Raw genomic sequence first — 56,827 nt, 5'->3', positions numbered from 1 at the left:
CGCTCGTGCTCGAAGGTCTCCCCCACGACGCGGGTGCCGTCGGCCCCCGTCAGCACGACACAGCCCGGCCCGCGCACGCACGTGGCGTCGCCGTGCCGGGCTGAGAAGCCGTCGATCCAGCGGTCGAGCCGCGCGGGGCCGACCTCGATCGCGCCGCTCACCGGGAGGGTGGCCGGATCAGATGTTGAAGCCGAGTGCCCGCAGCTGCTCGCGGCCGTCCTCGGTGATCTTGTCCGGACCCCACGGCGGCATCCAGACCCAGTTGATCCGGGCGTCCGAGACGACGTCCACGAGGACCGAGTCGACCTGGTCCTCGATGACGTCCTGCAACGGGCAGGCCGCGGAGGTGAGGGTCATGTCGATCAGGGCGTGGTTCTGCGGGTCGACGGTGATGCCGTAGACGAGACCGAGGTCGACGACGTTGATGCCGAGTTCCGGGTCGACGACGTCGCGCAGGGCCTCCTCCACGTCAGCAACGTTGCTCGGGGTCGGTGCCTGGGCAGTCATACGGTCTCTCCTTCGGTGCTGGCGATGTCGACGCCGGCGCGAGCCAGCGCATCGGTCAGGGCCATCCAGGACAACAGGGCACATTTTACTCGTGCCGGGTACTTGGCGACACCGGCCAGGGCGATGCCGTCGCCGATCTCCTCCTCGTCACCGGGGTCGGACCCGCGGCTGGTGAGCATGTGCTTCATCGCCGCGCGCACCGCCATGGCCTCCTCGACGCTCTCGCCGGTGACCTCCTCGGCGAGGATCGAGGCGCTGGCCGTCGAGATCGAGCAGCCGAGCGCCTCGTAGGAGACGTCGGCGATGCGCACGTCATTCCCGCTCCCCTCGACCTGCACGCGCAGCGTCAACTCGTCCCCGCAGGTCGGGTTGACGTGGTGCACCTCGGCGTCGTGGCCGTCGCGCAGCCCGGAGCCGACCTGTCGCTTGGAGTGGTCGAGGATGAGTTCCTGGTACAGATCCATCAGGCGACTCCCTTCTCGACACCGAAGATCGCAGGCACCGTGTCCAGGGCGTCCATGAGCACGTCGATCTCGGCGGGGGTGTTGTACACGGCCAGCGAGGCGCGGGTGGTCGCGGCGACCTTGAAGACCCGGTGCAGCGGCCAGGCGCAGTGGTGCCCCACGCGCACGGCCACCCCGTGGTCGTCGAGCACCTGGCCCACGTCGTGGGCGTGGACGCCGTCGACGACGAAGCTCACCGCGCTGCCGCGGTGGACCATGTCGTCGGGCCCGATGAGCCGCAGCCACGGCCGCTGCGCGATCTGCTCGAGCAACGAGGCGGTCAGCGCCTGCTCGTGCGCGGCGATCCGCTCGACCCCGATCTCCCGCATCCACCGCACGGCCCGGCCCAGGCCGATGGCCTGGCTGGTCATCGGCACCCCGGCCTCGAACTTCGTGGGGGGCGGGGCATAGGTGCTGCCCTCCATCCGCACGATCTCGATCATCGAGCCGCCGGTGAGGAACGCAGGCATCTGCTCGAGCAGGTCGTACCGGCCCCACAGCACGCCGATGCCGCTCGGGCCGTACATCTTGTGCCCGGAGAAGGCGAGCAGGTCAACGCCGAGCTCACCGACGTCCACCGGCAGGTGCGGCACCGACTGGCAGGCGTCCAGGACGGTGATCGCCCCGACCGCCTTCGCCGCGGCCACGATGCGCGGTACGTCACTGACGGCGCCGAGCACGTTGGAGGCGTGGGTGAAGGCGACCACCTTGGTGCGGTCGGTGACCTTCTCCGCCAGCTGGTCCATGTCGAGGCGCCCCTCGGGGGTGACGTCGATCCAGCGCAGCGTGGCGCCCGTGCGCCGGCAGAGCTCCTGCCACGGCAGCAGGTTCGCGTGGTGCTCGGCCTCGGTGACGAGGACCTCGTCGCCCTCCCCGACCCGAAGGGGGGAGCCCGGCTCCGCGTTGGAGAAGGCGTACGCCGCGAGGTTCAGCGCCTCGGTGGCGTTCTTGGTGAACACCACTTCCCGTGCCGGTGCGCCGATGAGGTCCGCGATGTCGGTCCGGGCCAGCTCGTAGGCCTCCGTGGCCTCCTCGGAGAGCGCGTGCGCCCCCCGGTGCGGAGCCGAGTTGGCGGTGAGCAGGAAGTCGCGCTCGGCGTCCAGGACGGCCAGCGGCTTCTGCGACGTGGCGCCGGAGTCCAGGTACACCAGCGGCTTGCCGTCGCGCACCGTGCGCCCGAGGATCGGGAACTGCTCGCGGACCGCGGTCAGCTCCGTGTCGGGGATCAGCTGGGGCTCCATGGCTCAGGCTCCTGTCGTGGCGGCGGGCTCCCCCGTCTGCGTGAAGCGGTCGTACCCCTCGGACTCGAGGCGGTCGGCCAGCTCGGGGCCGCCCTCCTCGGCGATGTGGCCGTCGACGAAGACGTGGACGTGCTGCGGCTGGATGTAGCGCAGGATCCGCGTGTAGTGGGTGATCAGCACGATGCCCGCGTCGGTCTTGTCCTTGGCCCGGTTGACGCCCTCGGAGACGACGCGCAGGGCGTCGACGTCCAGGCCGGAATCGGTCTCGTCGAGGACCGCGAACTTCGGCTGGAGGAGCTCCATCTGGAGGATCTCGTGGCGCTTCTTCTCACCACCGGAGAAGCCCTCGTTGACGTTGCGCTCCGCGAAGGAGGAGTCCATGCGCAGGTCGGTCATCGTCGAGCGCACGTCCTTGACCCAGTGGCGCACCTTCGGAGCCTCGCCGTCGATGGCGGTCTTCGCGGTGCGCAGGAAGTTGCTCACGGTGACCCCGGGGACCTCCACCGGGTACTGCATCGCGAGGAAGAGGCCCGCCCGGGCCCGCTCGTCCACGCTCATCGCGAGGACGTCCTCGCCGTCGAGGGTGATCGAGCCGGAGGTCACGGTGTACTTCGGGTGGCCGGCGACGGAGTAGGCCAAGGTTGACTTGCCGGACCCGTTCGGGCCCATGATCGCGTGGGTCTCACCCGAGTTGATGGTCAGGGAGACGCCCTTGAGGATCTCCTTCGGGCCGTCCTCGGTGTCGACGCTGACGTGCAGGTCGGTGATCTGAAGCGTTGCCATGTCTGTTCTTTCCTTCGAAGAAAAAGTCGGTCTACTCGGAGAGGGCGACGAGGACGTCGCCCTCCTCGGTGATGCGGACGGTGTGCACCGCGACGGGCACGGTGGCCGGCATCATGGTCGGCTCACCGGAGGTGAGGTCGAAGCACGAGCCGTGCAGCCAGCACTCGAGGGTGTTGCCCTCGACGTCGCCCTCGGAGAGGGAGACGTTCGCGTGGGTGCAGGTGTCGTCGATCGCGTGGACGGTGCCGTCCTCGGTCCGCACCATCGCGATCGTGCGGCCGGCCACCTCGGCCTTGGCGGCCCCCTCCTCGGGGAGCTCGTCGAGGTGGCAGACCCGGACGAAGTCCGCGTCGGGCACGGCGCTCATGCCTGTGCCCCCTCCGCATCCGGCGTGGCTGCCAGCTCCTCGTCGATCGCGGCCATGATCCGGTCACTGATCTCGGGGTCGCCGATCCGCGCGACGATGCTGTTGAAGAAGCCGCGCACGACGAGCCGTCGGGCCACGTCCTCGGGGACGCCCCGCGACTGCAGGTAGAACAGCTGCAGGTCGTCGAAGCGGCCGGTCGTCGACGCGTGCCCGGCGCCGATGATCTCGCCGGTCTCGATCTCCAGGTTCGGCACCGAGTCGGCGCGGGCCCCGTCGGTGAGCACGAGGTTGCGGTTCAGCTCGTAGGTGTCGGTGCCCTCGGCCTCGGCCCGGATGAGCACGTCGCCGACCCACACCGTCTGGGCGGTCTCGCCCTGCAGAGCACCCTTGTACTCCACGTTGCTGTGGCAGTGGGGCGCCTCGTGGTCGACGAAGAGCCGGTGCTCGAGGTGCTGCCCCGAGTCGGCGAAGTACACCCCGAAGCCCTCGAACGAGCCACCGGGCCCGGTGTAGGAGGCGTTGGTGTTCAGCCGGACGATGCCGCCACCGATGGTCACGGCGATGTGGCGCACGGAGGCGTCCCGGCCGATGACCATGTCCTGCTGGGCCAGGTGACGGCTGTCGTCCTGCCAGTCCTGGACGGTGACGATCGTCAGCTGGGAACCGTCGCCGGCACTCACACCGAACAGCTCGTTGTAGTCCGCGCTGCCGGAGTGCTCGATGACCACGGTCGCCTTGGAGAAGGCTCCCGCACGCACCTGGTGGACCGAGCGGGCGATGCCGCCGCCCTGACCGGAGAGGCGGATGCGCACCGGCTCGGTGAGCTCGGCCTCGGCCGGGATGTCCAGGACGGTGACCTCCTCGCTGCCGGCCGCGGCGACGACCGCGGCGCGGTCGGCGGGCGCCTGGGCGCCCGCACGCCACTCCTCCTTGGGGAGCGTGGTGCGGGTCACCCCCTTCGGCAGGACGTGCTCGACCTGCAGCTCACCGGTGGTGCCGTCCTCGGCGAAGAGGTCGGTCAGCCGGTTCACCGGGGTGAAGCGCCAGTCCTCCTCGCGGCCGGTCGGCACGGGGAAGTCCGCGACCTCCCAGGACCGGGTGCGCTCGCCCCGGGAGGCGTCCGGGACCATCGTCTCGGCGGAGTGGGTGTGAGCCTCGCGGCTCGAGGTGTCAGCCAGCAGGCTCATCAGCCAACGGCTCCTTCCATCTGGAGTTCGATGAGGCGGTTGAGCTCGAGGGCGTACTCCATCGGCAGCTCCTTGGCGATGGGCTCGACGAAGCCGCGCACGATCATCGCCATCGCCTCCTCCTCGTTCATCCCGCGGGACATCAGGTAGAAGAGCTGGTCCGCGGAGACCTTGGAGACCGTCGCCTCGTGGCCCATCTGGACCTCGTCCTCCCGCACGTCGACGTACGGGTAGGTGTCCGAGCGGCTGATCGTGTCGACGAGCAGCGCGTCGCAGACGACGTTGGACTTGGAGTTCTTCGCCCCTTCGAGGACCTGGACCAGGCCGCGGTAGGAGGTGCGTCCACCGCCGCGGGCGACGGACTTGGAGACGATCGAGCTCGAGGTGTTCGGGGCCGCGTGGACCATCTTGGCCCCCGCGTCCTGGTGCTGGTCCTCGCCGGCAAAGGCCACGGAGAGGGTCTCGCCCTTCGCGTGCTCGCCGAGCAGGAAGCAGGCCGGGTACTTCATCGTCACCTTGGAGCCGATGTTGCCGTCGACCCACTCCATCGTGCCGCCCTCGGCGACCGAGGTGCGCTTGGTGACGAGGTTGTAGACGTTGTTCGACCAGTTCTGGATGGTCGTGTACCGCACCCGGGCGTTCTTCTTCACGACGATCTCCACGACCGCGCTGTGCAGCGAGGAGGTGGTGTAGACCGGCGCGGTGCAGCCCTCGACGTAGTGGACGTAGCTTCCCTCGTCGGCGATGATCAGCGTCCGCTCGAACTGGCCCATGTTCTCGGTGTTGATCCGGAAGTAGGCCTGCAGCGGGATCTCGACGTGCACGCCCGGCGGCACGTAGATGAAGGAGCCACCGGACCACACGGCGGTGTTCAGGGCGGCGAACTTGTTGTCACCGGACGGGATCACGGTGCCGAAGTACTCCCGGAAGAGGTCCTCGTGCTCGCGCAGCCCGGAGTCGGTGTCGACGAAGATGACGCCCTGCTCCTCCAGGTCCTCGCGGATCTGGTGGTAGACGACCTCGGACTCGTACTGCGCCGCCACACCGGCGACGAGCTGCTGCTTCTCCGCCTCGGGGATGCCCAGCCGGTCGTAGGTGGTGCGGATGTCCTCGGGCAGGTCCTCCCAGGAGCTGGCCTGGTTCTCCGTCGACTTCACGAAGTACTTGATGTTCTGGAAGTCGACGCCGGAGAGGTCGCTGCCCCACGTGGGCATGGGCTTCTTGTCGAAGAGGCGCAGCGCCTTCAGGCGGCGCTCACGCATCCACTCCGGCTCGGACTTGCGCTCGGAGATGTCCTCGACGACCGCATTGTTCAGGCCACGCTTGGCCGAGGAGCCCGCGGCGTCGCTGTCGGACCAGCCGTACTCGTAACGGCCGAAATCCTTGAGCCCTGGGTTGAGCTCTTCGATGTTCGTGCTCATCGGGTGGACCTTCCTTGATCGGATGCTGCCGCCCCCGGCGTGGGGACGAAGGTGGTACAGACGTGGTTGCCCTGGGCGAGCGTGGCCAGTCGTTGGACGTGGACCCCGAGCAACCGGCTGAAGGCCTCGGCCTCGGCCTCGCACAGCTCGGGTGCCTCGGAGGCGACGTGCTGGACGGGGCAATGGCCCTGGCACAGCTGGACCCCGACGACACCGTCCTCGCCGACGGGTCGGGCGGTCGCAGCGTAGCCCTCCTCCCGGAGGGCGTCGACGAGGGCCTCGGTGCGGGCCCCCGGGTCGGTGCCGGCGGCCTCGACCCGGGAGAGACACCGCTGCTCCATCTCGGTGACCCGCTGGTCGGCGAAGGCGCGCACGGCGTCGTCGCCGGAGGTCTCCCGCAGGAAGCGGACGGCGTCGGTGGCCAGCACGTCGTAGTCGGTGGGCAGGTGGGAGTGCCCGGTGTCGCCGACGACCCACTCGCGGGCGGGTCGACCGCGGCCCCGGCCACGGGTGGACCGGGCCCGCCCGGTCACCGCACCCTCCGCGGCGAGCTGGTCGATGTGGCGGCGCACCCCGGTCGCGGTCAGGCCGAGCTGGGCGGCGAGCTCGGCGGCCGTGATCGGGCCGAGCTCGGTGATCGCCGCCAGGACGCGATCCCGCGTACGGGCATCACGACCGAGGTCGTCCGGCGACGACCGCGGAGCGTGCGCTGCATTAACCACACATCCATGTTACGTAATTATTTCTCGGGCACAACAAAGGCATCCCTAACGTCGGGGTCCCAGCCGGTCTGCCTAGACTGCACGTCCGTGACTCGTGCCGTCGTCGTGGAGGACCTGCGCCGCGTCTTCGGTGATGCCGTCGCCGTGGACGGGGCGACGTGGGCTGCCGCCGCGGGTGAGATCACCTGCGTGCTGGGACCCAACGGCGCCGGCAAGACGACGACCATCGAGTGCCTCGAGGGGCTGCAGCGCCCCGACGGCGGCAGCTGCCGGGTGCTCGGCACCGACCCGTGGCGGGCGGACGCGGACCACCGCTCCCGCGTGGGTGTCATGCTCCAGGACGGCGGGCTGCCGCAGAGCGTCTCCGCCGACCGCCTGCTGGACCACCTGTCCCGTCTCTACTCCCGCACCCGCGTGGCCGAGCTGCGCGACAGGTTGGGGCTGGCCCCCTTCGCCCGTACCCCGGTGCGCCGGCTGAGCGGCGGGCAGCGCCAGCGCGTGGCACTCGCCGCCGCTCTCGCCGGCGACCCGGAGGTCGCCTTCCTCGACGAACCGACCGCAGGTCTGGACCCGCACGCCCGCCTCGACGTGTGGGACCTGCTGCGCGAGCGGGCCGAAGGGGGCTCCACCCTCGTCGTCACCACGCACGGCTTCGAAGAGGCCGAGCGCCTCGCGGACCGGGTCGTGATCCTCGACCGCGGCCGCGTCGTCGCCGACGGCACCCCCGCGGTGGTGGCCGGGGGCGAGCGCCTCGAAGACGCCTACTTCGCACTCACCGGAGGCCGCCGTGCCCGTTGACACCCGCCCCCCGGGCACGTCGAACGCCAGCCCCCGGACCGCCCGGGTCCTGGCCCAGGCCCGTTTCGAGGCCGGCACGCTGCTGCGCAACGGCGAGCAGCTGCTGGTCTCGCTCGTGCTCCCCGCCCTGGCCATGGTCGGGCTCTCCCTGGCCCCCTACCCCGACCTCGGCGCCCCCCGGGTGGCCGTCGTCGTCCCCGGGGTGCTCGCCCTCGCCGTCGTGTCCACCGCCTTCACCGGACAGGCGATCCAGACCGGCTTCGACCGCCGCTACGGCGTGCTGCGCTTCACCGCGACCACACCGGTCGGCAGCGACGGGCTGCTCGCCGGCAAGGCCGTGGCCGTCGCGGCGGTGACGCTCGGCCAGCTCGTCCTGCTCGCTCTGCTCGGTGTCGGGCTCGGCTGGCGGCCCGACGGGGTCGGGCTGCTCCTCTCCCCCGTGAGCGCGGTCCTCGGCGTCTGGGTCTTCGTGGCCCTCGCGCTGCTGATCGCGGGGACGCTGCGCGCCGAGGCGGTGCTCGCCCTGGCCAACCTCGTCTGGGTGCTGCTCGCCGGCGTCGGCGGTCTGCTGCTGCCCGGGTCGACCTACGGGTCGCTCGGCGAGGTCGTGCGCTGGCTGCCCTCCGGCGCCCTCGGCGACGCCCTCCGGGGCGGCCTCGGCCACGGCGACCTGCCGCTGCTCGAGTGGGGCGTCCTGATTCTCTGGGGCCTCGGCCTCAGCCTGCTCGTCTCCCGCTCCTTCCGGTGGCGGGACTGACCCGACGAGGGCCCCGATGACCGTCACCCCCGACTCCGCCCGCACCGGGAGGCACACCTACCGTGGTGGCGTGCCCGAAGCTCCTCCCGCCCGCACGCGCTGGCTGCGTCGTCTCCTGCTGCTCAACCTGCTCGTCGAGGTCCTCATCGTCGTCACCGGTGGCCTCGTCCGGCTCACCGGCAGCGGCCTGGGCTGCCCGACCTGGCCGCAGTGCGTGCCCGGCTCCTACGTGCCGACGCACGAGCAGGAGCAGGGCATCCACAAGTTCATCGAGTTCGGCAACCGGACGCTCACCGGGCTGGTCGGCATCGTCGCCCTCGTGCTGCTCATCGCACTCTACCGCTGGGCCCGGGACCGCCCGGAGCTCATCCGGGGCACGTGGGTCGTCCTCGCCGGCGTCGCCGCCCAGGCGATCGTCGGCGGCATCACCGTGCTCACCGGGCTCAACCCCTGGATCGTCGCCTTCCACTTCCTGTGCTCGATGGCCCTCGTCGGGGTCGCGACGTGGCTGTACTGGCGCCACGCCCGCCCCGCCGGGGCGACGACCTCCCTCGTGCACCCGCTCGTGGACCGCGCGGCCTGGGCCGTCTGCGTGCTCGCCGGGGTCGTGCTCACCCTGGGGACGGTCGTCACCGGTTCCGGGCCGCACTCCGGGGACGCCGAGGCGCCGGCGCGCACCGGCTTCGACCCACGGACCATCTCCTGGCTGCACGCCGACGCGGTGATGCTCTTCACCGGCCTCGTGATCGCGGTGTGGCTCGGTGCCCGCCTCACCAGCCGCAGCCCCCGCCCCACGCGGGCCTGGGGCCTCGTCCTGGTCGTCACGCTCGCCCAGGGCCTCATCGGCTACGTGCAGTACCTCACGGGGCTGCCGGAGGTGCTCGTGCTGGCCCACATGCTCGGCGCCTCGCTGCTCGTGGTCACCATCGCCCGGGCGCTCGTCCTCTCCCGGACCGCGGAGCCGGTACCGACCGACTCGCCGGCCGGCGGCTCGGTGGCCGGCGACTGAGCCGACGCGCGCTCCCTTCGCCCCCCCGCGACCCGGGCCGGGTCGACCGGGTCACGATCCGTGAGGGCGGGCGAGGTCATCCGGCTCGCCGTGATTCAGCGGGCGCGGAGACCCGGTGCACAGGGCAGTGCCCGCGCCACCGCGGACGAGATACGCCCGGGGCCGGGTCGAGCCTGCGGTCAGGAGAGACCGGGAAGCGGCAGGTGGAGCAGCGGGTCGATCGCCACACCCAGGAAGAGCAGGGTGACGTAGGTGATCGAGAAGTGGAAGAGGCGCATCGGCTTCAGCGTGCGCTGGTCGGCCCCCCGCCTGGCGGCAGCGAGCAGCCGGTGGGCCTCACCGACGAACAGGCCACCGGAGACGAGGGCGGCCACGACGTAGATCCAGCCCATCGGGGCGACCGGGATGAGGGCCAGCGAGGTCGCGAACATCACCCAGGAGTAGGCGACGATCTGCTTGGCGACGGTCGTCTGCTGCTCGACGACCGGGAGCATCGGCACACCGACGTTCGCGTAGTCCTCGGTGAAGCGCATCGACAGCGGCCAGTAGTGCGGCGGGGTCCAGAAGAAGATCACGAGGAAGAGGATGACCGCCGGCCACTCCACCGCGTTCGTGACCGCCGACCAGCCGATGAGGACCGGCATGCACCCGGCGACACCACCCCAGACGATGTTCTGGGAGGTGCGCCGCTTGAGCAGGATCGTGTACCCGACGGCGTACAGGGCGATCGCGGCGAGCGAGAGCAGCGCCGAGAGCGGGTTGACCAGGGCCCACAGCCACACCGTCGAGAGGATCGTCAGCGCGAAGGCGAAGACCATCGCCGCCCGGGGCGTGACCGCGCCCGTCACGAGCGGTCGACCGGCCGTGCGCCCCATGTGGGCGTCGATGTCCCGGTCGTAGATCATGTTGAAGGTGTTCGCCGCCCCCGCGCTGAAGCTGCCGCCGACGAAGGTCGCCACGACCAGCCACAGCGAGGGCACGCCGCGCTCGGCCAGGAACATCACGGGGATGGTGGTCACGAGCAGCAGCTCGATGATGCGCGGTTTCGTCAGCGCCACGTAGGCGCCGATCGTCCGGCGCCAGGAATGGGCCGCCGGCGTCTTCGCGCGCGTCGACTCGAGAGTGGTCAAGGACTGCCTTTGCCTTCAGGGTTTCGTACGGCCGCGCAGGGGCGCTGGCCCAGGATCCAGTCTAACCGTGGCAGGGGACGGATCGGGGCCGCCCCCTTCGACGTGGGACGTGACCTTGCTCGCGACTAGTGTGGGGCACGGAACCGACGCGTCATGAACCAGAAAGGGATTCCGTGAGCACGGACACCGACACCTCCCCCAGGGCCGCGACGAAGAAGGCGGCGAAGGGGGTACGCCCGGGTGGCAGCACCCGCACCGTGACCTCCGCGAACCCGAACGGCAAGGCCGGCACGGGTTCGCGCTCGGAGGCCCTCGCCCGCCCGGTGACGAAGAAGGCCCGCTGGACGGACCTGGACGTGCGCGCCGTGGACACCGCCCGTCTCCTCGCCGCGGACGCCGTGCAGCGCTGCGGCAGCGGCCACCCCGGCACCGCGATGAGCCTGGCACCGGCGGCCTACCTGCTCTACCAGAACGTCATGACGCACGACCCGAGCGACCCCTCCTGGTCGGGCCGGGACCGCTTCGTCCTCTCCTGCGGCCACTCCTCGCTCACCCAGTACATCCAGCTCTTCCTCTCCGGCTACGGGATGGCGCTGAGCGACCTCAAGGAGCTGCGCACCTGGGGCTCGCAGACCCCCGGACACCCGGAGGTCCACCACACCCCGGGCGTGGAGATCACCACGGGACCGCTGGGGTCCGGCCTCGCCTCCGCCGTCGGCATGGCGATGGCCCAGCGCCGCCAGCGCGGCCTCTACGACCCGGACGCGAAGAAGGGCACCTCCCCCTTCGACCACACCGTGTGGGTCATCGCCTCCGACGGCGACCTGCAGGAGGGAGTCTCCGCCGAGGCGAGCTCCCTGGCGGGCCACCAGGAGCTGGGCAACCTCAACGTCATCTACGACGCGAACCAGATCTCCATCGAGGACGACACCGACATCGCCTTCTCCGAGGACGTGGCGATGCGCTACCGGGCCTACGGCTGGGACGTCATCGAGGTGGACTGGCGCGGCGACGGCTCCGGCGACTCCTACGTCGAGGACGTCGACGCCCTCCTCGACGCCTGCACCAGGGCGAAGAAGAACACCGACGCGCCGACCCTCGTCGTGCTGCACACGATCATCGCCTGGCCCGCGCCGGAGAAGCAGGGCACCGGCGCCTCCCACGGCTCGGCCCTCGGCGAGGACGAGGTCGCCGCGACCAAGGAGCTGCTCGGTTTCGACCCGGCGAAGGACTTCGCCGTCGAGAAGGCCGTCCTCGAGCGCGCCCGCGAGGTCAAGGCCCGCGGCAAGGCCGCCCACAAGGAGTGGGACAAGGCGATGAGGGCCTGGCGCAAGGCCAACCCGGAGCGCGCCGAGCTCTACGACCGCGTCGCCGCCACCGATGTCCCCGCGGGCCTGGACAAGGCGCTGCCGACCTTCCCCGCCGACGCGAAGGGGATGGCCACCCGCAAGGCCTCCGGTGAGGTCCTCAGCGCCCTCGCCGACGTCATGCCGGAGCTGTGGGGCGGCTCGGCCGACCTCGCCGGGTCGAACAACACGACGATGAAGGGGGCCACCTCCTTCGTCCCGAAGAGGAAGCAGACCGCCGCCTTCCCGGGCGACGAGTACGGCCGCACGCTGCACTTCGGCATCCGTGAGAACGGCATGGGCATGGTGATGAACGGCATCGCCCTCGAGGGCCTGACCCGCGTCTACGGCGGGACCTTCCTCGTCTTCTCCGACTACATGCGTCCGGCAGTGCGCCTGGCCGCGATCCAGCAGCTGCCGGTGACGTACGTGTGGACGCACGACTCCATCGGCCTCGGTGAGGACGGCCCGACGCACCAGCCGATCGAGCACCTCGCCGCGCTGCGGGCGATGCCCGGCCTCGACGTCGTGCGCCCCGGCGATGCCAACGAGGTGAGCGTGTGCTGGGGCCAGGTGCTCAAGAACTCCCGGCCCGCCGGTCTCGCGCTCTCCCGCCAGGGCACCCCCGTCATCGACCGCAGCGAGCACGCCTCTGCGAAGGGGGCGGCCAAGGGCGCCTACGTGCTCGCCGAGTCCAGCACCGAGATCCCCGAGGTGATCCTCGTGGCCACCGGTACCGAGGTGGCCATCGCCCTCGAGGCGCGGGCCACCCTGGAGAAGGCGCGCATCGGCACCCGCGTGGTCTCCATGCCCTGCCGCGAGTGGTTCGAGCGCCAGACCAGGGCGTACCGCAACAAGGTGCTGCCGCCCGAGGTCCGGGCGCGGGTCTCGGTCGAGGCCGCCACCCCCTTCGGTTGGCGGGACCTCATCGGCGAGGCCGGTGAGAGCGTGGGCATCGACCACTTCGGGGCCTCCGCCGACGTCGCCACCCTCTACGAGAAGTTCGGCATCACTCCTGCGGCCGTCGTCAAGGCGGCCAGGACCTCCATCAAGAACGCAAAGGGATGATCTCGTGAGCACGCTTCCCACCAAGCCCGCAGCAGTGCAGGCACTCGCCGAGTCCGGGGTGTCGGTCTGGCTGGACGACCTGAGCCGCGACATGCTGCGCTCCGGTGGTCTGCAGGAGCGCATCGACGGCAAGGGCGTCGTCGGCGTGACGACGAACCCCTCCATCTTCCAGAAGGCCATCTCCGACGGGGAGGCCTACACCGAGCAGCTCAAGGAACTGGCAGCGGCCGGCAAGGACGTCGACGAGGCGGTCTTCGCGGTGACCACCGACGACGTCCGTGAGGCCTGCGACATCCTCGCCCCGATCCACGACGCCACCGACGGCGTCGACGGCCGGGTCTCGATCGAGGTCGACCCCCGCCTCGCCCAGGACGCCGAGGCCACCGCGACGATGGCCCGCCGGCTCTCCGACACCGTCGACCGCCCGCAGGTCTACATCAAGATCCCTGCGACCGAGGCCAGCCTGCCCGCCATCACCCGCACCCTCGCCGCCGGCATCAGCGTCAACGTCACGTTGATCTTCAGCCTCGAGCGCTACCGCGCCGTGATGAACGCCTTCCTCGAGGGACTCGAGGGCGCGCTGGAGGCCGGTCACGACCTCTCGAGGATCCACTCCGTGGCCTCCTTCTTCGTCTCGCGCGTCGACACCGAGATCGACAAGCGGCTCGAGGCCATCGGCAGCGACGAGGCCCTCGCGCTGCGTGGGCGGGCCGGTGTCGCCAACGCGCGGCTGGCCTACCAGGCCTACGAGGAGGTCTTCGCCACGCCCCGGTGGCAGCGGCTGGAGGCCGAAGGGGGACGCCGCCAGCGCCCGCTGTGGGCCTCCACCGGCGTGAAGAACCCCGACTACCCCGACACGCTGTACGTCACCGAGCTCGTCGCCGCCGACGTCGTCAACACGATGCCGGAGAAGACCCTCGATGCGACCATCGACCACGGCGAGATCACCGGTGACACCGTGACCGGCGGTTACGAGGCCGCGACCGCCGACCTCGATGCGCTCGACCGGGTCGGCGTCAGCTACACCGACGTCACCGACCTCCTCGAGCGCGAGGGCGTGGAGAAGTTCGAGCAGTCCTGGACCGAGCTCCTCTCCGGGGTGCGGGACGAGCTGGACAAGGTCGGCCGATGACGTCCCTCTCCGTGGGCGCGTCCGGTGCAGCCGCGGAGGCCGTCTCCGCCCGGGTCCCGGGCCTTCTCGAGGCGGGCTTCGCGAGCCGGCTCTTCGAGCAGGACCCCACCCTGTGGGGCGCGGCCGCCGAGCAGGAGGCCGGCAAGCGCCTCTCCTGGGTCGGCCTGCACCGCACCTCGCGACACCTGCTCGGCCAGATCGCGGCGATCCGCGACGAGCTGCGCGAGGCCGGCGTGGACCGGATCGTGCTGTGCGGCATGGGCGGCAGTTCCCTCGCGCCAGAGGTCATCTGCGCGACCGCGGACGTGCCGATCGTCATCCTGGACTCCAGCCACCCCGACCGGGTACGGGCCGCGGCGACCGATCTGGACCGGACCGCGATCGTGGTCTCCAGCAAGTCCGGCTCCACCGTCGAGACCGACTCCCAGAAGCGGGTCCTCGAGGAGGCCTTCAGCCAGGCGGGCATCGACCCGGCCGGGCGCGTGATCGTCGTGACCGACCCCGGCAGCCCGCTCGAGACCGAGGCGCGTGAGAAGGGCTACCGTCTCGTGACCGCCGACCCGGGGGTCGGTGGGCGCTACTCCGCGCTCACCGCCTTCGGCCTGGTGCCCTCGGGCCTGGCCGGCGCGGACGTCGAGGCACTGCTCGAGGACGCGGAGGCCGTGAGCGACCTGCTCGCCGAGGACGACGAGGCCAACCCGGGGCTGCGGCTCGGGGCGGCGCTCGCCGGGACCGACCCCCTTCGCGACAAGCTGTACCTCGTCGACCACGGGACGCAGGCGCGCGGTCTCGCGGACTGGGCGGAGCAGCTCATCGCCGAGTCCACCGGCAAGGAGGGCACCGGCCTGCTGCCGGTGGTCCGCGACGCGCCGACGGGGACCACGCCCCCCGAGGACGCGACTCTCGTGCGGCTGCTGCCGGAGGACCCCGACGAGGAGGCGCCGGAGCCACCGGCCGACTCGTCGGTCGTCGACGTCGCCGGCTCCCTGGGCGCCCAGTTCCTCCTCTGGGAGGTGGCCGTCGCCGTGGCAGGACGGTTGCTCGGGATCAACCCCTTCGACCAGCCCGACGTCGAGAGCGCCAAGCAGGCCGCCCGTGACCTCATGGGTGGATCCGCCGGCGGGCAGACCCCGCCCGACGCCGTCGACGGGGCCGTGGAGATCCGCCACCACGGGGGTGACTGGCTCGGCGGCGCCCGCAGCATCGAGGAGGCCGTCACCGCGCTCCTGGGGCAGGTGGGTGAGCAGGGCTACCTGGCCGTCATGGCCTACCTCGACCGCGAGGCCGACGCCGACCTCGCCGACGTCGTCGGCCCGCTCGGCGAGCGGCTGGCCCGCCCGGTGACCTTCGGGTGGGGGCCGCGCTTCCTGCACTCGACCGGGCAGTACCACAAGGGCGGACCGCCGGTCGGCGCCTACCTGCAGATCACCGACACCCCGCGGGAGGACCTGTCGGTCCCCGGCCGCGACTTCACCCTGGCCGAGTTCATCGCTGCCCAGGCGAAGGGGGACGCCTCCGTCCTCGCCGACCGGGACCGCCCGGTCCTCGTGCTCCACCTGACCGACCACGACGAGGGCCTGCGGCAGGTGCGTGACGCCCTTCGCCACGGCCGGGGAGGGGCCGCGTGAGCCCCGCCCGCGTGACCCCGCACGAGAACCCGCTGCGCGACACGCGCGACAAGCGGCTGCCGCGCATCGCCGGCCCGTGCAGCCTCGTGCTCTTCGGCGTCACCGGGGACCTCGCCCGCAAGAAGCTGCTCCCGGCGATCTACGACCTGGCCAACCGGGGCCTGCTCCCGCCCGGGTTCTCGCTCGTCGGCTTCGCCCGGCGGGACTGGGAGGACCAGGACTTCGGCAAGGTCGTCTACGAGGCCGTCAAGGAGCACGCGCGCACGCCCTTCCGGGACGAGGTGTGGCGCTCGCTGTCCGAGGGCTTCCGCTTCGTGCCGGGGGTCTTCGACGACGACGCGGCCTTCGACCTGCTCGCCGAGACCGTGCGCGAGCTGGACGAGCAGCGCGGGACGGGTGGCAACCACGCCTTCTACCTCTCGATCCCGCCGGGCTCCTTCTCCACGGTCTGCGAGCAGCTCAAGCGCAGCGGCCTGACCGCGGGCACCGAGGAGTCCTGGCGCCGGGTCGTCATCGAGAAGCCCTTCGGGCACGACCTCTCGAGCGCCCAGGAGCTCAACGAGATCGTCGAGGCGGTCTTCCCGCCCGACTCGATCTTCCGCATCGACCACTACCTCGGCAAGGAGACGGTCCAGAACCTGCTCGCGCTGCGCTTCGCGAACCAGATGTTCGAGCCGGTCTGGAACAGCCACTACGTCGACCACGTCCAGATCACGATGGCCGAGGACATCGGCATCGGCGGCCGCGCCGGCTACTACGACGGCATCGGCGCGGCACGCGACGTCATCCAGAACCACCTGCTCCAGCTCCTGGCGCTCACCGCCATGGAGGAGCCGACGAGCTTCGACGCCGACTCGCTGCGCGCGGAGAAGGAGAAGGTGCTCGCCGCGGTGCGGGTGCCCGAGGACCTCGCCGCCGACACCGTCCGGGGCCAGTACGCCGCAGGCTGGCAGGGCGGGGAGAAGGTCACCGGCTACCTGCAGGAGGACGGTGTCGCCGCGGACTCCACGACGGAGACCTATGCCGCCATGCGCCTGGACGTGGCGACCCGCCGCTGGGCGGGCGTGCCCTTCTACCTGCGCACCGGCAAGCGGCTGGGACGCCGCGTCACCGAGATCGCCGTCGTCTTCAAGCGGGCCCCGCACCTGCCCTTCACCGACACCGAGACCGAGGAGCTGGGGCAGAACGCCGTGGTGATCCGGGTCCAGCCGGACGAAGGGGTGACCATGCGTTTCGGGGCGAAGGTCCCCGGCAACGAGATGGAGGTGCGCGACGTCACGATGGACTTCGGCTACGGGCGGGCCTTCACCGAGTCCAGCCCGGAGGCCTACGAGCGACTCATCCTCGACGTGCTGCTCGGCGACCCGCCGCTCTTCCCCCGCCACCGGGAGGTCGAGCTCTCCTGGAGGATCCTCGACCCCATCGAGGAGTACTGGGACCGCACCGGGGACGTCGAGCAGTACCCGGCCGGCACCTGGGGCCCGTCCGCCGCCGATGCCATGATGGAGCGCGACGGACGCACCTGGAGGCTGCCGTGATCATCGACCTGCCCGAGGCCACGACCAAGGAGATCGGTCAGCGGATCATAGAGATCCGTGAGGACGTCGGCGCGATGGCGCTCAGCCGGGTCCTCACCCTCGTCGTCGTCGTCGACGAGGGCCACGCCGAGGCGGCGCTGACCGTCGCCAACCAGGCGAGCCACCAGCACCCGGCACGGATCGTGTGCGTCATCCTCGCCAACCCCCGCGGCAAGGCCCGTCTCGACGCCCAGCTACGGGTCGGCGGTGACGCCGGCGCCTCCGAGGTGGTCGTGCTGCGCCTCTACGGCGAGCTCGTGCGCCACCCCCGCAGCGTCGTCACCCCGCTGCTGCTCCCGGACTCCCCCATCGTCGCCTGGTGGCCGCACGAACCCCCGAAGGACCCGCACGCCGACCCCGTCGGGGCGATGGCCCAGCGGCGGGTCACCGACTGTGCGGTCACCGACAACATCCAGACGACGCTGCGGCGACTGTCCCGGACCTACACCCCCGGCGACACCGACCTGGCCTGGTCGCGGATCACGCTGTGGCGCGGGCTGCTGGCGACGACGCTGGACCGGGCCCCCTTCGAGCCGGTCACGGCCGCGACGGTCGTCGGCGGGAAGGACTCGCCCTCGGCGGACCTGCTCGCTGGCTGGCTGCGACACCGGCTCGACTGCCCGGTCTCGCTCGTGCGCTCGCGTGCCGGCACCGGCGTCGTCAGCGTCCGGCTCGAGCGGGAGTCCGGACCCATCGACCTGGTCCGGCCCCGCGGCACCGACACTGCCACGCTGGAGCAGCCGGGACAGCCCCAGCGCGGGATCGCCATGGCCCCCCGCAGCGACGCCGAGTGCCTGGCCGACGAGCTGCGGCGGCTGGACCCGGACGAGGTCTACGCCGATGCCCTCACGGTGGGGTGGGGCGGGATCACCCGACGCCGGATGACGATGACCGACGCGGTGCGGGCGGGCATCGTCCCCTCCCCCAGCGAGGCGAGGGAGGTCACCGAGCAGCTCGCCGAGGAGTCCGACTCCAGCATCCGGAATGCGATGGTCGAGGCGTTCCCCGAGGAGGCCGGCAGCGACACGGACACCGTCAAGGGTGCCGCCCGTCGGAAGCTGGCCACGAAGGCCGCCCGGGACGGGACGGACGAAGCGAAGGAGTGAGGGGATGTCGTCGCCCGTGCTGGTACCGCACCCGGACAAGGAGGCGCTCGCGTCGGGGATCGCCGCCCGGTTGGCCACGGCCGTGCTCGACGCGCAGGCTCGCAAGGAGCTCGCGGAGATCAGCCTCACGGGCGGCTCCATGGGAGGCCTGACGATCGCCGCCCTGCTCGTCGAGCCCGCGTGGGCCGCCGTCGACCCCCGCCGGGTACAGGTGTGGTGGGGCGACGAGCGCTGGCTGCCGCGAGGGCATCCGGAGCGCAACGACACCCAGGCGGACGAGGCCGGCATCCGCCGCCTCGGGCTCGACCCCGATCTCGTCCACCGGGTGCCCGGCCCGGACGAGTCGGACTCACCAGAGGAGGCCGCGGCGGAGTACGCGCGGGTCGTGCAGGCCCGCGGGACCGGCGACTTCGACGTCGTCATGCTCGGGGTCGGCCCGGACGGGCACGTCGCCTCGCTCTTCCCCGGCCACCCGGCGCAGCTGACCTCGGATGCGGTCGCGGTCGGTGTGCACGACTCCCCCAAGCCGCCGCCGGAGCGGGTGTCACTGACGATCGAGTGCCTCTCGCGCAGCGAGCAGGTGTGGTTCCTCGTCTCGGGGCAGGACAAGTCCGCTGCCGTACGCGACGGGCTGGACGGTGCTCCCGCGGAGCGGAGCACGGCGACGCAGGTGACGGGCCGGAGGGCGACCCTGTGGCTGGTCGACGAGGCGGCGCGACCCGTCAGCGGATGAGGCCCCGCTTGCGCAGGTCCTCGAGTCGCTCGTCCAGGAGCGCAGCACCCTCCGAGCTGGAGCGGCGCTCCTTCACGTACGCCAGATGGGTCTTGTAGACCTCGGCCGTCGGCGGGGTGGGTGGGTTGTCCTTGTCACGACCGGCGGGCAGCCCGCAGCGGGTGCACTCCCACTCGTCGGGCACCTGGACCCCCTCACCGACCGAGAAGGAAGGACGCACCTCGTGGCCGTTCGCGCACCAGTAGGAGACGTGGTGACGGGGCGCAGGCTCACCGCGCTCGCCCTCACCGGAGGGACCGGCCCCGATGCGGGTGCCACGGATCGCGTTTCCAGCTGACGTCATCGTCTGCCTCTCTGGTGGTCGGGACGCTCAGGCGTCGAAGCGGTCGATGAGGCCCAGACCCACGATCGACGTGGTCCAGATGAGGCCGACCACGATGGTGAATCGGGTCAGGTTGCGCTCTGCCACCGACGAGCTGCCCAGCGAGGCCGACATGCCGCCCCCGAACATCTCTGAGAGGCCACCGCCCTTCCCCTTGTGCATGAGGATCAGCAGCGTCTGGATCAGGCTGGTGAGCACGAGGATCACCTGCAGTCCGATGCGGACGGCATTCACGATTCTGGGTCCTTCTCGTCGCGGGTGCGGGTGTCGCCGTTCCGACTCGGCGACACCACGCAGGATACTCCCCGGGAGCGGCGGCTCCCGCCACCCGCCCCCTTCGGGCCCCGGCGCGCCACCTCAGGCACCGAGGTGCTGGCGGTAGCGGCAGATCGCGGCGAACTCCTCGGCCTGCAGCGACGCACCCCCGACGAGGGCGCCGTCGACGTCCTCACCGGCCATGACGTTCGCGACGTTGCCGGACTTGACCGAACCTCCGTAGAGCACCCGTACCCGGTCGGCGGTCTCCTGCGAGTACAGCGAGACGAGCTGCTCCCGGATGGCCCGGCAGACCTCCTGGGCATCCTCCGGCGTGGCCACCTCACCGGTACCGATGGCCCACACCGGTTCGTAGGCGATGACGACGGACTCGGCCTGCTCGGCCGTGATGCCCTCGAGGCTGCCGGTGACCTGCGCGGTGACGTGGGCGACGTGCTCCCCCGCCTGACGCACCTCCAGCCCCTCACCGACGCAGACGATGGGGACGAGCCCGTGCCGGAAGGCGGCCGCTGCCTTGGCGGCCACGACCTCGTCGGTCTCGCCGTGGCCGTCGCGGCGCTCGCTGTGCCCGACGACCACGTAGGTGCAGCCCAGCTTGGCGAGGAAGGCCCCGGAGATGTCGCCCGTCCGTGCGCCGGAGTCCTCCGGGCTGAGGTCCTGGGCGCCGTAGCGCAGCGGGAGCCGGTCGCCCTCGACCAGCGTCTGCACCGAACGCAGGTCGGTGAAGGGGGGCAGCACGACGACCTCGACCTCGGAGTGGTCGTGCCTGGCGTCCTCGAGCGTCCAGTCCAGCTTCTGCACCAGGTGGGTGCCCTGGAGGTGGTCGAGGTTCATCTTCCAGTTGCCCGCCATGAGCGGGGTGCGCGCGCTCATCCCAGGCCTCCTTCGCCCTCGTGCACGGCCAGGCCGGGCAGCTCCCTGCCCTCGAGGTACTCGAGGCTGGCGCCGCCACCCGTGCTGATGTGGCCGAACTGGTCGTCCTCGAAGCCGAGCCGGCGCACGGCGGCAGCGGAGTCACCGCCGCCGACGACGGTGAGTGACCCGGCGGCGGTCGCGGCGACGAGGGCCTCGGCCACCGCCTTCGTGCCCGCCGCATAGGGCGCCATCTCGAAGGCCCCCATCGGCCCGTTCCAGAAGACCGTACGACAGTCGGCCAGCCGGTCGGCGAAGAGCTTCGCCGAGTCGGGGCCGATGTCCAGGCCCATCCGGTCGGCGGGGATCGCGCCGGCGGGCACGACCTCGTGGTCGGCGTCCGCGGAGAACTCGGTGGCGGCCACGACGTCGGTCGGCAGGACGATCTCGACGCCGTCCCGCTCGGCCCGGGCGAGGTACCCCCGCACCGTCTCCAGCTGGTCCTCCTCGAGGAGGCTGCGGCCCACCTCGTGACCCTGTGCCTTGAGGAACGTGAAGACCATGCCGCCCCCGATGAGCAGCCGGTCGGCCGTGCCCAGCAGGTTGTCGATGACGCCGAGCTTGTCGCTGACCTTGGCGCCGCCGAGGACGACGGCGTAGGGCCGCTGCGGGTCGCTCGTCAGCCGGCGCAGCACCTCGACCTCGGTCTGGACCAGGCCGCCGACGGTCGCCGGCAGCCGCTTCGCGATGTCGAGGACCGAGGCCTGGGCCCGGTGCACGACCCCGAAGCCGTCGGAGACGTAGGCATCGGCCAGGGAGGCCAGCTCGTCGGCGAAGGCCCCGCGCTCGGACTCGTCCTTGCTCGTCTCCCCGGGGTTGAAACGCAGGTTCTCCAGGACGGCGACCTGGCCGTCCCGGAGCCCGGCCACGGTCTCCCGGGCGGAGGCGCCCACGGTGTCGGTGGCGAAGGCCACGTCGCTCCCGAGGAGCTCACCCAGCCGGGCCGCGACCGGGGCCAGCGAGAACTGGGGGTCCGGGGCCCCCTTCGGGCGACCCAGGTGGGCACAGACGACGACGCGGGCCCCCGCCTCGGCCAGGGTGGAGATCGTCGGCAGCGATGCCCGGATGCGGCCGTCGTCGGTGATCCGCTCCCCGTCGAGCGGGACGTTGAGGTCGGAGCGGACGAGGACACGTCGGCCACGCAGGTCGCCGAGGTCAGCGATGGTCTTCACGGATGCCTTTCTTGCCGTCGGTCGGTGTACGGGGTCTTCAGCGGGCGGAGCCGACCAGGCCCACCACGTCGACGAGGCGGTTGGAGTAGCCCCACTCATTGTCGTACCAGCCGACGACCTTGACCTGGTTGCCGATCACGCGCGTCATCCCGGCGTCGAAGATGCAGCTGGCGGGGTCGGTCACGATGTCGCTGGAGACGATCGGCTCGTCGGTGTAGCTCACGACGTCCTTCATCGGGCCCTCGCTCGCGGCCGCCCGCATGATCTCGTTGACCTCCGTCGCCGAGGTCTCCCTGCCCGCCTCGAAGGTCAGGTCGGTGACCGAGCCGGTCGGGACCGGGACGCGGAAGGCGAAGCCGTCCAGCCTGCCCTCCAGCTCCGGCAGGACGAGCGAGACCGCCTTGGCCGCGCCGGTGGTCGTCGGCACGATGTTCAGGGCCGCCGCCCGGGCACGCCGCAGGTCCTTGTGCGGCCCGTCCTGGAGCTTCTGGTCCGCGGTGTAGGCGTGAATGGTGGTCATCAGGCCCCTGGTGATGCCGAGACCGTCGTTGAAGACCTTTGCCATCGGCGCCAGGCAGTTCGTCGTGCAGGAGGCGTTGGAGACGATGTCGTGCCGGGCCGGGTCGTAGCGCTCGTCGTTGACGCCCATGACGACCGTGAGGTCGCCGTTCTTGGCGGGGGCGGAGATGACGACCTTCTTCGCGCCGCCCTCGAGGTGCGCCCGGGCGTAATTGGCGTCCGTGAAGCGGCCGGTGGACTCCAGCACCACGTCCACACCGAGGTCGTCCCACGGCAGCCGTGCCGGGTCGGTCTCCGCCAAGGATCGGATCCGCGAGCCGTCGACGTCGATGCCGCCCTCGACGACGGAGACCTCCCCGTCGAAGCGGCCGAGGACGGAGTCGTACTTCAGCAGGTGGGCCTGGGTCGTGTCGTCACCCAGGTCGTTGAAGGCCACGACCTCCACGTCGGCCCCCGAGGCCCTGACGGCCCGGAAGAAATTGCGACCGATGCGACCGAATCCGTTGATGCCGACGCGAACTGTCACGATGCTGCCTCCAACTGGTTGCGGCGCGGACCGGGGCCCGTTGTCCCTACCCACCCTATGCCTCGAGACGGCTGTGGTCATGGGGAGCGGGCGTCGCTCAGCCGTCGAGCATGTCCGAGGTGAGGGAGGCCTCCGTCCCGGGGACGCCCAGGTCCTCGGCACGCTTGTCGGCCATCGCGAGCAGCCGCCGGATCCGACCGGCGACGGCGTCCTTGGTCATGGGGGGCTCGGCACGCTGGCCCAGCTCCTCCAGCGAGGCCTCCTTGTGGCGCAGCCGCAGCTCGCCCGCCTCCCGCAGGTGGTCCGGGACGTCCTCGGCGAGGATCTCCAGGGCGCGCTGCACACGGGCGCCGGCCGCGACGGCCGCGCGGGCGGAGCGTCGCAAGTTGGCGTCGTCGAAGTTGGCCAGCCGGTTGGCGGTCGCCCGCACCTCACGGCGCATCCGCCGCTCCTCCCAGGCGAGGACGCTGTCGTGGGCGCCCAGCCGGGTCAGCATGGCAGCGATGGCGTCACCGTCGCGGATCACCACGCGGTCGACGCCCCGGACCTCACGGGACTTGCTCGCGATCCCGAGCCGGCGGGCGGCGCCCACCAGGGCCAGGGCTGCCTCCTGACCGGGGCAGGTGATCTCCAGGGAGGAGCTGCGTCCCGGCTCGGTGAGCGAGCCGTGGGCGAGGAAGGCCCCGCGCCACGCCGCCTCGGCGTCGCACTCACCACCGCCGACGACGCGCGGCGGGAGTCCTCGCACCGGGCGCCGCTCGGCGTCCACGAGCCCGGTCTGGCGGGCCAGGGCCTGGCCGTCGGCGCTCACCCGCACGATGTAGCGGCTGCTCTTGCGCAGCCCACCTGCCTGCAGGACCATCAACTCGGAGCGGTAGCCGTACAGGTCGAGGATGTCCTTGCGGACCCTCCGGGCCGCCATGGCGGTGTCCAGCTCGGCCTCGACGACGATCTCCCGCCCGACCTTGTGCAGGCCTCCGGCAAATCGAAGGAGGCTTGCCACCTCCGCCTTGCGGCAGCAGGTGCGCGTCACCTCGTGACGACTCAGCTCGTCCTTGACCTTGTCGGTCATGGCCATGGTGGGTGATTCCTTCCGGTGGGTGTCCCGCTCAGCCAAGGATGTCACGATAGGCCGCCGCGAGACGTAGGGCATCGTGCTCACCCTCGCGCTCCGGACGTGCGAGCGGTGTGACCACCAGCTCTGCCCCGAGGCGTCGGCAGGCCTCGGCCATGCGGTGCTCGCAGTCGATGGCCCGCGGGTCCGCGAGCACCGTGTCGATCCGCAGGTCCGGTGCCGTGGTGTGCAGCGTCTCGATGTGCCGGGTGGCCGAGAAGCCGCGGGTCTCGGCGGTGTTCATCTCCAGGTTGAGGGTGAGCACCTTGCGGGCCCGCGTCGTGCACAGCGCCCGCCGCAGCCCCGGCACGAGCAGGTGGGTGAGCACGGAGGTGTACCACGACCCCGGGCCCAGGATGATGTTGTCGGCCTCGAGCACCTCCGCGACCGCCTCCGGCCGGGCGGGCGGGTCCTCCGGCACGAGGCGCACCGACTCCACGAGCCCCTCGGTGCTGGCGATCGCGACCTGACCGGACACCGTCCGCGTCGCGGCCGGGTCGGTGGGGTCCAGGCCGCTGACCTCCGCCACGAGGTCGAGGGGCACCGCCGCCATCGGCAGCACCCTGCCCCGGGCACTCAGCAGCCGCCCCACGAGGTCCAGGCCGGTGACCGGGTCCTCGTGCAGCTGCCAGAGGGCGACGATGAGCAGATTGCCCAGGGAGTGGCCGGCCAGGTCGCCGTCCCCGGTGAAGCGGTGTTGCAGGACGTCGCTCCACGTCTGGCCCCACTCGGTGTCCTCGCAGAGGGCGGTCACCGCCATCCGCAGGTCCCCGGGTGGCAGCACACCGTAGTCCCCGCGCAACCGCCCCGAGGACCCGCCGTTGTCGGCGACCGTGACGATGGCGGTCACCTGTTCGCACACGAGGCGAAGGGCGGAGAGCGAGGCCGCGAGTCCGTGGCCTCCTCCGAGGGCGACCACGCGGGATGTCCGCAGCGAGTCGGTCATGCTCACTCCTGCCCCAGGTCGCGGTGGACGACGAAGGTCGCCACCTCCTCGGACCGCAGCTCGGCCGCGAGTACCTCGGCGACGGCAACGGAACGGTGCTTCCCGCCGGTGCAGCCGACGGCGATGGTCGCGTAGCGGCGGTTCTCACGCAGGTACCCGGCGATCACGGGCTGCATCAGGGTGCCGACCCCGTCGATGAACTCCCTCGCCCCCGGCTGGCCCAGCACGTACCGGGAGACCTGCCGCTCTCGACCGGTGTACGGCCGCAGCTCGGGGACCCAGTGCGGATTGGTCAGGAACCGCAGGTCGAAGACGAAGTCGGCATCCAGCGGGACGCCGTACTTGAAGCCGAAGGAGAGCACGGCGAAGCGTACCCGCTCCGCGCTCCGGGACATGAAGATCGGGCTGGTCTTGCGGCTGAGCTGGTGGACGTTGAGTCCCGATGTGTCCACGACGATCTCCGCCGCGCCACGCACCGGCGCGAGGACCTCGCGCTCGCGCAGGATGGCGTCCAGCAGTCGGCCCTGGCCCTGGAGCGGGTGGGGGCGCCGCACGCTCTCGAAGCGGCGCACCAAAGCCTCGTTCGTCGCCTCGAGGTAGACCACCCGGGTGCGCCAGCCCCGGTCCCGCAGCGTCTGCAGCGAGGAGACGAGGGTCTCGAAGCCGTGGGCACGCACGTCCACGACGATCCCGATGCGGGTCGGCCGACGGGTCATGGGCGATGCGGGTGTGGTCGGCGAGCGTGGGGCATCGGCGAGCTTCAGCAGCTCGGGCAGCAGGGCGATGGGCAGGTTGTCGATGACGTGCCAGCCGTGGTCCTCCATGACATTGCCCACGGTCGAGCGACCTGCCCCGCTCATGCCGGTGACGACGACGAGCTCGGGGGTCTCGTCCTCCTGCGCTGGCACTGCCTCAGTCACTGTCGTCTCCTTCGTCGATGACCTCACCGGTGGTGAGGTTCACGGCGGGGCTGCTCTCCTTCGTGGCCAACTCTGCCGCAATCCGCTCGGCGAGGGCAGGGCCGATCCCGTGGGTCCCGGCCAGCTCCTCCACGCTGGCGGCCCGGACCCGCTTCACGGAGCCGAACTTCGCCAGCAGCGCCTTGCGCCGGGCCTCGCCCAGGCCGGGCACGCCGTCCAGCGCGCTGCGGGTCATCGACCGGCTCCGCCGCTGCCGGTGGAACGTGTTGGCGAAGCGGTGCGCCTCGTCGCGGAGGCGCTGCAGCAGGTAGAGGGCCTCGCTGTTGCGCGGGAGGATCACCGGGTGGTCCTCCCCCGGCAGCCAGACCTCCTCGAGGCGCTTGGCGAGCCCCACGAGCGCCACGTCGTCGACGCCGAGCTCGTCAAGGACCTGCTGGGCGGCGGCGACCTGCGGCGCCCCACCGTCGACGACGACGAGGTTCGGCGGGTAGGCGAAGCGCCGCGCCTCCCCGGTGTCCGGCTCCACACCAGTGCGGCCCTGCTCCTTGAGGTGGCGGGAGAAGCGCCTCGTGAGCACCTCGTGCATCGACGCCGTGTCGTCGGTCCGGCCGTCGACGTCCCCGCGGACGATGAACCTGCGGTACTCGGCCTTGCGCGGGATGCCGTCCTCGAAGACGACCATGGACCCGACGACGTCACTGCCCTGGACGTGGGCGATGTCGTATCCCTCGATGCGCAGGGGTGCCTCCGCGAGGCCGAAGGCCTCCTGGAGGTCCTCGAGGGCCTGGCTGCGGGCGGTGAGGTCCCCGGCCCGGGCCACCTTGTGCCTCGCGAGGGACTGGGTGGCGTTGCGCTCCACCGTCTCCATCAGGACCCGCTTGTCGCCCCGCCGCGGCACGCGCAGGTCGACGCGGCTCCCCCTTCGCTCGCTCAGCCAGGCAGCGACGTCGTCCTCCTGCGGGGGCAGCACCGGCACGAGGACCTCCTTGGGCACGTCCTCGCCGCCGTAGACCTGCTGGAGCAGGTGCTCGACGATCACCGGCAGGTCCTCGGCCTCCTTCTCCGCGACCCAGCCTCGCTGGCCGCGGATGCGTCCGCCCCGCACGTGGAAGACCTGGATCGCGACCTCGAGCTCGTCGTCCGCGAGGGCGAAGACGTCGGCGTCGGTGCCGTCCGGGAGCACGACGGCCGACTTCTCGAGGGCCTTGGTCAGGGCAGCGACGTCGTCGCGGAGCCGGGCGGCCAGCTCGAAGTCGAGGTCGGCCGCGGCCGCCTTCATCTCGCGCTCCAGCCGTCGCACGAATCGGCCGGTGTTGCCGGCGAGGAAGTCGCACAGCTCCTCGGCCAGCTCCCGGTGCTCCTCGGGCGTGACCCGACCGACGCACGGTGCCGAGCACTTGTCGATGTACCCGAGCAGGCAGGGCCGGCCGGACTGCTCGGCCCGCTTGAAGACACCCTTGCTGCAGGTGCGCACCGGGAAGACCCGCAGGAGCAGGTCGAGGGTCTCCCGGATCGCCCAGGCGTGGGTGTAGGGGCCGAAGTAGCGCGTCCCCTTGCGCTTGGCGCCACGCATGACCTGGGCACGGGGGATGTCCTCACCCATCGTCACCGCGAGGTAGGGGTAGGACTTGTCGTCGCGGTACTTGACGTTGAAGCGGGGGGCGAACTCCTTGATCCAGGAGTACTCCAGCTGCAGCGCCTCCACCTCGTTGGCGACGACCGTCCACTCCACGCTCGCACCGGTGCGCACCATCGTCGCGGTGCGCGGGTGCAGCGCCGAGATGTCCTGGAAGTAGGAGGACAGCCGGGAGCGCAGCGACTTCGCCTTGCCGACGTAGATGACCCGCCCGTGCTGGTCACGGAAGCGGTAGACCCCCGGGTCGGTCGGGATGGACCCCGCCGCGGGCCTGTAGGTCGAGGGATCAGCCACGGGCGGACACTAGGAGACGACGACCTCGTCGCCCTTGACGGTCGCCTTCATCCGGGTCAGGCCCTTCTCGGCGGGACCGTGGGTGACCGAGCCGTCGGTCGGGTCGAACTCGCTGCCGTGGCAGGGGCAGACGATGGCCTTCTCGGTCACCTCGTCGACCGCGCAGCCCTGGTGCGGGCAGGTGGCGTCGAAGGCCTCGAACGTGCCGGACCTCGGCTGCGTGACGACGACGCGTTCACGCACCACGCCGCCCCCTTCGGGGACGTCGGAGGTGGGCAGGCGCAGCTCACCGTCCTTGCCACCGGGCTCGCGGGGCTGCTGTTCCTCGCCGCCGCACGCGGACAGCGCGCCGGCACCCGTGGCGGTGACCGCGCCGAGGGCGGTTCGTCGGTTGATGCTCATCGGACCTCCATGATCGTGGTGCCTGGGGTGGGGAGGGCGCGGCCCGCGCGACTCAACCCGCGCGCTTTGCTCGGCGGGCGGCCGCGGTGGCGCGGGAGGAGACCTTCGTGCCGGTGGTCTTGCCGTTGGTCTTCCGGGCCGGGGTGCTCTTCTTCTTCGGCGCTGCCTTCTTCGGGGAGGACCTCTTCGTCCTGCCCTGCTGCTCCCCGGCCGCCGGGGCCGACTCCTCGACGGTCTCGCCGACGACCGGCTCGACGTCGGACTTGGCGAGCACCGCCTTGAGGAAGGCGCCGGTGTAGGAGCCGGAGTTCGCCGCGACCTGCTCGGGTGTGCCCTCGGCGACGACGCGTCCTCCCCCTTCGCCGCCCTCCGGGCCCATGTCGATGATCCAGTCGGCGCTCTTGACGACGTCGAGGTTGTGCTCGATGACGAGGACGCTGTTGCCCTTGTCGACGAGGCCCTGGAGCACGTCGAGCAGTCGGCCGATGTCCTCGAAGTGCAGACCGGTCGTCGGCTCGTCGAGCACGTAGACCGTCCGGCCCTTGGAGCGTCGCTGCAGCTCCGCGGCGAGCTTGACCCGCTGCGCCTCGCCCCCGGAGAGCGTCGTCGCCGGCTGCCCCAGCCGGACGTAGCCGAGGCCGACGGAGTTGAGGGTCTTCATGTGCCGCGCGATGGCCGGCACCGCGGAGAAGAACTCCTCGGCCTCCTCGATCGGCATGTCGAGCACCTCGGCGATGTTCTTGCCCTTGAAGCGGACCTCGAGGGTCTCGCGGTTGTACCGCGCCCCGTGGCAGACCTCGCACGGCACGTACACGTCCGGGAGGAAGTTCATCTCGATCTTCAGGGTGCCGTCACCGGAGCAGGCGTCACACCGGCCGCCCTTGACGTTGAAGGAGAAGCGCCCGGGCTGGTAGCCGCGGACCTTCGCCTCGTTGGTCTCCGCGAAGAGGCGGCGGACGTGGTCGAAGACCCCGGTGTAGGTCGCCGGGTTGGACCGCGGCGTCCGGCCGATGGGGCTCTGGTCGACGTGCACGACCTTGTCCAGGTGGTCCAGGCCGCTGATCGTCCGGTGCCGACCCGGCACCTTGCGGGCGCCGTTGAGCTGGTTGGCCAGGACGTTGTAGAGGATGTCGTTGACGAGGGTCGACTTGCCCGAGCCGGACACCCCGGTGATCGCCACGAAGGTCCCCAGCGGGAAGGTGACGTCGATGCCGTGGAGGTTGTGCTGCCGTGCCCCGTGGACGGTGACCTCCCGCCCGGGCACCCGTGGGCGCCGCACGGCCGGCAGCTCGAGCTGGCGACGGCCCGAGAGGTACCGCCCGGTGAGGGACTCCGCGTTCTGCAGCAGCTCCTCCAGCGGGCCCGAGTGCACCACCCGGCCACCGTGCTCGCCCGCTCCGGGACCGATGTCGACGATCCAGTCCGCAGCGGCGATCGTGTCCTCGTCGTGCTCGACGACGATGAGGGTGTTGCCGAGGGAGCGCAGCCGCGTCAGCGTCTCGATGAGCCGGTGGTTGTCCCGCTGGTGCAGGCCGATGCTCGGCTCGTCGAGCACGTAGAGCACCCCGACCAGCCCCGAGCCGATCTGGGTGGCGAGCCGGATGCGCTGTGCCTCCCCGCCGGAGAGGGTCGCGGCGGCCCGCGAGAGCGAGAGGTAGTCCAGGCCCACGTCGAGCAGGAAGCCGAGGCGGGCGTTGACCTCCTTGATGACCTGTGCGGCGATCTGCCGCTCCCGGTCGGTGAAGTCCACGGTGTCCAGGAAGCCCGCGGCGTCCGCGATCGAGAGCGCGGAGACCTGGGCGATGTTGTACCCACCGACGAGGACGGCCAGCGCCTCGGGCTTGAGGCGGGAGCCCTCGCACGCCGGGCAGGGCACCTCGCGCATGTACCCCTCGTAGCGGTCGCGGCTCCACTCCGACTCGGTCTCCTGGTGGCGCCGCTTGATGAAGGGGATGACCCCCTCGAAGCCCGTGCTGTAGGAGCGCTCACGGCCGAAGCGGTTGCGGTAGCGCACGTGCACCTTGTGGTTGTGGCCGTGCAGCAGCGCCTGCCTGGCCCGGGCCGGCAGCGCCCGCCAGGGCGTGTCCATGTCGAAGCCGACGTCGTCGCCGAGCGCGGCCATGGTGCGTTGGAAGTACTGCGCCGACTGGGTCCCCTGCGCCCACGGGGCGATGGCCCCCTCCCCGAGGGTGCGCTCCTCGTCCGGGACGACCAGGTCCGGGTCGACCTCGAGCTCGGTCCCGATGCCGGTGCACGTGGGGCAGGCGCCGAAGGGGGAGTTGAAGGAGAAGGACCGTGGCTCGATCTCGTCGATGTCGAGCGGGTGGTCGTTGGGGCAGGCCATCTTCTCGGAGTAGCGCCGCTGCCGCTGCGGGTCCTCCTCGTCGACGTCCACGAAGTCGATGACGAGCACGCCGCCGGCCAGCCCGAGCGCGGTCTCGACGGAGTCGGTGAGTCGCTGCTTGCCGGCGGAGTCCCCCGGGCCCTTGGACACGAGCCGGTCGACGACGACGTCGATCGTGTGCTTGACCTGCTTCTCCAGGGTGGGCGCCTTCTCGAGGGTGACGACCTCGCCGTCCACCCGGGCGCGGCTGTACCCCTTCGTCCGCAGCTCGGAGAAGAGGTCGGCGAACTCTCCCTTGCGGGACCGGACGACCGGTGCCAGGACCTGGAAGCGGGTGCGCTCCGGCAGCTCCAGGAGGCGGTCGACGATCTGCTGCGGCGTCTGCCGGGTGACCGGCTCGCCGCAGACGGGGCAGTGCGGCCGCCCGACCCGGGCGAAGAGGAGCCGGAGGTAGTCGTGGACCTCGGTGATGGTGCCGACGGTCGAACGCGGGTTGCGGTTCGTCGACTTCTGGTCGATGGAGACCGCGGGCGAGAGCCCCTCGATGAAGTCGACGTCGGGCTTGTCCATCTGTCCGAGGAACTGGCGGGCGTAGGCCGAGAGGGACTCGACATAGCGACGCTGGCCCTCGGCGAAGATCGTGTCGAAGGCGAGTGAGGACTTCCCGGAGCCGGAGAGCCCGGTGAAGACCACGAGGGAGTCCCGGGGGATGTCGACGTGGATGTTCTTCAGGTTGTGCTCGCGGGCCCCCTGCACGAGGAGGCGGTCGTGCAGGCGGGAGCCGGCGGCCTTGGCAACAGTCACGCCCTCCACCTTAGGCGTCGCCCCCGACAGCCCTCCCCACCGTCCGGGGAGGCCCCGCTGCTCTAGCCTGTCGGGATGAGCATCCCGATCGAGGAGTACGCAGCCGTGGGCGACACGGAGACCGTCGCCCTCATCTCGCGCAAGGGGTCGGTCGACTGGCTGTGCCTGCCGCGCTTCGACTCGGCGGCGTGCTTCACCGCCCTGCTGGGCACGAAGGAGCACGGCCGCTGGCTCATCGGCCCCGTCGGAGAGGCCACGACCACCCGGTCCTACCGGGGTGACACCTTCATCCTCGAGACCGTCCACCGCACCGACACCGGGGCGGTGAAGGTGACCGATCTCATGCCACTCGGCGATGGCCGTGCCGACCTGGTCCGGATCGTCGAGGGCCTCGAGGGCGAGGTCGAGATGGAGCACGAGTGGATCGTGCGCACGAGCTACGGTCGGGTCCGGCCCTGGGTCTCCCACTCCCCCGGCCACGTGCGCGACCACGACGTGCTCACCGCCATCGCAGGCAACGACATGCTCGTCCTGCGCGGCTCGCGCCTGCCCGTCGCCGACGAGGGGCACCACTACGACCGGTGGACCGTCCGCGCCGGCGAGCACTACAACTTCTCCAACACCTGGTTCGCCTCCTACAAGCCGATCCCGCCACCCCTGGACATCCCCGCGCGCATCGAGGCCACCGAGACCCGCTCCTCCGAGTGGGCTGACCGGTGCACCTACGAAGGGCCCTACCGGGACACTGTCGTGCGCTCGCTGCTCACGCTGCGGCTGCTCACCGACACCCGTCGCGGCGGCATCGTCGCCGCGGCGACCACGAGCCTGCCCGAGGACTTCGGCGGAGAGCGGAACTGGGACTACCGCTACTGCTGGCTGCGCGATGCCTCCCTCACCCTCGAGGCGTTGCTGAAGTCCGGCCACGTGTCCGCCACCAAGCTGTGGCGGGACTGGCTGGTGCGGGCGATCGCCGGTGACCCCGAGGACATGCAGATCATGTACGCCGTCGACGGTGGGCGCGACCTGCCCGAGCGCGAGCTGGACCACCTGCCCGGCTACGCCGACTCCCGCCCCGTGCGCGTCGGCAACGGCGCGGTGGGCCAGCGCCAGACCGACGTGCTCGGCGAGGTCATGATCGCCCTCGAGGAGGCCCGGGTGCAGGGCCTGGAGGAGTCCGGTCAGTCCTGGGCCATCCAGCGCGCGCTGGTCAACAACCTCGCCAAGCACTGGCAGGAGCCGGACCACGGCCTGTGGGAGATGAGGGGCCCGAAGCAGTACTTCACCCACTCCCGCGTCATGATCTGGGCGGCCTTCGACCGCGCCATCCGGGCGGTCGAGCTGCACGGTTACGAGGGCGACGTCGAGCTGTGGCGCGACCTGCGTGACCGCGTCAGGGAGGACGTCCTCGAGCGCGGCTGGAACGAGGAGCGCCAGACCTTCACCCAGCACTACGTGACGACCGAGGTCGACGCCTCGCTCCTCGTCATCCCCCAGATCGGCTTCCTGCCGCCCGACGACCCCCGCGTCCTCGGCACGATCGCGGCCGTGGAGGCCGACCTCATGCGCGACGGCCTGCTGCTGCGCTACCGCACCGAGAGCGGCGTCGACGGCCTCGCCGGCGACGAGCACCCCTTCCTCGCCTGCTCCGGCTGGCTCGTCAGCGCCTACGCCCTCACCGGGCAACTGGACAAGGGGCACGCCCTCATGGAGCGACTCGTCGGCCTGCTCAACGACGTCGGCCTCGTGGCCGAGGAGTACGACCCGCAGAACCGGCGCCAGGTGGGCAACTTCCCCCAGGCGTTCAGCCACCTCACCCTCATCGGCGGGGCCTACGCGCTGCGTGATGCCGACCGGGCCGCCGCCGCGGAAGGAGCATCCCGATGACCGAGCACACCCCCGCCGCCGACGGCTACGACCCCGACGTCGAACCCGGCGGCCCGGTCGCCCTGCGGGAACTGCCGGACCTGGCGATCCGGAAGATGTCCGTCTCGCAGATGCACAACAACGTCTACCTGCTCACCTGCCGCAGCACCGGCGAGCAGCTGCTCATCGACGCGGCCGACGACGGGGCCCGCATCCGGGAGCTCGTCGAGGGTGCGAAGGGGGGAGCCGGCCTCTCCCACCTCGTGACCACCCACCAGCACTGGGACCACGTGCGTGCCCTCGAGGAGACCGCGCAGTGGTCCGGGGCCCGGACCTACGGCGGCGAGGACGACGCGGACGCCCTCCCCGTGGCACCCGACGTGCGCCTCCGGCAGGGGGACACCGTCACCTTCGGCGACATCACCCTCGACGTGATCCACCTGCGCGGGCACACGCCGGGCTCCGTCGCCCTCGCCTACGACGACCCTCACGGGCACGTGCACCTCTTCACGGGTGACAGCCTCTTCCCCGGTGGGGTCGGGAACACGACGATGGAGGGGCAGAGCTTCGACTCGCTCTACGCCGACGTCACCGAGCGGATCTTCGCGGTCTACGACGACGACACGTGGTTCTACCCGGGCCACGGCTCGGACAGCACCCTCGGCGCCGAGCGCCCCCACCTGGAGGAGTGGCGCGAACGCGGCTGGTGACCCGCCTCCCGTGCCCTCACCCCAGGCGGTCCCCCAACCGGGTCGCCACCTGCTGCATGCTGTCGGGGTCCCCGGGCACGTCCGGGCGCCACGGCAGCTCCAAGGGATCCCGCTCCTTATCGCCGAAGCGGGGGATGACGTGCATGTGGAAGTGGAACACCGTCTGCCAGGCCTCCGCGCCGCAGCAGTTGAGCAGGTTCACCCCCTGCGCCCCCACGACCCCGGTGACGGCGCGGGCGAGCCGACGAGCGGTGAGGACGACATCGGTCAGGTCGGAGTCGCTGATCTCCATCAGGTCGGTGCTGTGCCTGCGGGGCACGACGAGCAGGTGCCCCTCGGTCGCCGGATGGATGTCGAGGAAGGCCACCGTCGTCTCGTCCCGGTGGACGGTGAGGGAGGGTGCCTCCTCGGCCACGATCGCGCAGAAGATGCAGTCACTCATGCCGGCAGGCTACTGCTCAGCCCGCGGCCACCTTCGCTCCGAAACCGATCATCGTCACGCCGAGCATCCCCTCCAGGCGTCGCTGCATCCGCGGCGACCCGAGGACCGAGCGGGCCCGTCCGGCCAGCAGCACGACGCCGACGAGCACGACCGAGCCGAGGACGGCCAGGCTGAGCGCGTACAGCACCAGCGTGGTCGTGCCGGCACCGGCGCCGACGAACTGGGGCAGCACCGCCAGGTTGAAGGCGAGGACCTTCGGGTTGGTGATATTGCACAGGAACCCCTGCACCAGCGCCCGTCGACCGGGCCGCCGGCCCCCGACCGGGGCGGGCTGCTCCTCCTCGCCCTCGGGCAGGCCGCGCCGGGCGGAGCGCAGCGCCAGCAGGCCCAGCAGCAGCAGGTAGCCCGCGCCGACCCACTTGATGGTGAGGAAGAGCGGCTCGCTCGCGACGATGATCGCCCCGAGCCCACCGGCCGCGAGCAGTCCCTGGACCCCGGCGGCCAGGCCCACACCCGTGAGGGTCCACAGACCGGAGGCCCGGCCCCGGGTCAGGGCCGCACGCAGGGTGATCGCCATGTCCGGGCCCGGAGCGAGGTTGAGCCACAGGACCAGGGCGAGGAAGGACAGGTAGCTGGTCACGACCCCCCTCTTCTCGTGGACTCTGCGTCTCGTGGCGGCGGACGGCGCGGCGCCGGCCTGCTCATCATCCTAGGGTGCGCAGGGTGACCCAGAACCCACCGGCACCGGCCGTGCTCCTCGTCCTCGGGGCCATCCTGTCGGTGCAGTTCGGCGGGGCGATGGCCGCCACCCTCGTCCCGGAGATCGGTGCCGCGGGCTCGGTGCTGCTGCGCCTCGTCATCGCCACCGCGCTGCTGCTTCTCGTCGCGCGACCGAGGTGGCGTGGGCACGCGCGGCGGGACTGGGGCACGATCATCGCCTTCGGGCTGGCCACCGGCTTCATGAACTTCGCCTTCTACGGGGCGCTCGGGCACCTGCCGATCGGCGTCGCCGTGACCATCGAGTTCCTCGGGCCACTCACCCTGGCCACGGTGCTCTCCCGGCGGCCGCGCGACCTGCTCGCCGTCGCGGCCGCGGGCGTGGGGGTCGTGCTCATCTCGCAGGCCCTGAGCATCCCCCTCGCCGAGCTGGAGCTGACCGGCATCGTCCTCGCGCTGCTCGCCGGCGTGTGCTGGGCGCTCTACATCGTCTTCTCCGGCCGCGCCGGGGCCGCCTTCCCCGGCATCGAGGGGCTCGCGATGTCCATGGTCGTGGCCACGGTGGCGATCGCCCCCTTCGCCCTCCTCGACGTGAGCCGCCACGGGACCGCCGGCTGGGACGGCGACGTGCTCCTCAAGGGGCTCGGGATCGCCGTGCTCTCCTCGGTGCTGCCCTACTCCCTGGAGCTGCTGGCGCTGCGGCGGCTGTCCGCAGGCGTCTTCGGCATCCTGCTCAGCCTGGAGCCGGCCGTGGCCGCCTTCGCCGGGCTACTCGTCCTCGGGCAGACCCTGGGTGGCGTCCAGCTCGTCGGGATGGCGCTCGTGGTCACGGCCAGTGCCCTGGTGATGGGCCACCGTCCGGCCCGGGCGAAGGGGGCCGGCTGAGCCTCAGTCCTCGCTGGAGGCGCCCACCTGCTCGTCGTGGCGGGTCTTGATGAGGCTCGCGGCGGTGGTGACGCCGAGGATGACCACGATCGCCCCGAGGGAGACGGCGATCGGGATCTCCGGCACCGGCACGGACTGGCCCCCGTTGATGAAGGGCAGCTCGTTCTCGTGCAGCGCGTGCAGCACGAGCTTGACGCCGATGAAGGCCAGCAGCACGGCAAGGCCGATGCTCATGTAGACGAGCTTCTTCAGCAGGCCGCCGATGAGGAAGTACAGCTGGCGCAGACCCATGAGGGCGAAGAGGTTCGCGGTGAGGACGATGTAGGGCTCCTTGGTCAGGCCGTACACCGCGGGGATCGAGTCGAGGGCGAAGAGCAGGTCGGTCATGCCCAGTGCCACGACGGTGATGAAGAGCGGGGTGATCACCCGCTTGGCGTTCTCCTTCGTGAACAGGTGGGCCGACCACTCCTCGGTGCTCGGCAGGGACCTGCGGATCCACGCGACGACCTTGGGCTCCTCCCAGTCCTCGTCCTCCTCGCTCTCCGTCGCGAGCTTCACGGCGGTGTAGATGAGGAAGAAGCCGAAGATGTAGAACACCCAGGAGAACTGGTTGATCGCGGCCGCGCCGATGAAGATGAAGACCGTGCGCAGCACGATGGCGATGATGATGCCCCACAGCAGCGCCGTCTGCTGGAACCGCTGTGGCACCCCGAACTTGGCCATGATCAGGATGAAGATGAACAGGTTGTCGACCGAGAGCGAGTACTCGGTGATCCACCCGGCGAAGAACTCGGTGCCCCGCTCGCCGCCCTGGGAGAGCCACAGCCCGATGCCGAAGACGACGGCGGCCCCGACGTAGATGCTCAGGGCCGTGGCCACCTCGCGGGTCGAGGGGACGTGCGGCCGGCGCGCCACCAGGATGACGTCGAAGATGAGCACGACCGCGGCGACACCCAGCGTGACCAGCCACACCCACGTGGGGATGTCCATCGTCCCCCCGCTGATGATGGCGGGCTGTGATGCGAGTGAGATCACGGGAACCTTCCGGGGTAGCCGACTCGTGGAGGGGACATCGTCGCACAACCAGGTCGCCACGACGTCTGTCGGGGCGGCGCCGGTGCGCTCAGCGCGTCGCGGCCGTCATCTGCCGCAGCTCCTTCTTCAGGTCCGCGATCTCGTCCCGCAGCCGCCCCGCCAGCTCGAAGTGCAGGTCGGTCGCGGCCTGGTGCATCTGCTCGGTGAGGTCCTGGATGAGCTGGGAGAGCTCGGCCGCGGGCAGGTCCCGGTCGCGGCGGGCGCCGGTGTCGCCGGCCGGTGCCGCGTGGCGGCTGCCGTCCGCCTTGCCGCGGGACCGGGTCCGCCCGGAGCCCAGCAGGGCGTCGGTGTCGGCGTCCTCACGCTCGAGCATGTCGGTGATGTCGGCGATCTTCTTGCGCAGCGGCGTCGGGTCGACGCCGTTCTCGGCGTTCCAGGCCAGCTGCTTCGCCCGGCGTCGGTTGGTCTCGTCGAGGGCCTCCTGCATGGAGGGCGTGACCGTGTCCGCGTACATGTGCACCTGACCCGAGACGTTGCGGGCCGCGCGCCCGATCGTCTGGATGAGCGAGCGGGCACTGCGCAGGAAGCCCTCCTTGTCCGCGTCGAGGATGCTCACGAGGGAGACCTCGGGCAGGTCCAGCCCCTCGCGCAGCAGGTTGATGCCGACGAGCACGTCGAACTGCCCCATCCGCAGCTCGCGCAGCAGCTCCACCCGGCGCAGGGTGTCGATGTCGGAGTGCAGGTAGCGCACCCGCACGTCCTTGTCGAGGAGGTAGTCGGTGAGGTCCTCGGCCATCTTCTTGGTCAGCGTGGTGACGAGGACACGCTCGTCACGCTCGGCGCGGACTCGGATCTCCTCGAGGAGGTCGTCGATCTGGCCCTTGGTCGGCTTCAGGACCACCTCGGGGTCGACCAGCCCCGTCGGGCGGATCACCTGCTCGACGTACCCGTCGGCCATGGCCAGCTCGTAGTCCCCGGGTGTGGCCGAGAGGTAGACCGTCTGCCCGACCCGCTCGAGGAACTCCTCCCAGGTCAAGGGGCGGTTGTCCATGGCGCTCGGCAGCCGGAAACCGTGCTCGACGAGGGTGCGCTTGCGCGACATGTCCCCCTCGTACATGGCACCGATCTGCGGCACGGTCTGGTGGGACTCGTCGATGACGAGCAGGAAGTCCTCGGGGAAGTAGTCCAACAGGCAGTTCGGGGCCGAGCCCGGCGAACGGCCGTCGATGTGCATCGAGTAGTTCTCGATACCCGAGCAGGCCCCGACCTGGCGCATCATCTCGATGTCGTACGTGGTGCGCATCCGCAACCGCTGGGCCTCGAGCATCTTGTTCTGCTGCTCCAGCTCCCGCAGCCGCTCCCCCAGCTCGTGCTCGATGCCCCCGATCGCCCGCTCCATCCGCTCCGGGCCGGCGACGTAGTGGGTGGCCGGGAAGATGTAGATCTCGTCCTCCTCCCGCACCACCTCGCCGGTGAGCGGGTGCAGGGTGTGGATCCGCTCGATCTCGTCACCGAAGAACTCGACCCGCACGGCCAGCTCCTCGTACACCGGGATGATCTCCACGGTGTCGCCGCGCACCCGGAAGGTCCCGCGGGTGAAGGCCAGGTCGTTGCGGGTGTACTGCATCGTGACGAACTGCCGCAGCAGGTCGTCGCGCTCGATCTGCTGACCGACCCGCAGCGGCACCATCCGGTCGACGTACTCCTGCGGGGTCCCCAGGCCGTAGATGCAGGAGACCGAGGCGACCACGACGACGTCGCGGCGGGTGAGCAGGCTGTTCGTGGCGCTGTGCCGCAGCCGCTCGACCTCCTCGTTGATCGAGGAGTCCTTCTCGATGTAGGTGTCGGACTGCGGGACGTAGGCCTCGGGCTGGTAGTAGTCGTAGTAGCTGACGAAGTACTCGACGGCATTGTTCGGCAGCAGCTCGCGGAACTCGTTGGCCAGCTGGGCGGCGAGCGTCTTGTTCGGCGCCATCACGAGGGTCGGGCGCTGCACCTGCTCGATGAGCCAGGCCGTCGTCGCGGACTTGCCGGTGCCGGTGGCACCGAGCAGCACGACGTCCTGCTCACCGGCATCCACCCGCTTCGAGAGCTCGGTGATCGCCTTCGGCTGGTCACCCGCGGGGTCGTAGTCCGAGACGACCTCGAAGGGAGCCACCGTGCGTTGCAGGTCGGTTACCGGGCGCATGGCACCACGCTATGCCACACCTCCGACAGTGGTCCCTGAGGAGGCGCGCCAGCGCCGTCTCGAAGGGCCTCAGCGGTCGCCGGGGTGCCGGGTACCCCCTTCGCCCCCGTGGCCGGTGCGGACGGTCCGCCAGTGCCGGCCCGGGCCGCGGCGCAGCCACCACCGGCCGAGGACCGCGACCGGCTCCAGGGCGTCCACCAGCTCGCGGACGGCCCCCTCGGCCTCGTCGTCGGTGGCGGCACCACCGGGCACGAGGAAGCGCAGGTGGATCTGCGGCTGGCCGCGGGTCATCTCCACCGAGGAGTCCTCGACGAGGTGCCCCCGGCCGAGCAGCTCGACCGCCCGCGGCAGGAGACTCTCCGGTGCGGTGCCGGGCGCCACGCCGTGCACGTCGACGGCGACCCGGTAGGAGGGCATCAGGCCCGCTCCGGGGACGGTGACCAGCCGGTCTCCCGCGCCCATGCCTCCAGTCTCCCGTGGATCCCGTCGAACCACGGCTCCTTGGCCTCGGCGTAGTCCGCCACGGCCGGGCCCCGGCTCTCGGCCTCGCGCTTGAGCGCGGTGTACTCCTCGCGGGCAGCGGATTCGCCGCGCAGCCAGTCGCGGAAGAGCAACGACCACCGCCATCCCGGCGAGCCGACCTCGCGCACGTGCAGGTGTACGGCGACGGCCGGGTCACTGCTGCCGTGGAACCGCTTCGGCCACTCGTGGGTGGCGTCTCCGTCGACCTTCGGGTTATCGGCCACACAGCCCTCGACGCGTGGGTAGCCGGCGGCGGTCAGGGCGGCGACGAACTCCGGGTCGTCGGCGTCGGCGAGCGATTCGACACCCAGCTGCAGGTCCAGCACGTCCTTGGCGACCAGCCCGGGCACCGAGGTCGAGCCGATGTGGTCGAGGGTCGCCACGCTCGCGCCGACGGCGTGGTGGATGCGGGCCATCGCCCGGGCGGCCTGAGCGGGCCAGGCGGGGTCGGGGTCGGACAGCGTGACGACCGCTTCCCGCTCCCGCCGGCGCCCTGCGGCGAGGTTGTCGGCGAAGGGGACGAGCCGCTCGCGCCAGAGCCGGTCCACCGCGGCGACGAGGTCCTCGGGGCTGCCGTTGTTGTCCAGGAGCACGTCGGCGACGGCCCGACGCTGCGCGTCGGTCGCCTGCGCCGCCATCCGGGAGCGGGCCTCGTCCTCGGGCGTGCCGCGCAGCTCGACGAGCCGCTGCAGCCGCACCTGCTCGTCGGTGTCGACGACGACGACGAGGTGGTACTCCCCCGCCATCTGCTTCTCGACGAGCAGCGGCATGTCGTGCACGCCGACCGGCACCCCGGCGGCCTCCGCGGCAGCGAACCGCTCCGCGGTACGGGACCAGATGGCCGGGTGGGTGATCCCCTCGAGCGCCGCCAGTGCCTCCGGGTCGCCGAAGACCACCCGGCCGAGGGCGGGCCGGTCCAGGCCGCCATCGGCGGCGAAGACCTCCGCCCCGAAGCGCTCCCGGATCTGCTCCAGGGCCGCCTCGCCCGGCTCGACGACCTCGCGCGCGATGGCGTCGGCATCGACGATGACGGCGCCGAGCTCGTCCAGCCGACGCGAGACCGTCGACTTGCCCGATCCGATCCCGCCGGTCAGTCCCAAGCGCAGCATGGCCGCCACGGTATCCGGCCGCCCGACGTCCACGTTCCCGGGGAGGCACGACGAAGGGGGCGCCGCACCGTGGTGCGGCGCCCCCTTCGAGGCTCGATCGCGACCGATCAGTTGCCAGTGAGCTTCTCCCGCAGCGCGGCCAGGGCCTCGTCGGAGGCCAGGGTGCCCTCGGTACTCGGCGTCGCCGGGCTGGACGGGGCGGGGCTGCTGTCCGAGCTGTAGGAGGTGGCGGCGGTGTCGTCGCCGGCCTCCGCGGCAGCCGCGTCGTCGGCGGCAGCCTTCTCGATCTGGGCCCTGTGGGCCTCCCAGCGGGCGTGGGCGTCGGCGTACTGCTTCTCCCAGGCCTCGCGCTGGGCCTCGTAGCCCTCGAGCCACTCGTTGGTCTCCGGGTCGAAGCCCTCGGGGTACTTGTAGTTGCCCTGCTCGTCGTACTCCGCGGCCATGCCGTAGAGCGTCGGGTCGAACTCGGTGAGGTTCGCGGCGTCGGCGTTGGCCTGCTTCAGGCTCAGCGAGATGCGACGGCGCTCGAGGTCGATGTCGATGACCTTGACGAAGACCTCCTGGCCGACGCTCACGATCTGCTCCGGCAGCTCGACGTGGCGCTCGGCCAGCTCGGAGATGTGCACGAGGCCCTCGATGCCGTCCTCGACGCGCACGAAGGCACCGAAGGGCACGAGCTTGGTGACCTTGCCCGGGACGACCTGACCGATCGCGTGGGTCCGGGCGAAGTGCTGCCAGGGGTCCTCCTGCGTCGCCTTGAGCGACAGCGAGACCCGCTCGCGGTCCATGTCGACGTCCAGGACCTCGACGGTGACCTCGTCGCCGACCTGGACGACCTCGGAGGGGTGGTCGATGTGCTTCCAGGACAGCTCGGAGACGTGGACCAGGCCGTCGACGCCACCGAGGTCGACGAAGGCACCGAAGTTGACGATCGAGGAGACCGTGCCGGTGCGGACCTGACCCTTCTGGAGCTCCTTGAGGAAGCTGGTGCGCACCTCGGACTGGGTCTGCTCCAGCCAGGCGCGGCGGGAGAGGACCACGTTGTTGCGGTTCTTGTCCAGCTCGATGATCTTCGCCTCGATCTCCTTGCCGACGTACGGCTGGAGGTCGCGGACGCGGCGCATCTCGACCAGCGAGGCCGGGAGGAAGCCGCGCAGGCCGATGTCGAGAATGAGACCGCCCTTGACGACCTCGATGACGGAGCCGGTGACGACGCCGTCCTCCTCCTTGATCTTCTCGATCGTGCCCCAGGCGCGCTCGTACTGCGCACGCTTCTTGGACAGGATCAGGCGACCTTCCTTGTCCTCCTTCTGGAGGACGAGGGCCTCGACCTCATCGCCGACCTCGACGACCTCGTCCGGGTCGACGTCGTGCTTGATGGACAGCTCGCGCGAGGGGATGACGCCCTCGGTCTTGTACCCGATGTCGAGCAGAACCTCGTCGCGGTCCACCTTGACGATGTGGCCCTCGACGATGTCGCCGTCGTTGAAGTCCTTGATCGTGGAATCGATCGCGGCGAGAAGATCTTCCTCAGAGCCGATGTCGTTGACGGCGATCTGAGGGGCGGTCGTGTCGACCGTGCTGGCAGTCATGTAGTAGGAACTCCGATTGTGGACAGTTGATCGTGATGGACGGGTGCGGCGCGGTGCGTACCGAGCCCGTGCACCCGGGTGCCCGGGTGGGCACACAAAGTGCCTTCCCATGTTAGTCGGCGGCGCGCGAAGGGAGCAAACGAGCCATGGACGAGACCGAGGGTGAGCCCGCCCGGCGCCCGAGCACGCAGGCGGAGACGGCCCGGGCGAACCGCAGCTGGTGGGACGCGGACGCCGCGGACTACTACGAGGAGCACGGCAGCTTCCTCGGTGACGCGGAGCTCGTGTGGGGTCCGGAGGGCTGGACCGAGGCGCAGCTGCAGGTCCTCGGTGACCCGCGTAACCTCGCCGGCGCCGACGTGCTCGAGTTCGGCGGCGGCGCCGCCCAGGGCGCCCGGTGGTGCGCCCTGCAGGGGGCGCACGTCGTCTCCAGCGACCTCTCGGCCGGCATGCTCGCGAGGGCCGTCGACATCGATGCGCGCCGCCCCGGCCCCGCCCCGGAGCTGGTCCAGGCGGACGCCACCCGGTTGCCCTTCGCGGAGGACTCCTTCGACGTCGTCCTCTCCGCCTACGGGGCAGTCCCCTTCGTCGCGGACTCCGCCGGTCTCATGACCGAGCTGGCCCGGGTGCTGCGGCCCGGCGGACGGCTCGCCTTCTCGACGACGCACCCGATCCGGTGGGCCTTCCCCGACCTCCCGGACGAGGCGGGGCTGCGCGCCGTGGTGCCCTACTTCGACGAGACGCCCTACGTGGAGGAGGGGCCACACGGGCGGGCGATCTACGTCGAGCACCACCGGACGCTGGCCCACCGGGTCGCGGAGATCATCGACGCCGGACTCCGGCTCGTGGCGCTGCACGAGCCGGAGTGGGCACCGGACAACCGCGAGACCTGGGGCGGGTGGTCACCGCTGCGCGGCCAGTACCTGCCCGGCACGGTGATCCTCGTCGCCGAGAAGTGAGGCCCCTCAGCCCTGCCCGTGGATGTCGCGACGACTCTGCATCGACCCGAAGACCGGGTCCTGGTCGGTGGTCTCGTAGTCCTCCTCGCGCTGCCCCTCGCGCTCGCGACGGCCGATGATCAGCGAGAGCAGGAGGCCGCCGACGAGGAGCAGCAGGCCGATGGCGACGAAGGCGATCGGCAGCGTCGAGTGGACCATGCCCAGCAGCATCGACTTGGACTTGTACTCCTCGACGTTCTTGTCGACGGTGTCCGCGGTGAAGCGGGAGGTGGTCTCCAGCGCAGGCAAGACGTGGCCCTTGGCACGGAACTCCTGGTGCTGGACCTCGACACGGTCGATGACGACACCGGTCACCGGGTCGACCCAGAAGGTGCGCTCGTTGGAGTAGTACCGGTCGGCGTCGACCGCCTCGGAGTGCGGACCGCCGCCGAAGAGGTTGCCCGGCAGCTCACGGTGGCTGTACTTCTGCTCCGGGACCTTCATGGAGTACTTGTAGACCTCCATGCCCTGGATCTCGTCGGTGCCGTCGAAGCTGACGGGGTAGGCCTTGCCGACGGTGCTGTCCCACCACTTGTAGTCATCGGTCTTCTGTGCGTCGAAGGGGAACTTCACGAGCAGCCCCTCGCGCTTGATCTCCTGACCGTTCTTGCTCGCGCCGCAGCAGTTGACGGCCTGACCGGTGTGGGAGTCGAAGACGAAGACCTCGGTGGAGCCGTCCATCGGCATGTTGTCGCCGTTGTTGTCGCTGATCTGCCCGCTGTCCCAGACGGCGATCTCCCGGCCCATCTTCTCGGAGGCCTTCTCGGAGGCCTCCTCGTCACCGATGATCCGTGCCGTCGTCGTCAGGGTCCCGCTCGACTTCTTGAGGTTGTCGGCGTCGAAGAAGGTGGCGTCGGGGTCCTTCACGATCTGGGTCGTGTTCGTGTCCGGCGGCACGACCGCCAGACGCGGATAGGCGTAGAACCGGAACAGCAACCCCATGGTGAGGATGAAGGCGCCAACGGCCATGATGATCGCTGGCAGCAGGTACTTGCGCACGAGTGTAACCCTCCTAGGCCTTTGCAACTTACCGGACAGTAGCACTCCGGGCCGGGGCTCCGCCGATTCTGCGCCAGATTAATGGACGTGTGCTTCGCCACGCAGCCCGAACACGCCTCAGGCGAGCAGTTCCCCGCAGACCCGCGACAGTCCCCGGGCGACGCTGACCCGCTCGGCCCGCATCCCGAGTGCCCGTGCCGGAGCGAGGTCGTGCGGGGAGTCCCCGATCATCACGCACCGCTGCGCACGGGCCCACGGGGCGCGTGCCAGGACTTCCCTGAAGAGCCCTTCGCGGGGCTTGCGGCAGTCGCACTCGCCCTCCTCGTGGGGGCAGACGGCGATCCCGTCGAGGCGGGCCCCCACGGCGACCAGCTCGCGGTGGAGCCGGGCGTGGACGGCCAGGAGGTCCGCCCGGGACATCAGCCCTCGCGCGAGGCCGCGCTGGTTGGTCACCAGGACGGTCCGGCACCCGGCGCCGGAGAGCCGGGCCACCCCCTCCGCCGCACCGGGCAGCACGACCAGCTCCTCGGGGCGGGTCACGTAGCCACCCGGCACCCGGACGTTGAGGGTGTCGTCGCGGTCCAGCAGCACGATGTCGAAGGGGGCCGCCTCCCCCACCGGCGCCAGCTCCTCCGGACCGAACCACCACGGCCCGCGCCGCGGGCCGGTCAGCGCTCCTCCCGCACCACGAGGTCGACCGCCTCGCACCAGGCGTGGGCCCACAGCAGGTGGACCTCCTGGATCCGCGGGGTCTCCTCGGACGGGACCACGAGGAGATGGTCGGCGCGGTCGGTGAGGTCGGCCCCCTTCGCCCCCGTCATGAGGATGGTCGTGACGCCACGGTCGCGGGCCTCCTCGAGCGCTCGCAGGATGTTGCGGCTGGCGCCGGAGGTCGACATCGCGAGGAGCACGTCGCCGGGGCGGCCGTGCGCCTGCACACCGCGCAGGAAGACCTCGTCGAAGCCGTAGTCGTTGCCGATCGCGGTGAGCGCCGAGTGCGACTCCGCGAGGCTGACCGCCGGGAGCGGGCGCCGGTCGTGGATGCACTTGCCGAGGAACTCGGCCGCCACGTGCGAGGCGATCGCCGCGCTGCCGCCGTTGCCGGCGACGAGCAGGGTGCCGCCGGACGTCAGCGCCGCGAGGACCGCCTCACCTGCGCTACGCACGGATGCCTCGAGCCGGGGTTCGGCCAGCGCCTCGGCCAGCCGCGCCCACGCGGCGGCACCCCGCCGCAGCCGCTCGGCGACCTGCTCGCTCCCGGCCTGCTCGCTCGTCATCGCTGGCCCTTCCACGTCGTGACCCCGCTCTTGGTGAAGGTGAACTCCGAGACCGTCAGGCCGAGCCGGAGCAGCTCCTGCGCCACGAGGTGGCGTCGCTCGAACTCGCAGATGAAGACCATGTGCCCGCCGCCACCGGCACCGGTCACCTTCCCGCCGAGCGCGCCGCTGGCCATGGCCCGCTCCACCGCCTCCCCGATGACGGGGGTCGTGATGCGCGAGGACATCCGCTGCTTCTGCTCCCACGCCTGGCCGAGCAGGTGCCCCAGCTCGTCCACACGTCCCCGCAGCAACGCGATGCGCATGGCGTCGGCGAGGTCGCGCTGGGCGCGCAGGCCGGCGACGGCGTCCTCGTTGCCGGTCCGGTACCGCGAGACCTGGTCGTCGATGATGTGGTCGCTCACCCGGGTGTGCCCGGTGTAGGCGAGCAGCATGTTGTGCTCGAGCTCGCGCACGGTGTCGTGGCGCACCCGGAGAGGGTTGACGACGACCTGCCCGTCGGTGCGGAACTCCATGAAGTTGAAGCCGCCGAAGGCCGCCGCGTACTGGTCCTGGTAACCCCCGGGGATCCCCAGGTCGTCGCGCTCGAGCCGGTAGGCCAGCTCGGCGGTCTCGTGCGGCCCGAGGTCGAGGCCGCAGTGCCGGGCGACGAGCTCGATGACCGCGACCATGACGGCGCTCGAGCTCCCCAGACCCGACCCGGGCGGGGCGTTGGTGTGCAGGAAGAGGTCGAAGCCCTCCGAGGGCAGGGCCCCCTCGAGCCGGGTGATGCGCGCGATGGCCGCCTTCGGCAGGTCCAGCTGCCCGTCGAGCTCCAGGGGCGCGCCCACCTCGTAGCCGATCGAGGTGCCGTAGTCGTGGGACTCCACGGTGATCTGGCCGTCGGTCCGGGGCCGCAGTGTCGCGTAGGCGAAGCTGCCGATCGTCGCGCTGAGCACGGCTCCGCCCTCCGTCCGGGGGAAGGGCTCGACGTCCGTGCCGCCTCCGGCGAAGCTCACGCGCAGTGGTGCCCGCGCACGCAGGACGGGTCGGCGCGTCATCGGGGTCCTCTCATGCTGCACACTCGAGGAGATTACCCAAAGGTAGGAGGAGTCATCGTCGCTGGTGGACGGATACTTGGCCTCGACCTCGTCCGCGCGGTCGGTGCCTGGCTCGTGCTGCTCTCCCACGTCGCGTTCTGGACGGGGCGCTCCTCCACGGGAGTGGTCGGCGGTCTCGGCGCCCGGGGCGAGCTCGGCGTCGCGGCCTTCTTCGCCCTCTCCGCGCTGCTGCTGTCCACCCCGTTCGTCCGGATGGCCCTGGGCGGGACCACGTCCTGGCGCCCGGGCACCTACCTGCTGCGTCGCGCCGCGCGCATCCTGCCCGCCTACCTGCTGGCCCTCGGTGGGGTGCTCATCGCGGCGGCGCTCATCGGCGGCGCCGCGGCCAGCGCCCTGGACCTTCCGACCGCCCTGGTCCACCTCGTCATCGGGCAGGGCCTGACCGGGCGGACCTTCCAGTCCTTCACCCAGACGTGGAGCCTGACCACGGAGGTCACCTTCTACCTCCTCCTCCCGCTCGCGGCGCTGGCCTGCGCACCATTGGTCCGCGGTCGCGGCCCGGTGGAGGCCGCCCGCCGTCTGCTGCTCGTCTGCGCGCTCGTGGGCGTCCTCGGCCTCGCGGTCCAGGCGCTCGCACCGATGCTGCCGGACGAGCGGCTCTCCGGGGTGCTCGCCACGTCGGCGCTCGGTCACGCCGCGTGGTTCGCCCTCGGCGTGTCGATCACCGTGATCCTCGAGGCCGAACGCGTCGGGGTGACGCTGTCGCGGGCCCCGGCCCTGGAGATGCTGCGCACCTCCCCCGGCACGCTGCTGCTGTTCGCCGCCGTGCTCTGGCTGCTCGCCTCGACCCCCGTCGCCGGCCCCCGCGGGCTGGAGGCGCCGGGCCCCGGAGGGGCGCTGGCCGCCGAGATCCTCTACGGCCTCGTCGCCGCCTGCCTCGTCCTCGCCGCGACGAGCCGCGGGGTCAGCGAATGGCTGGCGCAGTCCCCCTTCGCCCCCACCTGTCGATGGTTGGGCGACATCTCCTATGCCGTCTTCCTCTGGCACGTCCTCGTGCTCCAGGTGGCCTTCGCGGTGCTCGGGCTGGCGCTCTTCGCCGCGCCCTTCTGGCCGACGCTGCTGCTGGTCACGGTGCTGAGCCTGGGTCTGGGTCACCTGTCGTGGACCCTGGTGGAGCGTCCGCTGCTGAGCCGTGCCCACCGTGACCGGGACGCACCAGCGCGGCAGCCAGCAGCCCGAGCGTGAGGGCGCCCAGCCCCTGCGAGACCCATGCACCGGCCGACTGCCGGTCCGCGGTGCCGAGGACCGTGAGGGCGATCCCCGCGCCGGCGAGCACGAGCGCGACGACCGGGGCGCGCCACCGCCCGGGCACGAGCGCGCCGACCATCGCCGCGACGAGGCCGGTCCAGCCGGCGACGAGGACCCCCGCGAGTGCCGCGAGCGCGCAGCCGAGGACGAGTGAGCCGGCCCCACCGCGCTCTTCCGCCTGATCGGGCGCCTCCACCGGGCGCTGCTCGTCCGCGACGTCCTCCACCCGGCGACGACGCACCAGCCAGCCACCCGCCGCCCAGAGCAGCAGGAGGAGGACCGCCCCGGCACCGGCGGCCAGCGCCCCCTGGTGCCACCGGCCGGGCGCGAAGTCGACGTCCACCTCGCCGCTCGTCCCGCCGGGGACGACGAAGGCCTGCCGCCAGCCGTCGACGGTGACCCGGTCCAGCTCCGTCCCGTCCTCGGTCGTCGCGACCCAGCCCGGGTTGGCGCCCTGGGTCAGGACGAGCAGCGACCTCTCCTCCGCGTCGACGTCGAAGGTCCAGCTGCCGGCGTGGTGGCGGCGGCTCCCGACCGGTTGCGCCTCGACCTCGGTCGCGGACCAGCCACGTGGCTGCAGCACCACTGTCTGCGGCACCAACCCGGGCACCGACCGCGCGGTGACGTCACCGCTGCCGGCAGGCAGCTCGCCGCAGGCCGTCGCGCTCACCGCCTCCCCGGCGGCGAGGTCGGCGCGGTCCGCGGCCAGCGCGAGGTCGACGGTGCCGGCCTCGCGCGCGACCTGCCCCGCCTCGCCGCAGTCGAGGTGGACCCGCCCACCGGGGCCCTCCACCCCGGGCAGCGTGAGGTCGGGGACCGTCCAGTCCGCCCGTCCCGGGGGGCGGGTGAAGGTCAGCTCGAGGTGCCGGGTCGCGGGCCCGGGGACGTCGATCGTCCTCCCGTTCGGGACGACGCGCCGTCCGTGGTCGGTCTCGACGGTCACCGGGCCCACCGCACGGTCGAGCTCGATCCGTCCCACCTGCTCCGGGGCGCCGAGGTCGATGGCCAGGACGGGCCGGTCGACACCGGACTGCGGGCGCCACCCCGTGGCCGGGTCACCGTCGAGGGCGGCTACCGGCCACTGCTCCATGTCCTCACCGGCGTCCTCGGGCGCCGGCTCGGTGCTGCCCTGCAGGCTCCACGGGGCGGCGAGCAGGTCCTGCGCCGCCTCCCCCGGCTGCAGTCGCACCCGGGCGGAGACGCTGCTGCGGGACGTGGGGCCCGGCGCGCGCACGAGGTCGGCCGGATCCTCCCCCTTCGTCAGGTCGGCGTCGCCCCGCGGGTCCCGGCGGATGACGACCGCCCCGTCCCCCTTCGGCACGGAGAGGGCCGTCCCGAGGTCCGGGCCGCCGACGAGGTCCACCTGGCGCACCCCGATCGGCAACGCCTCGCCGCCGGAGTCGCCCGGCTTCCCGTGCACGACGATCGTCACCTCCCTCCGTCGGACCTCGTCGAGCGGGACCCGCCACGTGGCCGTCCCCTTGATCCGGTGACCGTGGGTCCCGCCGATGCGGACGTCGGTGATCCGGCCGAGCCCCTCGCCGATGGCCTCGTGGACCAGTGCTGCCGAGGGCCGGGCCGCCTCGTCCAGGACGAGCGTGATGCGCTGGGTCGCCTCGCCGTCCCCGCTCACCCATGCGGTCCTCCCATCGTCGTCGACGAGCGAGGCCGGTCCGCTGCCGGCACCGTGCCACTGCCGGGCGAAGGGGTCCGCCCCGCTGGAGGTGACGTCGAGCCCGGCGAGACCACGCCAGACACGGGTGGTGCGGGCCGTGCGCTCCCCGCCGGGCGCGAAGTCCCTCGTGCCCACGACCGCCGGCCGGTCGTCATCGGCGGGCAGGGTGGGCCCGTGGGCGACCGTCGAGGGCTTGCCGGAGTTCAGCGCCTGCCAGCGAAGGGAGTCGGTGCGCACCTCCGCCTCCCGACCGCCGGAGAGGACCGTCACGGCATCGGGGTCGAGCACGCCGGTGGCCACCATCGTCGACCACCCCTCGGGCGCGGCCGCGACCGGTACCACGCCCTCCCGGGGCACGAGCGTGGCCGGCTCCGCCGGCTGGTCCACCCGCCAGAGGCTCAGCCGCTGGTTGCCGGAGCCGGTCGACCAGGTGCGGGTGAGCCCGCGGGAGTGGGCGAGCGTGGCAGCGGTCGTGGTCGGGTCGCCGGCACCGACGTCCGGGGACAGGCCACCGCGCACGACGACCCGCGAGACGCCGAGACGCCGCAGCCGGCCCGCGAGCTGCGGTTGCGATCGGCCGGTCGTGACGAGCTCGTCGACGTGGTCCAGGATCCGCGTCGCGCCGGGGTGCCCGAGTGGCGCGGCCGCGCGCACGAGCACCGGCGAGGACGCGAGCGCGGTGAGGGGTTCGTCCGTGGTCCTGCCCCACGTGAAGTCCGCCGTCCGGGCGCCGGGCAGCACGAGCGTGGTGCCCCCGTCCCGTGCCGCGGCCGCGTCCACCCGGTCGGCCATCTGGTGCCAGGCCGGGGGGATCCCCCTGCTCGCCCAGGCGTCGCCCACCCGGCCGAGCCACACCGGGGCGAGGCTCCCGACGAGCGCGAGGACGAGCCCGGTGACCACCACCTGGCGGACCACCGGCCCCGGTCCCCGCGTGGTGCGGGTGGCCCAGTGGGCCAGCAGACCGGCTCCGAGGGCGATCGGCAGCCGGACGAGGAGGTCCGCCTTGTGGACGTTGCGCAGCGGGGCGAGCGGCCCGTCGAGCCACCCCTGCACCGTCTCGGCGAAGGGTCCCGAGGCCGCCCCCGAGCGCCCGACGGACATCGTGACCACACCGAGGAGGACGAGCACGAGCGCCCACCGGGTGAGTCGCCCGGGGCCCGCGTCCGCCACCTCGACCGACTCGAGACCCTCCGGCTCGCCGACCTCCCGCTCCGCGGCGCGCCTGCGGAGCAGCCCGGCCAGGCCGAGGCCGGCGAGGGCGCACGTGGCGAGGATCGCCGTCACCGACTGGGCCAGCACCCAGCCGCTCTGCCACGTCGGGTGCTCACCGTCGGTGAGGATGTAGGCGATCCAGTGGTCGGCCCCGCGCAGCACGTTCGTCACCGACGCCACGGCGGTGGTCGTCGAGGCCAGCTCGATGTGGTCGAGGAAGGGGTAGGCGTAGCCACCGAGCACCACGAGCGGGCCCAACCACCAGAGGCCGCCGAGCAGCGCTCCCAGGAGCCACCAGGCGAGGGCGCGGACCCGGGCGCGACCGCGGGGGGCGGTGAGGACCCACAGCGCCGCCGGGACGAGTGCGACGAGGGAGACGGTCGCGTTGACGCCACCGAGGCAGGCGGTGAGCAGTCCGGTGGCCACGGCCGCCCGTCGCCGGTCGGCGGCACGGGCACCGGGGCGGACCGCGCGTTCGGCGGCGAGCACCAGCCACGGCGCGAGGGCGTAGGGCCACACCTCGACCGAGATCTCGGCGAGCACCGTGAGCACCCGGGGCGAGAGGGCGAAGACCGCCCCGGTCAGCAGGGCCGGCACGGGCGCGAGGCCTGCCAACCGTCGCGCCAGGCGCTCGGCGCCGAGGAAGGCCAGGACGAGCAGCAGCGTCCACCACCCCCGCTGGACCACCCACCCGGGCAGTCCGGCCACGTCGCCGGCGAGGAAGAAGGGCCCCATCGGCCACAGGTAGCCGTAGGCCTGGTTCTGCAGCTCCCCGATGCCGGTGTGGTCGCTCCAGGCCCACAGCGCCCGCTGCAGGTAGCGGGCGGGCGCGAGGACGAGCGCGGTCTTGGTGTCCGGCTGGAGCGTCCCCGGCGCGACGAGCCACGGCAGGACGGCCACGACCAGCGTGGCGGTCAGTCGCTGCAGCCGCTGTCGGGCGAGCTCGACCGGTGCCTCCTGCCCCGTCATCGCCGCCGCAGCAGGAGGAGCAGGTTCCACGTGAGGACCTCGCGCACGCCGGGCACCCGCAGCAGCACCGCGGCGGCGTCCGGCAGGTAGCGGGGGCGGGCCGCGAGGACGTCGGCGTCGGCCCCCTTCGCCCAGTCCAGGCCGCGGCGCACGCTGACCCGGTGGAGGGTCTCGCCCACCCGGTTCTTCGGGGGGTGCCCGTGACGGCGCTCGTAGCGGCGGATCGCCCGCTCGCCCCCGAGCCAGTGCCACGGCGAGGTCTCGTGGCCGCCCCACGGCGAGAGCCAGTTGGTGTAGGAGAGGAAGACGATCCCGCCCGGCCGGGTGACCCGCAGCAGCTCGTCTGCGACCGCCTCCGGGTCGGGGACGTGCTCCCACACGTTGCTGGAGAAGACCACGTCGACAGAGGCGTCGGCCACCGGCAGCCGAAGGGCGTCGCCGACCAGTCCCCCGTCGCGCACCGACGGCACCGTGGGGTCGTGGTCGACCGGCACGTACCGGGCGCCGACGCCGCGGAAGGCGGCGGCGAACTCGCTCGGACCCGCCCCGACGTCGAGCACGGTGGCCCCGGCGAGGTCGGTGTGCTCCGCGAGCAGCTCCAGGGAGTCCGCAGCCAGCTCGGAGTAGAACCGGTGCGGGTCGGTCTGCTCGACGAGGAACGCCGCGAACAGCCGTACGGAGCGGCGGACACCACGGCGGGAGGTCATCGGCACCCCACCATCATGGCCGACGGGCGAGGAGCTGCAGCGTGGGCCGGATCCGGGGGGCGAGCAGCCGGGCGCCGATGACGAAGGGGGTGCTGGCCAGCGCGGCGCCCAGCACCGCCCGGGAGCCGAGCACACCACCGGGGCGCGGCGCGGGCGAGAGCGCGCGGGCGAGGCTCGCGGCGTCGACGCTCAGGCTGTCCAGGAGCAGCCGGCGGACCTGCACGTCGACGAAGCCGGCGTCCCGGGCGGCCCGCTCCAGCGAGTCGGCCGTGAAGAAGCGGATGTGCGTCGGGTCCTCGAGCATCCACCACGCCGCGCCGTAGCGCTCGACCGAGCTGCTGTCACCGGCGGGCGTGAAGAAGCTCACGCTGCCCCCCGGGGCCAACAGCTCCCACGAGGTCCGCAGCGTCGCCGCGAAGTCGCGCACGTGCTCGAGCACGTGGATGCCGTAGACGAGGTCCTGCTGCCCGGGCAGGTCGCTCGCGTCCTCGATGCCCCCGACCCGCAGGTCCCCCCGGGCGCGGACGACCTCGTCGACCCCGACGCCCAGCTGGTCCGGGTCCACGCCTGCGACCTGCGCGCCGTCCTCGAGGAAGCGCCGCAGCAGGGCGCCGTCCCCGTAGCCGACCTCGAAGACGCGCCGGGGCGAGCCGGTCCGGCGCAGCTCGCGGTGGGTGAGGTCCAGCCGGACGCGGTCCAGGGTCGGTTCCCCGCCGTAGGCGAGGTCGCGGTGCCCGGCGGGGCAGCGCGCCAGGTCGCGCACGAGGTGCCCGCAGGAGTCGCACCGGTCGATGACGCAGCCCCCGCGCAGGGCCAGCCCCCGCACCGGAGCGCCGCACACCTCGCACGTCTGTGGCGTGGGTCCTACCCTTGGGTAACTCACTCGACTACCCTACCGTCGGTGCGCCCTGACGAGCCGGCGCACCGGGAGGAGACCAGCATGACGCGGAGCACGTCCACGCGAGCCGATGGGCTGCGGGTGCTCTACCTCTCCTGGCGCGACCGGGAGAACCCCGAGGCCGGGGGCGCGGAGACCTTCACCGAGCGGACCTCGGAGGTCCTCACCCAGTTGGGCCACCACGTGACCCTCTTCACCGCGGCCTTCCCCGGAGCCAGCCCCCGGACGCGCCACGGTGACGTCGACGTCGTGCGCAGGGGCTCCCGCTTCGGCGTCTACCTGCACGGCCTGTGGCACGTGCTGCGCCACGGCCGTGACTACGACGTCATCCTCGACGTGCAGAACGGCGTGCCCTTCTGGGCCCCGCTCGTGACCCGCACCCCGGTCGTCAACGTCGTCCACCACGTGCACCGCGACCAGTGGAAGGTCGTCTTCGGTCCCTTCCTCTCCCGCCTCGGCTGGTTCCTCGAGTCCCGCGTCGCACCCGCCGTCTACCGCGACAGCCGGTACGTGACGGTCTCGAAGTCCACCCGGGACGAGCTGGCCGGCCTCGGGGTCGACCCGGAGCGGGTCGACCTCGTCTACTCCGGCAACGACCGTCCCGAAGACCTGGACCGGTACACCGCCCTGCCCCGCACCGACACCCCGTCGATGCTCTTCCTCGGCCGGCTCGTGCCCCACAAGCACGTCGAGCAGGCGATCGACGTGCTGGCGACGCGCTCGCGGACCCACCCGGACATGGAGCTGCACGTCGTCGGCGGCGGCTACTGGGAGAGCGCGCTGGCCGAGCACGCGGCGGCTCGCGGCGTGGCCGACCGGGTGCACCTGCACGGCTTCGTGGAGGAGTCGGTCAAGCACGAGCTGCTGAGCCGGGCCTGGGTCGTCGTCATGCCCTCGCACAAGGAGGGCTGGGGCCTGACGATCGTCGAGGCCGGCCTGCACGGCACCCCGGCGGTCGCCTACCGCTTCGCCGGCGGACCCTCCGAGTCCATCGTGCACGGCCGCACCGGGCTCCTCGCGGACTCCCCGGAGGAGTTCGAGGAGCACGTCGTCCGACTCCTCGACGACGCCGTGCTCCGGCGGTCCATGGGCCGCACCGCCCGGCTGTACGCGAGCTCCTTCGACTGGGTGCGCACCGGCCGCCGACTCGCGAAGGTCATCCACTCCGTCCTCGGCCACGGCGAGCGCTGCCGCGACGACGTCATCGACCTCGATGCCCTGATCAGCGGCCCGCCGGAGGCGTCCCACCCCGAGGAGCCCCCCGCGCTGGAGGAGGCCATGGCCTCCTGAGCCCGGCTCCGCCGGGACACGGCGAAGGGGGCGTCCGCCGAGGTGGCGGACGCCCCCTTCGTCATGGGGCAGGACGCTCAGCTGTTGTAGTTGATGACCTGCTGGTTGGTCTGCGGGGTGTCCACACCGTTCTGGTACGAGACGATCCCGAAGATCGCCAGGCCCGCGAGGACGGCGCCGACCACGGTGCCGACGACGTTGTAGGCCAACTTCTTTCCGCCGCTGTTCACAGCAGTGCCTCCCTGGATGTGGATCAGTTCGTCGTCATGCTATACCGACGAGTCACCTAAGCGCGAGCCGAACGCGCGGTGGTCTCGGTCTCAGTGCGGCGGCGCCACCGACGCACCCCGAGCAGGGCGCTCAGCACCACCGCGCCACCGGTGCCGACGAGCCCCAGCGCGGCGGTGACGGGGACGTCCGGCTCGGCGGTCGACGTCGGCCCGAGGTCGTACACGGCGAGGTCCCCCACCCTCGTGACGTCCTCACCGGTCAGGTCCGGGACGCTGCCGGGGGGCGCCGGCTGGTCGGTCTGGACGATGACGTGGCGCACCCCGAGCTCGCGCAGCAGGTCGGGGACGTCCGAACCGTCGGCGAGGGCACGGCCCACGGCGGCCGCCTCCGGGTCCTCGCCCGTGACGCTGCCGTCCCGCAGCGGGAGGTCGTCGCTGGAGATCACCCGGCCGGGCAGCAGCCGGTCCCACGGGTCGAGCACCACGCGGTCGCCGTTCCACGCGTACCGGCGGTAGGTGGACCACGGGAAGACCGCGACCGGTCCCCCGTCGGCACCCACCCGCTCGGCGACCGTGGTCACCTCCGCAGGCCAGTCGACGCTCCCCCACTGGCCCACGTGCCCCCAGGCCAGGGTCGGCAGGGTGGCCACCGGCCACACGGTCGCGGCCACGAGGAACGGCCGGGGCGCGGCGGCCAGCCGGTCGACCACCCGGGCGATCGCGACAGCGAGGAGGAGGACCCACAGCGCGAGGAACTTCTGCCCGTCGCGCAGCAGCCCGGCCCCGGGCACGACCTCGATCAGCCATCCCAGCAGGGCGGTCCCGCCCGGGAGCGCGGCGACGCCGGCCAGCACCAGCCCGAGGGCACCGGCGACGGACACCCCCAGCGGCAGCGGGTCCTGCCACCAGCCGCGCCGCCGCAGCGCGAGCACGAGCAGGCCCAGCACCGCGAGCAGCGCGACGAGCGCGAAGGGAAGGGTGGTGCGCTCGGTGAACCACGTCCGGTCGTTCCACAGCCCGCCGCCGAGCAGGAGCGAGCCCCCGACGCCGAAGGGGGTGTCCGCCCGGGCGGCGAAGGCCGCGGCGCCACCCGGGTCGGCCGCCTTGGACGAGGCGGTGAGGAAGGGCCACCACCAGGCGGCGTTCGCCGCGAGGGAGACGGTCAGGACCGGCAGCAGCGGACGCAGCCGGACCCGATGACCCGGGACCGGGACGAGGAGCACGACGAGGGCGAGCAGGGTGGCCAGCACCCCGGGCGTCGAGCCACCGAGCGCGGCGACGGTGAGGGAACCGAGGAGGCCGGTGGTCGCGCCGGGCTCGCGGCGTCGCAGCCGGGCGGCGGCGAGCAGCACCCAGGGCAGCAGCGCGAAGCCGATGAGGTACCCCCAGTGCCCGATGCCGAGCCGCTCACCGACCCAGGGGTTCCAGGACCACCACGTCGCGGCGGCGACCGCTCCGGGAACGGTGCCCGCGAGTCGCGCGGCCCCCGCGCCGCCGAGGGTGAAGCACCCGAGGAGGAAGCCCTTCTGGACCACCCATCCGGGCAGCACGGTGGAGGCGAGGGCCACCAGCAGGTCGTTCGGGACCGCCCGGGGGACGTGCCCGTCGGTGCCCAGGGTGTGCGCGCCCAGCGGGAGCTCGGGCACGAAGACCATGTCGTAGTGCAGCGTGTAGCCGGGAGCGAGCGCGGGCCCCAGGACGAGGACGCCGAGCACGAGGCCGACCGCCGCACCCACCCACGCCCGTCGGGCTCCGGGGCTGCTACCCACCCTTCAGCCCCGGTGGAGCGACTCGACCTCGGCGAAGGCCTCCCCCATGGCCGTGCACTGGGTGAGCAGGTCGTGGTGGGTCTCGACGTGCCGACGGTTGGCCGCGCCGACCGCGGCGCGGCGGGCCGGG

General features: G+C 71.9%; 52 protein-coding genes (1 of these 52 cut by a window edge). 15 read left to right on the top strand and 37 right to left on the bottom strand.

The window, feature by feature from the left end; genetic code table 11:
* The 9 genes in view from JCO01S_RS03600 to JCO01S_RS03560 are tightly spaced (at most 31 nt apart) and all read right to left on the bottom strand, a layout consistent with a single transcriptional unit that may run on beyond the window.
* On the bottom strand, positions 1–161 hold the 5' portion of the coding sequence (locus tag JCO01S_RS03600; RefSeq protein WP_068250845.1) for an acVLRF1 family peptidyl-tRNA hydrolase. The gene continues 403 nt to the left of window position 1, outside the view; the window shows 161 of its 564 coding nt (coding positions 1–161); it begins with the start codon at positions 159–161; its stop codon lies off the left edge, out of view.
* Between the two features lie 16 nt (positions 162–177).
* Entirely contained in the window at positions 178–507 is a 330-nt protein-coding gene (locus JCO01S_RS03595; protein WP_068250842.1) for a metal-sulfur cluster assembly factor, read from the bottom strand.
* Positions 504–971 carry a Fe-S cluster assembly sulfur transfer protein SufU gene (gene sufU / locus JCO01S_RS03590; RefSeq protein WP_068250839.1) on the bottom strand — a complete coding sequence of 156 codons (468 nt, stop codon included), beginning with the start codon at positions 969–971 and terminating at the stop codon, positions 504–506. The genes JCO01S_RS03595 and sufU overlap by 4 nt, the downstream gene beginning before the upstream one ends.
* The gene (locus JCO01S_RS03585; protein WP_068250836.1) at positions 971–2,251 is read right to left on the bottom strand and encodes a cysteine desulfurase; all 1,281 of its coding nucleotides are present in this window, start codon (positions 2,249–2,251) and stop codon (positions 971–973) included. The genes sufU and JCO01S_RS03585 overlap by 1 nt, the downstream gene beginning before the upstream one ends.
* 3 nt (positions 2,252–2,254) lie before the next feature.
* Entirely contained in the window at positions 2,255–3,034 is a 780-nt protein-coding gene (sufC, locus tag JCO01S_RS03580; protein ID WP_068250832.1) for a Fe-S cluster assembly ATPase SufC, read from the bottom strand.
* Between the two features lie 31 nt (positions 3,035–3,065).
* Entirely contained in the window at positions 3,066–3,401 is a 336-nt protein-coding gene (locus JCO01S_RS03575; protein WP_068250829.1) for a non-heme iron oxygenase ferredoxin subunit, read from the bottom strand.
* On the bottom strand, positions 3,398–4,588 hold the full coding sequence (gene sufD / locus JCO01S_RS03570) for a Fe-S cluster assembly protein SufD (RefSeq protein WP_068250826.1): 1,191 nt from the start codon (positions 4,586–4,588) through the stop codon (positions 3,398–3,400). The genes JCO01S_RS03575 and sufD overlap by 4 nt, the downstream gene beginning before the upstream one ends.
* Positions 4,588–6,009, bottom strand: coding sequence for a Fe-S cluster assembly protein SufB (sufB, locus tag JCO01S_RS03565; RefSeq protein WP_068250823.1), 1,422 nt, complete (start codon positions 6,007–6,009; stop codon positions 4,588–4,590). The genes sufD and sufB overlap by 1 nt, the downstream gene beginning before the upstream one ends.
* Positions 6,006–6,731, bottom strand: a complete 726-nt coding sequence (locus JCO01S_RS03560) for a helix-turn-helix transcriptional regulator (protein WP_068250820.1) — start codon at positions 6,729–6,731, stop codon at positions 6,006–6,008. The genes sufB and JCO01S_RS03560 overlap by 4 nt, the downstream gene beginning before the upstream one ends.
* 87 nt (positions 6,732–6,818) lie before the next feature.
* Here JCO01S_RS03560 and JCO01S_RS03555 point away from each other — a divergent pair, with 87 nt between their 5' ends.
* From JCO01S_RS03555 to JCO01S_RS03545, 3 genes are read left to right on the top strand one after another with little or no spacing between them, the layout of a single operon-like run.
* Entirely contained in the window at positions 6,819–7,529 is a 711-nt protein-coding gene (locus JCO01S_RS03555; RefSeq protein ID WP_068250814.1) for an ABC transporter ATP-binding protein, read from the top strand.
* A complete protein-coding gene (locus JCO01S_RS03550) occupies positions 7,519–8,286 on the top strand; it encodes an ABC transporter permease (protein WP_068250811.1) in 768 nt (255 codons plus the stop codon). Before JCO01S_RS03555 ends, JCO01S_RS03550 begins: the two co-directional genes overlap by 11 nt.
* 16 nt (positions 8,287–8,302) lie before the next feature.
* Positions 8,303–9,295 carry a COX15/CtaA family protein gene (locus tag JCO01S_RS03545; RefSeq protein ID WP_157074464.1) on the top strand — a complete coding sequence of 331 codons (993 nt, stop codon included), beginning with the start codon at positions 8,303–8,305 and terminating at the stop codon, positions 9,293–9,295.
* Positions 9,296–9,474: 179 nt separating this feature from the next.
* Here the strand turns inward: JCO01S_RS03545 and JCO01S_RS03540 are convergent, their stop codons facing one another.
* A complete protein-coding gene (locus tag JCO01S_RS03540; RefSeq protein ID WP_068250810.1) occupies positions 9,475–10,425 on the bottom strand; it encodes a heme o synthase in 951 nt (316 codons plus the stop codon).
* A gap of 257 nt (positions 10,426–10,682) precedes the next feature.
* Between JCO01S_RS03540 and tkt the strand changes: the two genes are divergently transcribed.
* The 6 genes from tkt to pgl are packed head-to-tail and all read left to right on the top strand — an operon-like array spanning position 10,683 to position 19,015.
* Positions 10,683–12,839 (top strand): transketolase, encoded by a 2,157-nt coding sequence (gene tkt, locus JCO01S_RS03535; protein ID WP_068251032.1) that lies wholly within the window; start codon positions 10,683–10,685, stop codon positions 12,837–12,839.
* A 4-nt stretch (positions 12,840–12,843) separates the two neighbouring features.
* A complete protein-coding gene (tal, locus tag JCO01S_RS03530; protein ID WP_084342591.1) occupies positions 12,844–13,971 on the top strand; it encodes a transaldolase in 1,128 nt (375 codons plus the stop codon).
* Complete coding sequence (locus JCO01S_RS03525; RefSeq protein WP_068250804.1) at positions 13,968–15,599, top strand: glucose-6-phosphate isomerase; 1,632 nt, start codon at positions 13,968–13,970, stop codon at positions 15,597–15,599. Before tal ends, JCO01S_RS03525 begins: the two co-directional genes overlap by 4 nt.
* Positions 15,596–17,137, top strand: coding sequence for a glucose-6-phosphate dehydrogenase (gene zwf / locus JCO01S_RS03520; protein WP_068250800.1), 1,542 nt, complete (start codon positions 15,596–15,598; stop codon positions 17,135–17,137). The genes JCO01S_RS03525 and zwf overlap by 4 nt, the downstream gene beginning before the upstream one ends.
* Positions 17,134–18,282 carry a glucose-6-phosphate dehydrogenase assembly protein OpcA gene (locus tag JCO01S_RS03515; RefSeq protein WP_068250797.1) on the top strand — a complete coding sequence of 383 codons (1,149 nt, stop codon included), beginning with the start codon at positions 17,134–17,136 and terminating at the stop codon, positions 18,280–18,282. Before zwf ends, JCO01S_RS03515 begins: the two co-directional genes overlap by 4 nt.
* 4 nt (positions 18,283–18,286) lie before the next feature.
* Positions 18,287–19,015: a 6-phosphogluconolactonase gene (pgl, locus tag JCO01S_RS03510; protein ID WP_068250794.1), complete on the top strand. Its 729-nt coding sequence runs from the start codon at positions 18,287–18,289 to the stop codon at positions 19,013–19,015.
* On the opposite strand, the gene JCO01S_RS03505 is transcribed toward pgl, so the two are convergent.
* The 11 genes from JCO01S_RS03505 to uvrA form a co-directional block, all read right to left on the bottom strand.
* Complete coding sequence (locus JCO01S_RS03505) at positions 19,005–19,358, bottom strand: RNA polymerase-binding protein RbpA (RefSeq protein ID WP_068250791.1); 354 nt, start codon at positions 19,356–19,358, stop codon at positions 19,005–19,007. The two genes, pgl and JCO01S_RS03505, sit on opposite strands and share 11 nt — an antisense overlap.
* A gap of 27 nt (positions 19,359–19,385) precedes the next feature.
* Complete coding sequence (secG, locus tag JCO01S_RS03500) at positions 19,386–19,631, bottom strand: preprotein translocase subunit SecG (protein WP_068250788.1); 246 nt, start codon at positions 19,629–19,631, stop codon at positions 19,386–19,388.
* Positions 19,632–19,754: 123 nt separating this feature from the next.
* Positions 19,755–20,546 carry a triose-phosphate isomerase gene (gene tpiA, locus JCO01S_RS03495; RefSeq protein ID WP_068250785.1) on the bottom strand — a complete coding sequence of 264 codons (792 nt, stop codon included), beginning with the start codon at positions 20,544–20,546 and terminating at the stop codon, positions 19,755–19,757.
* Positions 20,543–21,757: a phosphoglycerate kinase gene (locus JCO01S_RS03490; protein ID WP_068250782.1), complete on the bottom strand. Its 1,215-nt coding sequence runs from the start codon at positions 21,755–21,757 to the stop codon at positions 20,543–20,545. Before JCO01S_RS03490 ends, tpiA begins: the two co-directional genes overlap by 4 nt.
* Before the next feature lie 37 nt (positions 21,758–21,794).
* Positions 21,795–22,802 carry a type I glyceraldehyde-3-phosphate dehydrogenase gene (gap, locus tag JCO01S_RS03485; RefSeq protein WP_068250780.1) on the bottom strand — a complete coding sequence of 336 codons (1,008 nt, stop codon included), beginning with the start codon at positions 22,800–22,802 and terminating at the stop codon, positions 21,795–21,797.
* A 97-nt stretch (positions 22,803–22,899) separates the two neighbouring features.
* Positions 22,900–23,880 carry a DNA-binding protein WhiA gene (gene whiA, locus JCO01S_RS03480; protein ID WP_068250777.1) on the bottom strand — a complete coding sequence of 327 codons (981 nt, stop codon included), beginning with the start codon at positions 23,878–23,880 and terminating at the stop codon, positions 22,900–22,902.
* Between the two features lie 31 nt (positions 23,881–23,911).
* On the bottom strand, positions 23,912–24,862 hold the full coding sequence (locus JCO01S_RS03475) for a gluconeogenesis factor YvcK family protein (protein ID WP_068250772.1): 951 nt from the start codon (positions 24,860–24,862) through the stop codon (positions 23,912–23,914).
* A 2-nt stretch (positions 24,863–24,864) separates the two neighbouring features.
* On the bottom strand, positions 24,865–25,782 hold the full coding sequence (gene rapZ / locus JCO01S_RS03470) for an RNase adapter RapZ (RefSeq protein WP_068250769.1): 918 nt from the start codon (positions 25,780–25,782) through the stop codon (positions 24,865–24,867).
* Positions 25,775–27,712, bottom strand: coding sequence for an excinuclease ABC subunit UvrC (uvrC, locus tag JCO01S_RS03465; protein WP_068250766.1), 1,938 nt, complete (start codon positions 27,710–27,712; stop codon positions 25,775–25,777). Before uvrC ends, rapZ begins: the two co-directional genes overlap by 8 nt.
* 9 nt (positions 27,713–27,721) lie before the next feature.
* Positions 27,722–28,114: a Rieske (2Fe-2S) protein gene (locus JCO01S_RS03460; protein WP_068250763.1), complete on the bottom strand. Its 393-nt coding sequence runs from the start codon at positions 28,112–28,114 to the stop codon at positions 27,722–27,724.
* A 52-nt stretch (positions 28,115–28,166) separates the two neighbouring features.
* Entirely contained in the window at positions 28,167–31,262 is a 3,096-nt protein-coding gene (gene uvrA / locus JCO01S_RS03455) for an excinuclease ABC subunit UvrA (protein WP_068250761.1), read from the bottom strand.
* A 75-nt stretch (positions 31,263–31,337) separates the two neighbouring features.
* Here uvrA and JCO01S_RS03450 point away from each other — a divergent pair, with 75 nt between their 5' ends.
* Positions 31,338–33,146: a glycoside hydrolase family 15 protein gene (locus tag JCO01S_RS03450; RefSeq protein ID WP_068250758.1), complete on the top strand. Its 1,809-nt coding sequence runs from the start codon at positions 31,338–31,340 to the stop codon at positions 33,144–33,146.
* Positions 33,143–33,835 (top strand): MBL fold metallo-hydrolase, encoded by a 693-nt coding sequence (locus JCO01S_RS03445; RefSeq protein ID WP_068250755.1) that lies wholly within the window; start codon positions 33,143–33,145, stop codon positions 33,833–33,835. The genes JCO01S_RS03450 and JCO01S_RS03445 overlap by 4 nt, the downstream gene beginning before the upstream one ends.
* Before the next feature lie 16 nt (positions 33,836–33,851).
* On the opposite strand, the gene JCO01S_RS03440 is transcribed toward JCO01S_RS03445, so the two are convergent.
* Both JCO01S_RS03440 and JCO01S_RS03435 read right to left on the bottom strand, forming a co-directional pair.
* Positions 33,852–34,277: an HIT family protein gene (locus JCO01S_RS03440; RefSeq protein ID WP_068250752.1), complete on the bottom strand. Its 426-nt coding sequence runs from the start codon at positions 34,275–34,277 to the stop codon at positions 33,852–33,854.
* 16 nt (positions 34,278–34,293) lie between these two features.
* Positions 34,294–34,917 carry a LysE family translocator gene (locus tag JCO01S_RS03435; RefSeq protein ID WP_068250749.1) on the bottom strand — a complete coding sequence of 208 codons (624 nt, stop codon included), beginning with the start codon at positions 34,915–34,917 and terminating at the stop codon, positions 34,294–34,296.
* A gap of 158 nt (positions 34,918–35,075) precedes the next feature.
* Between JCO01S_RS03435 and JCO01S_RS03430 the strand changes: the two genes are divergently transcribed.
* Positions 35,076–35,879 (top strand): EamA family transporter, encoded by an 804-nt coding sequence (locus tag JCO01S_RS03430; RefSeq protein WP_084342601.1) that lies wholly within the window; start codon positions 35,076–35,078, stop codon positions 35,877–35,879.
* Positions 35,880–35,882: 3 nt separating this feature from the next.
* Here JCO01S_RS03430 and JCO01S_RS03425 read toward each other — a convergent pair whose 3' ends face one another.
* The 5 genes from JCO01S_RS03425 to rpsA all read right to left on the bottom strand — a co-directional run bounded on the left by JCO01S_RS03425 (position 35,883) and on the right by rpsA (position 42,325).
* Positions 35,883–36,869: a TerC/Alx family metal homeostasis membrane protein gene (locus JCO01S_RS03425; protein WP_068251028.1), complete on the bottom strand. Its 987-nt coding sequence runs from the start codon at positions 36,867–36,869 to the stop codon at positions 35,883–35,885.
* Between the two features lie 133 nt (positions 36,870–37,002).
* Complete coding sequence (uvrB, locus tag JCO01S_RS03420) at positions 37,003–39,102, bottom strand: excinuclease ABC subunit UvrB (protein ID WP_068250743.1); 2,100 nt, start codon at positions 39,100–39,102, stop codon at positions 37,003–37,005.
* 69 nt (positions 39,103–39,171) lie between these two features.
* Positions 39,172–39,564: a hypothetical protein gene (locus JCO01S_RS03415; protein ID WP_068250735.1), complete on the bottom strand. Its 393-nt coding sequence runs from the start codon at positions 39,562–39,564 to the stop codon at positions 39,172–39,174.
* On the bottom strand, positions 39,519–40,733 hold the full coding sequence (gene coaE, locus JCO01S_RS03410; RefSeq protein WP_068250734.1) for a dephospho-CoA kinase: 1,215 nt from the start codon (positions 40,731–40,733) through the stop codon (positions 39,519–39,521). The genes JCO01S_RS03415 and coaE overlap by 46 nt, the downstream gene beginning before the upstream one ends.
* Before the next feature lie 107 nt (positions 40,734–40,840).
* Positions 40,841–42,325: a 30S ribosomal protein S1 gene (rpsA, locus tag JCO01S_RS03405; RefSeq protein ID WP_068250733.1), complete on the bottom strand. Its 1,485-nt coding sequence runs from the start codon at positions 42,323–42,325 to the stop codon at positions 40,841–40,843.
* Between the two features lie 146 nt (positions 42,326–42,471).
* On the opposite strand from rpsA, the gene JCO01S_RS03400 reads away from it, so the two are divergent.
* The gene (locus JCO01S_RS03400; RefSeq protein ID WP_068250730.1) at positions 42,472–43,284 is read left to right on the top strand and encodes a class I SAM-dependent methyltransferase; all 813 of its coding nucleotides are present in this window, start codon (positions 42,472–42,474) and stop codon (positions 43,282–43,284) included.
* A gap of 6 nt (positions 43,285–43,290) precedes the next feature.
* Here JCO01S_RS03400 and pgfA read toward each other — a convergent pair whose 3' ends face one another.
* The 4 genes from pgfA to JCO01S_RS03380 all read right to left on the bottom strand — a co-directional run bounded on the left by pgfA (position 43,291) and on the right by JCO01S_RS03380 (position 46,639).
* Positions 43,291–44,322, bottom strand: coding sequence for a cell envelope lipid trafficking protein PgfA (gene pgfA, locus JCO01S_RS03395; protein WP_068250726.1), 1,032 nt, complete (start codon positions 44,320–44,322; stop codon positions 43,291–43,293).
* A gap of 117 nt (positions 44,323–44,439) precedes the next feature.
* Positions 44,440–44,940: a D-glycero-alpha-D-manno-heptose-1,7-bisphosphate 7-phosphatase gene (locus tag JCO01S_RS03390; RefSeq protein ID WP_068250723.1), complete on the bottom strand. Its 501-nt coding sequence runs from the start codon at positions 44,938–44,940 to the stop codon at positions 44,440–44,442.
* A 50-nt stretch (positions 44,941–44,990) separates the two neighbouring features.
* Entirely contained in the window at positions 44,991–45,599 is a 609-nt protein-coding gene (locus JCO01S_RS03385; protein WP_068250720.1) for a D-sedoheptulose-7-phosphate isomerase, read from the bottom strand.
* On the bottom strand, positions 45,596–46,639 hold the full coding sequence (locus JCO01S_RS03380) for a GHMP family kinase ATP-binding protein (RefSeq protein WP_068251025.1): 1,044 nt from the start codon (positions 46,637–46,639) through the stop codon (positions 45,596–45,598). Before JCO01S_RS03380 ends, JCO01S_RS03385 begins: the two co-directional genes overlap by 4 nt.
* A gap of 12 nt (positions 46,640–46,651) precedes the next feature.
* On the opposite strand from JCO01S_RS03380, the gene JCO01S_RS15325 reads away from it, so the two are divergent.
* Positions 46,652–47,884, top strand: a complete 1,233-nt coding sequence (locus JCO01S_RS15325) for an acyltransferase family protein (RefSeq protein ID WP_084342587.1) — start codon at positions 46,652–46,654, stop codon at positions 47,882–47,884.
* Here JCO01S_RS15325 and JCO01S_RS03375 read toward each other — a convergent pair.
* From JCO01S_RS03375 to JCO01S_RS03365, 3 genes are read right to left on the bottom strand one after another with little or no spacing between them, the layout of a single operon-like run.
* The gene (locus JCO01S_RS03375; protein ID WP_157074463.1) at positions 47,766–51,833 is read right to left on the bottom strand and encodes an alpha-(1->3)-arabinofuranosyltransferase domain-containing protein; all 4,068 of its coding nucleotides are present in this window, start codon (positions 51,831–51,833) and stop codon (positions 47,766–47,768) included. The genes JCO01S_RS15325 and JCO01S_RS03375 overlap by 119 nt on opposite strands.
* On the bottom strand, positions 51,800–52,510 hold the full coding sequence (locus tag JCO01S_RS03370; protein WP_068251022.1) for a class I SAM-dependent methyltransferase: 711 nt from the start codon (positions 52,508–52,510) through the stop codon (positions 51,800–51,802). Before JCO01S_RS03370 ends, JCO01S_RS03375 begins: the two co-directional genes overlap by 34 nt.
* A 13-nt stretch (positions 52,511–52,523) precedes the next feature.
* The gene (locus tag JCO01S_RS03365; RefSeq protein WP_245634316.1) at positions 52,524–53,336 is read right to left on the bottom strand and encodes a class I SAM-dependent methyltransferase; all 813 of its coding nucleotides are present in this window, start codon (positions 53,334–53,336) and stop codon (positions 52,524–52,526) included.
* A gap of 114 nt (positions 53,337–53,450) precedes the next feature.
* Here JCO01S_RS03365 and JCO01S_RS03360 point away from each other — a divergent pair, with 114 nt between their 5' ends.
* Complete coding sequence (locus JCO01S_RS03360; protein ID WP_068250712.1) at positions 53,451–54,698, top strand: glycosyltransferase family 4 protein; 1,248 nt, start codon at positions 53,451–53,453, stop codon at positions 54,696–54,698.
* A gap of 77 nt (positions 54,699–54,775) precedes the next feature.
* Here JCO01S_RS03360 and JCO01S_RS15610 read toward each other — a convergent pair whose 3' ends face one another.
* Together JCO01S_RS15610 and JCO01S_RS03355 are read right to left on the bottom strand one after the other, a co-directional pair.
* The gene (locus JCO01S_RS15610) at positions 54,776–54,928 is read right to left on the bottom strand and encodes a DUF2613 family protein (RefSeq protein ID WP_157074462.1); all 153 of its coding nucleotides are present in this window, start codon (positions 54,926–54,928) and stop codon (positions 54,776–54,778) included.
* Between the two features lie 56 nt (positions 54,929–54,984).
* Positions 54,985–56,697: an MmpA family trehalose lipid delivery protein gene (locus JCO01S_RS03355; protein WP_157074461.1), complete on the bottom strand. Its 1,713-nt coding sequence runs from the start codon at positions 56,695–56,697 to the stop codon at positions 54,985–54,987.
* Between the last annotated feature and the right edge of the window lie 130 nt (positions 56,698–56,827).

It is taken from the genome of Janibacter corallicola NBRC 107790, from assembly GCF_001570965.1.
Taxonomy (GTDB): domain Bacteria; phylum Actinomycetota; class Actinomycetes; order Actinomycetales; family Dermatophilaceae; genus Janibacter; species Janibacter corallicola.
The sequence above is the reverse complement of the archived record's forward strand: the minus strand, read 5'-3'. Positions and strand labels throughout refer to the sequence as shown.

Excerpts from the sequence above, each read along its gene's own strand:
- JCO01S_RS03450 (WP_068250758.1), top strand. The coding sequence starts at position 31,338 with ATGAGCATCCCGATCGAGGAGTACGCAGCCGTGGGCGACACGGAGACC.
- JCO01S_RS03460 (WP_068250763.1), bottom strand. The coding sequence starts at position 28,114 with ATGAGCATCAACCGACGAACCGCCCTCGGCGCGGTCACCGCCACGGGT.
- whiA (WP_068250777.1), bottom strand. The coding sequence starts at position 23,880 with ATGGCCATGACCGACAAGGTCAAGGACGAGCTGAGTCGTCACGAGGTG.
- rpsA (WP_068250733.1), bottom strand. The coding sequence starts at position 42,325 with ATGACTGCCAGCACGGTCGACACGACCGCCCCTCAGATCGCCGTCAAC.
- JCO01S_RS03545 (WP_157074464.1), top strand. The coding sequence starts at position 8,303 with ATGACCGTCACCCCCGACTCCGCCCGCACCGGGAGGCACACCTACCGT.
- sufB (WP_068250823.1), bottom strand. The coding sequence starts at position 6,009 with ATGAGCACGAACATCGAAGAGCTCAACCCAGGGCTCAAGGATTTCGGC.
- JCO01S_RS15325 (WP_084342587.1), top strand. The coding sequence starts at position 46,652 with ATGCTGCACACTCGAGGAGATTACCCAAAGGTAGGAGGAGTCATCGTC.
- coaE (WP_068250734.1), bottom strand. The coding sequence starts at position 40,733 with ATGCTGCGCTTGGGACTGACCGGCGGGATCGGATCGGGCAAGTCGACG.
- JCO01S_RS03370 (WP_068251022.1), bottom strand. The coding sequence starts at position 52,510 with ATGACCTCCCGCCGTGGTGTCCGCCGCTCCGTACGGCTGTTCGCGGCG.
- sufU (WP_068250839.1), bottom strand. The coding sequence starts at position 971 with ATGGATCTGTACCAGGAACTCATCCTCGACCACTCCAAGCGACAGGTC.
- JCO01S_RS03505 (WP_068250791.1), bottom strand. The coding sequence starts at position 19,358 with ATGACGTCAGCTGGAAACGCGATCCGTGGCACCCGCATCGGGGCCGGT.
- JCO01S_RS03430 (WP_084342601.1), top strand. The coding sequence starts at position 35,076 with ATGGCCGCCACCCTCGTCCCGGAGATCGGTGCCGCGGGCTCGGTGCTG.
- JCO01S_RS03575 (WP_068250829.1), bottom strand. The coding sequence starts at position 3,401 with ATGAGCGCCGTGCCCGACGCGGACTTCGTCCGGGTCTGCCACCTCGAC.
- JCO01S_RS03595 (WP_068250842.1), bottom strand. The coding sequence starts at position 507 with ATGACTGCCCAGGCACCGACCCCGAGCAACGTTGCTGACGTGGAGGAG.
- JCO01S_RS03585 (WP_068250836.1), bottom strand. The coding sequence starts at position 2,251 with ATGGAGCCCCAGCTGATCCCCGACACGGAGCTGACCGCGGTCCGCGAG.
- sufD (WP_068250826.1), bottom strand. The coding sequence starts at position 4,588 with ATGAGCCTGCTGGCTGACACCTCGAGCCGCGAGGCTCACACCCACTCC.
- uvrB (WP_068250743.1), bottom strand. The coding sequence starts at position 39,102 with ATGCGCCCGGTAACCGACCTGCAACGCACGGTGGCTCCCTTCGAGGTC.
- JCO01S_RS03475 (WP_068250772.1), bottom strand. The coding sequence starts at position 24,862 with ATGACCGACTCGCTGCGGACATCCCGCGTGGTCGCCCTCGGAGGAGGC.
- JCO01S_RS03385 (WP_068250720.1), bottom strand. The coding sequence starts at position 45,599 with ATGACGAGCGAGCAGGCCGGGAGCGAGCAGGTCGCCGAGCGGCTGCGG.
- tpiA (WP_068250785.1), bottom strand. The coding sequence starts at position 20,546 with ATGAGCGCGCGCACCCCGCTCATGGCGGGCAACTGGAAGATGAACCTC.
- JCO01S_RS03360 (WP_068250712.1), top strand. The coding sequence starts at position 53,451 with ATGACGCGGAGCACGTCCACGCGAGCCGATGGGCTGCGGGTGCTCTAC.
- JCO01S_RS03440 (WP_068250752.1), bottom strand. The coding sequence starts at position 34,277 with ATGAGTGACTGCATCTTCTGCGCGATCGTGGCCGAGGAGGCACCCTCC.
- JCO01S_RS03425 (WP_068251028.1), bottom strand. The coding sequence starts at position 36,869 with ATGGACATCCCCACGTGGGTGTGGCTGGTCACGCTGGGTGTCGCCGCG.
- pgl (WP_068250794.1), top strand. The coding sequence starts at position 18,287 with ATGTCGTCGCCCGTGCTGGTACCGCACCCGGACAAGGAGGCGCTCGCG.
- JCO01S_RS03525 (WP_068250804.1), top strand. The coding sequence starts at position 13,968 with ATGACGTCCCTCTCCGTGGGCGCGTCCGGTGCAGCCGCGGAGGCCGTC.
- JCO01S_RS03380 (WP_068251025.1), bottom strand. The coding sequence starts at position 46,639 with ATGACGCGCCGACCCGTCCTGCGTGCGCGGGCACCACTGCGCGTGAGC.
- sufC (WP_068250832.1), bottom strand. The coding sequence starts at position 3,034 with ATGGCAACGCTTCAGATCACCGACCTGCACGTCAGCGTCGACACCGAG.
- JCO01S_RS03445 (WP_068250755.1), top strand. The coding sequence starts at position 33,143 with ATGACCGAGCACACCCCCGCCGCCGACGGCTACGACCCCGACGTCGAA.
- JCO01S_RS03400 (WP_068250730.1), top strand. The coding sequence starts at position 42,472 with ATGGACGAGACCGAGGGTGAGCCCGCCCGGCGCCCGAGCACGCAGGCG.
- JCO01S_RS03415 (WP_068250735.1), bottom strand. The coding sequence starts at position 39,564 with ATGGGCGCGGGAGACCGGCTGGTCACCGTCCCCGGAGCGGGCCTGATG.